The 57,671-nt window shown below is 54.9% G+C and carries 50 protein-coding genes (2 of these 50 running past the window's edge); 21 read left to right on the top strand and 29 right to left on the bottom strand.

The window, feature by feature from the left end:
• Nucleotides 1–2,166: the 5' portion of a putative bifunctional diguanylate cyclase/phosphodiesterase gene (locus tag K1718_RS22135; protein ID WP_285806038.1), read on the bottom strand. Its footprint begins 81 nt before the window's first position; only the first 2,166 of its 2,247 coding nucleotides appear in the window; the start codon lies at nucleotides 2,164–2,166; its stop codon lies beyond the left edge, outside the window.
• 326 nt (nucleotides 2,167–2,492) lie between these two features.
• Between K1718_RS22135 and aroC the strand changes: the two genes are divergently transcribed.
• A complete protein-coding gene (gene aroC, locus K1718_RS22130) occupies nucleotides 2,493–3,578 on the top strand; it encodes a chorismate synthase (RefSeq protein ID WP_152503010.1) in 1,086 nt (361 codons plus the stop codon).
• 21 nt (nucleotides 3,579–3,599) lie between these two features.
• On the opposite strand, the gene K1718_RS22125 is transcribed toward aroC, so the two are convergent.
• Entirely contained in the window at nucleotides 3,600–4,361 is a 762-nt protein-coding gene (locus tag K1718_RS22125; RefSeq protein ID WP_209006674.1) for a sulfite exporter TauE/SafE family protein, read from the bottom strand.
• A 95-nt stretch (nucleotides 4,362–4,456) separates the two neighbouring features.
• Here K1718_RS22125 and K1718_RS22120 point away from each other — a divergent pair, with 95 nt between their 5' ends.
• Together K1718_RS22120 and yghX are read left to right on the top strand one after the other, a co-directional pair.
• Nucleotides 4,457–5,320: a LysR family transcriptional regulator gene (locus K1718_RS22120; RefSeq protein ID WP_265680825.1), complete on the top strand. Its 864-nt coding sequence runs from the start codon at nucleotides 4,457–4,459 to the stop codon at nucleotides 5,318–5,320.
• A gap of 163 nt (nucleotides 5,321–5,483) precedes the next feature.
• Nucleotides 5,484–6,371 (top strand): YghX family hydrolase, encoded by an 888-nt coding sequence (gene yghX / locus K1718_RS22115; protein ID WP_152504403.1) that lies wholly within the window; start codon nucleotides 5,484–5,486, stop codon nucleotides 6,369–6,371.
• A 51-nt stretch (nucleotides 6,372–6,422) separates the two neighbouring features.
• Here yghX and K1718_RS22110 read toward each other — a convergent pair whose 3' ends face one another.
• The 18 genes from K1718_RS22110 to K1718_RS22025 all read right to left on the bottom strand — a co-directional run bounded on the left by K1718_RS22110 (nucleotide 6,423) and on the right by K1718_RS22025 (nucleotide 25,963).
• Nucleotides 6,423–7,955, bottom strand: a complete 1,533-nt coding sequence (locus K1718_RS22110; protein ID WP_265680826.1) for an MFS transporter — start codon at nucleotides 7,953–7,955, stop codon at nucleotides 6,423–6,425.
• 22 nt (nucleotides 7,956–7,977) lie between these two features.
• Nucleotides 7,978–8,865: an alpha/beta fold hydrolase gene (locus K1718_RS22105; RefSeq protein WP_265680827.1), complete on the bottom strand. Its 888-nt coding sequence runs from the start codon at nucleotides 8,863–8,865 to the stop codon at nucleotides 7,978–7,980.
• A gap of 63 nt (nucleotides 8,866–8,928) precedes the next feature.
• Nucleotides 8,929–10,032 carry a patatin-like phospholipase family protein gene (locus tag K1718_RS22100; protein ID WP_173006119.1) on the bottom strand — a complete coding sequence of 368 codons (1,104 nt, stop codon included), beginning with the start codon at nucleotides 10,030–10,032 and terminating at the stop codon, nucleotides 8,929–8,931.
• Between the two features lie 188 nt (nucleotides 10,033–10,220).
• On the bottom strand, nucleotides 10,221–10,826 hold the full coding sequence (locus tag K1718_RS22095) for a hypothetical protein (protein WP_265680828.1): 606 nt from the start codon (nucleotides 10,824–10,826) through the stop codon (nucleotides 10,221–10,223).
• Complete coding sequence (ribB, locus tag K1718_RS22090) at nucleotides 10,801–12,120, bottom strand: 3,4-dihydroxy-2-butanone-4-phosphate synthase (protein ID WP_265680829.1); 1,320 nt, start codon at nucleotides 12,118–12,120, stop codon at nucleotides 10,801–10,803. The genes K1718_RS22095 and ribB overlap by 26 nt, the downstream gene beginning before the upstream one ends.
• A 72-nt stretch (nucleotides 12,121–12,192) precedes the next feature.
• A complete protein-coding gene (locus K1718_RS22085; protein ID WP_265680830.1) occupies nucleotides 12,193–13,305 on the bottom strand; it encodes a class I SAM-dependent methyltransferase in 1,113 nt (370 codons plus the stop codon).
• 3 nt (nucleotides 13,306–13,308) lie between these two features.
• Nucleotides 13,309–14,541, bottom strand: coding sequence for a class I SAM-dependent RNA methyltransferase (locus K1718_RS22080; RefSeq protein ID WP_265680831.1), 1,233 nt, complete (start codon nucleotides 14,539–14,541; stop codon nucleotides 13,309–13,311).
• 136 nt (nucleotides 14,542–14,677) lie between these two features.
• Nucleotides 14,678–15,046 carry a VOC family protein gene (locus K1718_RS22075; RefSeq protein ID WP_152503001.1) on the bottom strand — a complete coding sequence of 123 codons (369 nt, stop codon included), beginning with the start codon at nucleotides 15,044–15,046 and terminating at the stop codon, nucleotides 14,678–14,680.
• Nucleotides 15,047–15,103: 57 nt separating this feature from the next.
• Entirely contained in the window at nucleotides 15,104–15,844 is a 741-nt protein-coding gene (locus K1718_RS22070; protein WP_265680832.1) for a TlyA family RNA methyltransferase, read from the bottom strand.
• A gap of 62 nt (nucleotides 15,845–15,906) precedes the next feature.
• Entirely contained in the window at nucleotides 15,907–16,041 is a 135-nt protein-coding gene (locus K1718_RS22065; RefSeq protein ID WP_256366668.1) for a hypothetical protein, read from the bottom strand.
• Nucleotides 16,042–16,068: 27 nt separating this feature from the next.
• Nucleotides 16,069–16,695 (bottom strand): SCO family protein, encoded by a 627-nt coding sequence (locus K1718_RS22060; protein WP_152502999.1) that lies wholly within the window; start codon nucleotides 16,693–16,695, stop codon nucleotides 16,069–16,071.
• A gap of 24 nt (nucleotides 16,696–16,719) precedes the next feature.
• Nucleotides 16,720–17,226, bottom strand: coding sequence for a copper chaperone PCu(A)C (locus K1718_RS22055; protein ID WP_152502998.1), 507 nt, complete (start codon nucleotides 17,224–17,226; stop codon nucleotides 16,720–16,722).
• 494 nt (nucleotides 17,227–17,720) lie between these two features.
• On the bottom strand, nucleotides 17,721–19,145 hold the full coding sequence (locus K1718_RS22050) for an MFS transporter (protein ID WP_265680833.1): 1,425 nt from the start codon (nucleotides 19,143–19,145) through the stop codon (nucleotides 17,721–17,723).
• Between the two features lie 166 nt (nucleotides 19,146–19,311).
• On the bottom strand, nucleotides 19,312–21,231 hold the full coding sequence (dxs, locus tag K1718_RS22045) for a 1-deoxy-D-xylulose-5-phosphate synthase (protein ID WP_265680834.1): 1,920 nt from the start codon (nucleotides 21,229–21,231) through the stop codon (nucleotides 19,312–19,314).
• 392 nt (nucleotides 21,232–21,623) lie between these two features.
• Complete coding sequence (locus K1718_RS22040; RefSeq protein WP_265680835.1) at nucleotides 21,624–22,787, bottom strand: helix-turn-helix transcriptional regulator; 1,164 nt, start codon at nucleotides 22,785–22,787, stop codon at nucleotides 21,624–21,626.
• 314 nt (nucleotides 22,788–23,101) lie between these two features.
• Complete coding sequence (locus tag K1718_RS22035) at nucleotides 23,102–23,350, bottom strand: exodeoxyribonuclease VII small subunit (RefSeq protein ID WP_152502994.1); 249 nt, start codon at nucleotides 23,348–23,350, stop codon at nucleotides 23,102–23,104.
• Between the two features lie 140 nt (nucleotides 23,351–23,490).
• Entirely contained in the window at nucleotides 23,491–24,420 is a 930-nt protein-coding gene (locus tag K1718_RS22030; protein WP_265680836.1) for a histone deacetylase family protein, read from the bottom strand.
• A gap of 541 nt (nucleotides 24,421–24,961) precedes the next feature.
• On the bottom strand, nucleotides 24,962–25,963 hold the full coding sequence (locus tag K1718_RS22025) for an L-threonylcarbamoyladenylate synthase (protein ID WP_265680837.1): 1,002 nt from the start codon (nucleotides 25,961–25,963) through the stop codon (nucleotides 24,962–24,964).
• Nucleotides 25,964–26,189: 226 nt separating this feature from the next.
• Between K1718_RS22025 and K1718_RS22020 the strand changes: the two genes are divergently transcribed.
• The 5 genes from K1718_RS22020 (at nucleotide 26,190) to K1718_RS22000 (ending at nucleotide 32,351) form a co-directional block, all read left to right on the top strand.
• Nucleotides 26,190–27,971 (top strand): acyl-CoA dehydrogenase, encoded by a 1,782-nt coding sequence (locus K1718_RS22020; RefSeq protein ID WP_265680838.1) that lies wholly within the window; start codon nucleotides 26,190–26,192, stop codon nucleotides 27,969–27,971.
• 23 nt (nucleotides 27,972–27,994) lie between these two features.
• Entirely contained in the window at nucleotides 27,995–28,738 is a 744-nt protein-coding gene (locus K1718_RS22015) for a crotonase/enoyl-CoA hydratase family protein (RefSeq protein ID WP_265680839.1), read from the top strand.
• A gap of 67 nt (nucleotides 28,739–28,805) precedes the next feature.
• Nucleotides 28,806–29,669 carry an SDR family oxidoreductase gene (locus tag K1718_RS22010; RefSeq protein WP_152502989.1) on the top strand — a complete coding sequence of 288 codons (864 nt, stop codon included), beginning with the start codon at nucleotides 28,806–28,808 and terminating at the stop codon, nucleotides 29,667–29,669.
• A 188-nt stretch (nucleotides 29,670–29,857) separates the two neighbouring features.
• Complete coding sequence (locus tag K1718_RS22005) at nucleotides 29,858–31,378, top strand: ankyrin repeat domain-containing protein (RefSeq protein WP_265680840.1); 1,521 nt, start codon at nucleotides 29,858–29,860, stop codon at nucleotides 31,376–31,378.
• Between the two features lie 178 nt (nucleotides 31,379–31,556).
• On the top strand, nucleotides 31,557–32,351 hold the full coding sequence (locus tag K1718_RS22000) for a mechanosensitive ion channel family protein (RefSeq protein ID WP_285806037.1): 795 nt from the start codon (nucleotides 31,557–31,559) through the stop codon (nucleotides 32,349–32,351).
• A gap of 34 nt (nucleotides 32,352–32,385) precedes the next feature.
• Here the strand turns inward: K1718_RS22000 and K1718_RS21995 are convergent, their stop codons facing one another.
• Both K1718_RS21995 and K1718_RS21990 read right to left on the bottom strand, forming a co-directional pair.
• A complete protein-coding gene (locus K1718_RS21995) occupies nucleotides 32,386–35,232 on the bottom strand; it encodes a cation:proton antiporter domain-containing protein (protein WP_265680841.1) in 2,847 nt (948 codons plus the stop codon).
• Nucleotides 35,233–35,298: 66 nt separating this feature from the next.
• Complete coding sequence (locus K1718_RS21990; RefSeq protein ID WP_265680842.1) at nucleotides 35,299–36,228, bottom strand: DMT family transporter; 930 nt, start codon at nucleotides 36,226–36,228, stop codon at nucleotides 35,299–35,301.
• A gap of 223 nt (nucleotides 36,229–36,451) precedes the next feature.
• Between K1718_RS21990 and K1718_RS21985 the strand changes: the two genes are divergently transcribed.
• Nucleotides 36,452–38,611 carry a malate synthase G gene (locus tag K1718_RS21985; RefSeq protein WP_265680843.1) on the top strand — a complete coding sequence of 720 codons (2,160 nt, stop codon included), beginning with the start codon at nucleotides 36,452–36,454 and terminating at the stop codon, nucleotides 38,609–38,611.
• 208 nt (nucleotides 38,612–38,819) lie between these two features.
• Here the strand turns inward: K1718_RS21985 and K1718_RS21980 are convergent, their stop codons facing one another.
• A complete protein-coding gene (locus K1718_RS21980; RefSeq protein ID WP_152502985.1) occupies nucleotides 38,820–39,452 on the bottom strand; it encodes a hypothetical protein in 633 nt (210 codons plus the stop codon).
• 214 nt (nucleotides 39,453–39,666) lie between these two features.
• On the opposite strand from K1718_RS21980, the gene K1718_RS21975 reads away from it, so the two are divergent.
• The 4 genes from K1718_RS21975 (at nucleotide 39,667) to K1718_RS21960 (ending at nucleotide 42,925) form a co-directional block, all read left to right on the top strand.
• Nucleotides 39,667–40,227, top strand: coding sequence for a TetR/AcrR family transcriptional regulator (locus K1718_RS21975; RefSeq protein WP_152502984.1), 561 nt, complete (start codon nucleotides 39,667–39,669; stop codon nucleotides 40,225–40,227).
• An 80-nt stretch (nucleotides 40,228–40,307) separates the two neighbouring features.
• Nucleotides 40,308–41,126 (top strand): CE1 family esterase, encoded by an 819-nt coding sequence (locus K1718_RS21970; protein ID WP_265680844.1) that lies wholly within the window; start codon nucleotides 40,308–40,310, stop codon nucleotides 41,124–41,126.
• Between the two features lie 35 nt (nucleotides 41,127–41,161).
• Nucleotides 41,162–42,070, top strand: a complete 909-nt coding sequence (locus K1718_RS21965) for a carbohydrate ABC transporter permease (RefSeq protein ID WP_265682503.1) — start codon at nucleotides 41,162–41,164, stop codon at nucleotides 42,068–42,070.
• A gap of 3 nt (nucleotides 42,071–42,073) precedes the next feature.
• On the top strand, nucleotides 42,074–42,925 hold the full coding sequence (locus K1718_RS21960; RefSeq protein WP_265680845.1) for a carbohydrate ABC transporter permease: 852 nt from the start codon (nucleotides 42,074–42,076) through the stop codon (nucleotides 42,923–42,925).
• Nucleotides 42,926–42,961: 36 nt separating this feature from the next.
• On the opposite strand, the gene K1718_RS21955 is transcribed toward K1718_RS21960, so the two are convergent.
• A complete protein-coding gene (locus K1718_RS21955) occupies nucleotides 42,962–43,591 on the bottom strand; it encodes a cysteine hydrolase family protein (protein ID WP_265680846.1) in 630 nt (209 codons plus the stop codon).
• A 308-nt stretch (nucleotides 43,592–43,899) separates the two neighbouring features.
• On the opposite strand from K1718_RS21955, the gene K1718_RS21950 reads away from it, so the two are divergent.
• Nucleotides 43,900–44,361 carry a GNAT family N-acetyltransferase gene (locus tag K1718_RS21950; protein WP_265680847.1) on the top strand — a complete coding sequence of 154 codons (462 nt, stop codon included), beginning with the start codon at nucleotides 43,900–43,902 and terminating at the stop codon, nucleotides 44,359–44,361.
• Between the two features lie 7 nt (nucleotides 44,362–44,368).
• Here K1718_RS21950 and K1718_RS21945 read toward each other — a convergent pair whose 3' ends face one another.
• Nucleotides 44,369–44,821 (bottom strand): Lrp/AsnC family transcriptional regulator, encoded by a 453-nt coding sequence (locus tag K1718_RS21945; RefSeq protein ID WP_265680848.1) that lies wholly within the window; start codon nucleotides 44,819–44,821, stop codon nucleotides 44,369–44,371.
• A 117-nt stretch (nucleotides 44,822–44,938) separates the two neighbouring features.
• Here K1718_RS21945 and K1718_RS21940 point away from each other — a divergent pair, with 117 nt between their 5' ends.
• From K1718_RS21940 to K1718_RS21925, 4 genes are all read left to right on the top strand, one after another.
• Nucleotides 44,939–45,910 (top strand): nucleoside recognition domain-containing protein, encoded by a 972-nt coding sequence (locus K1718_RS21940; RefSeq protein WP_265680849.1) that lies wholly within the window; start codon nucleotides 44,939–44,941, stop codon nucleotides 45,908–45,910.
• A gap of 919 nt (nucleotides 45,911–46,829) precedes the next feature.
• Complete coding sequence (locus K1718_RS21935; protein ID WP_152502977.1) at nucleotides 46,830–47,855, top strand: ABC transporter substrate-binding protein; 1,026 nt, start codon at nucleotides 46,830–46,832, stop codon at nucleotides 47,853–47,855.
• A gap of 6 nt (nucleotides 47,856–47,861) precedes the next feature.
• A complete protein-coding gene (locus K1718_RS21930) occupies nucleotides 47,862–50,072 on the top strand; it encodes an ABC transporter permease (protein WP_265680850.1) in 2,211 nt (736 codons plus the stop codon).
• Nucleotides 50,069–51,142, top strand: coding sequence for an ABC transporter ATP-binding protein (locus K1718_RS21925; RefSeq protein WP_265680851.1), 1,074 nt, complete (start codon nucleotides 50,069–50,071; stop codon nucleotides 51,140–51,142). The genes K1718_RS21930 and K1718_RS21925 overlap by 4 nt, the downstream gene beginning before the upstream one ends.
• A gap of 107 nt (nucleotides 51,143–51,249) precedes the next feature.
• On the opposite strand, the gene K1718_RS21920 is transcribed toward K1718_RS21925, so the two are convergent.
• Entirely contained in the window at nucleotides 51,250–52,191 is a 942-nt protein-coding gene (locus K1718_RS21920; protein WP_265680852.1) for a LysR family transcriptional regulator, read from the bottom strand.
• 85 nt (nucleotides 52,192–52,276) lie between these two features.
• Here K1718_RS21920 and K1718_RS27570 point away from each other — a divergent pair, with 85 nt between their 5' ends.
• The 3 genes from K1718_RS27570 to K1718_RS21905 all read left to right on the top strand — a co-directional run bounded on the left by K1718_RS27570 (nucleotide 52,277) and on the right by K1718_RS21905 (nucleotide 54,690).
• A complete protein-coding gene (locus K1718_RS27570) occupies nucleotides 52,277–52,504 on the top strand; it encodes a DUF1127 domain-containing protein (RefSeq protein WP_418068048.1) in 228 nt (75 codons plus the stop codon).
• A 404-nt stretch (nucleotides 52,505–52,908) separates the two neighbouring features.
• Nucleotides 52,909–54,150, top strand: a complete 1,242-nt coding sequence (locus K1718_RS21910; RefSeq protein ID WP_265680854.1) for an MFS transporter — start codon at nucleotides 52,909–52,911, stop codon at nucleotides 54,148–54,150.
• 189 nt (nucleotides 54,151–54,339) lie between these two features.
• Entirely contained in the window at nucleotides 54,340–54,690 is a 351-nt protein-coding gene (locus K1718_RS21905) for a putative quinol monooxygenase (protein WP_265680855.1), read from the top strand.
• A gap of 34 nt (nucleotides 54,691–54,724) precedes the next feature.
• Here the strand turns inward: K1718_RS21905 and K1718_RS21900 are convergent, their stop codons facing one another.
• The 3 genes in view from K1718_RS21900 to K1718_RS21890 are tightly spaced (at most 9 nt apart) and all read right to left on the bottom strand, a layout consistent with a single transcriptional unit that may run on beyond the window.
• A complete protein-coding gene (locus K1718_RS21900; protein WP_265680856.1) occupies nucleotides 54,725–55,936 on the bottom strand; it encodes a mandelate racemase/muconate lactonizing enzyme family protein in 1,212 nt (403 codons plus the stop codon).
• Between the two features lie 9 nt (nucleotides 55,937–55,945).
• Nucleotides 55,946–57,433, bottom strand: a complete 1,488-nt coding sequence (locus tag K1718_RS21895) for an aldehyde dehydrogenase family protein (protein ID WP_265680857.1) — start codon at nucleotides 57,431–57,433, stop codon at nucleotides 55,946–55,948.
• Nucleotides 57,433–57,671, bottom strand: partial view of a GMC family oxidoreductase gene (locus K1718_RS21890; RefSeq protein ID WP_265680858.1) — the end only. It continues 1,375 nt past the right edge of the window; only the last 239 of its 1,614 coding nucleotides appear in the window; its start codon lies beyond the right edge, outside the window — the gene reads right to left on this strand; the stop codon is at nucleotides 57,433–57,435. Before K1718_RS21890 ends, K1718_RS21895 begins: the two co-directional genes overlap by 1 nt.

Genomic DNA, 57,671 nt, shown 5'->3' with positions numbered 1-57,671 from the left:
TGCCAGCTCGTCTTCTGGGACGGCCTTGGAAATCAGGAAGCCCTGAATGACATCGCAGCCGTTTTCCAGCAACCACTGTCGTTCGGCTTCCGTTTCGACACCCTCTGCCAGGACGCTGATATCAAGGCTCTTGGCAAGGTTTATCAAGGCACTGGTAAACTTCTGCAGGGCAGGCTTGTGATCGACCCCGGAAATGAAGCTCCGGTCGATTTTTACGCGATCGACCTTAAGATCCCTCAAGCTTGAAATGCTTGAGTGCCCGGTACCGAAATCGTCCAGCTCGATGTGGAAGCCGAGGTCGGACAGGCGCGCGATGTTTTCCTTGATAGGCGCGGCGGTGATCTCGTCGATCATGACCGCCTCCAATATCTCAAGGCTGACGGTTGCCGGTTCCAGCCCCATGTCACGGACTTGTTTGTAGAGTGCGTCGACCGCCTCCGCGCTGGCCAGAAGACTGGCGGATACATTCAGGCCAAGGTGGAAATTCCGTTGTGTTCGGCCACTGAGATTGTCGGCAAGGCGAAGGGCGTTGGTGCGCACCGTCGTTTCGATGAGCTCCATGTAGCCGGCTTCGACTGCTGCAGGCAAAAATGAACCTGGATAGCGCACCTCGTCGTGGTCGATCCAGCGAACCAATGCTTCCGCACCAACGATCTCACCCGTGTGAATATCGATTTGCGGCTGATACCACGGCAGGATGACGCCTTCTTCGATGGCCTTGAGCAATTCCTTGGCAATTTCGCCGTGTTCCTCAAAGGCTGCGCGCATTTCCGGCGTGAAGAGATCGAAGGTACTGTAGCCCTTCTGTTTGGCGGACCTCAACGCAAGGGCCGCATCTGTCAGGGTGTGGCTTGTAAGGCAATCGCCTCGCCGGCTTATAAGAAGGCCGACATTCGCTTCGATCTTGACCTTCTGATCGGCAACAAACCGTTCTTTTCGGATTTCCTGAATCAGTTCTTCGGCAAACTCTTTGAACTTTCCTGCGTCCGTCAGCTCTGGCCTGAACAGCAGGAATTCCGTGCCGCCCGTGCGACTCAGGAAGTCTTCCGGATCCGCGATTTCACCGAGCTGCCCGGCAACACTTCTTAGGATCGAATCCCCGCATTGATCACTGAAACGATCATTGACCTTCTTGAATTGCCGCAAATCGAGCAACAGCAACCCGTATCGCGCATTCGGGGCCGGTTCGGGAAGTGTCTTTATTCTTTTGAGAAGCGCACGACGATTTGGCAGGCCGGTAAGCGGGTCGTGATAGCCGAGGCTTTCGATTTCCTGTTGGGTCCGTTCCGCGAGTGCCCTTGTCAAAGCAACGGAAATTGCAAAGGCCGCGACAATCACAAGCGCGCCGATCAGTCCGGCGAGAAGAACGTCGAGCTGCATTTCGGTCCGTCGCTTGACCAGATCGCCATTGAGATAGTCCAGGCTCGACTGCCAAAGTGCCAGTGTTGCAAGCATCAGTTCCGGATGCACCTCGGCGATCGGGCCTGCGGCGACATCCTTGCCGGTCTTTGCAAGGATCGTTGATCGAAGAAGTTTGCTGCCTTCCGATTGGAAGGCGAAATTAGCCTGCCGGAAAAGTTGCGTCTTGCTTTGCAGCGCCGCAGAACCCGGTCCCTCCAGCTTGTCGATGAAGTTTGCCGTGATTTGTGAGGCTGTATCAGCGGCAGCCTTGAATTTCCCACCCTGTACGGTGATCAACATCTTCTCCCAGACGTTGACCTTCTTGCGTGTGAACAGTCTGCGGGCATCGTCGGTCATCTTGGAAGACTCGATGATCACCGAAAAAAGCAGGTTGTTGACCAGGTTCGGGAGCGTCGAAGCCTCGTAGGATACCGACATGTCGAGCATTGCAACGCGGGAAATACTCACACTCAGTTCCTGTGCGTACCCGAGAGATGTCTTCACATCGGGTTCGTTGAGGAAAATATCGAGTTGGCTTGTAAGAGGGTCAGCAAGGTTTTCGCCACCGAAATCGATCAGTTCTTGCCTGAGGTTCGGGGGAACTTTGCCGAGAGAGCCAGTGACGGATTTTTCTTGCACAAGCGGGCCAAGCGCTTGAATGAGATGCAGTCCGCGCAGACTTTGATCAATGGCTTCGACGTTTTCAAATTTGTTTTTGAACCACAGCGAGGCGAACAGCAGGCAGGGCGCCAGCAGAAAAACCATCAAACCTGTTAGCCAACCCCGAATGCGCACTTCTGTGTCTCATATTAGCCCCAGTTCCCAAAGTAATACCGATAGAGCCTTAAGGATTGGCAAATCTGGTATAGATTTTTTTCCTGTGCAATCAAATGGCAGTAAACCATAGATTGAGAACCGCAATGGAACACTAGGTGACTTGCGGGCAGCTATCCGTTTTCAATCGATTTTGAAGCAGCCAGTGGCAATAGCGCGAAATCGCCTGTTGTCTCGGGCGATGGGCTTGAGCTTGATCCTCTGATGGCGTATCGCTCAGCGCCTGACGATTTTCCTGATATTTCCGGATACTTACCATGTCGCATAACAGTTTTGGCCACCTATTCCGTGTCACTACGTGGGGCGAAAGCCATGGACCGGCAATCGGCTGCGTGATTGACGGCTGTCCGCCGCTTGTCCCGCTCACTGAAATCGACATTCAAGGATATATGGATCAGCGCAAGCCTGGCCAGTCCCGTTTCACTACCCAGCGACGTGAGCCTGATGAAGTCAAAATTCTCTCTGGTGTCATGGTCGATGAGGACGGTGTGCAGAAGACCACCGGAACGCCGATCTCCTTGATGGTTCAAAACACGGATCAACGGTCAAAGGACTATTCGGAAATCAAGGACCGTTTCCGACCCGGACATGCTGACTTCACGTATGACGCAAAATACGGGATCCGTGACTATCGCGGCGGCGGCCGTTCTTCTGCTCGCGAGACCGCCATGCGGGTTGCAGCGGGAGCGGTTGCGAGGAAAGTTTTGCAGGGCGTTACCATTCGAGGTGCCTTGGTCCAGGTTGGTCCACACAAGGTTGACCGCAACAATTGGGATTGGGCGGAAATCGCAAACAATGCATTTTTCGCACCCGACAAGCAGGCGGCTGCATTTTGGGCCGACTATCTTGACGGAGTTCGAAAAGCGGGGTCCTCGGTCGGTGCCGTAATTGAAGTGGTCGCCGAGGGTGTTCCTGTTGGATGGGGAGCGCCCATCTACGGAAAACTCGACACTGATCTTACGGCTGCGATGATGTCGATCAATGCAGTCAAGGGTGTCGAGGTCGGCAATGGTTTTGATGCGGCTACTTTGACTGGGGAAGAGAATGCTGACGAAATCCGGGTCAATGACGTCGGGCAACCGGTCTTCCTGACCAACAATGCTGGCGGTGTGCTGGGAGGGATCTCCAACGGTGACCCCCTGGTTGTCCGGTTTGCCGTAAAGCCGACATCGTCCATCCTGACAGAACGCAAGTCGATCACCCGGCAGGGTGAAGAGGTTGACGTGATGACCAAGGGCCGTCACGACCCCTGTGTTGGCATTCGTGCCGTTCCGGTCGGAGAGGCCATGATGGCGTGCGTTTTGGCGGACCACTTCCTGCGGCACCGGGGCCAGGTCGGCTGACTCGTTGGCTGGTCTTGTCCACTATGTGAGAAAAAGCCTCAAGACACCCGCGCAGGACAGCATGATCAAGAGCCCGAGACAAAAGCTCTTATAGGCACTTTGCAGCCTTTGGCTGAAGAGGCGGCTTCCAACATAGACGCCGACCAGAACGGCAGGTGCCAAAGCAATACCGCGTTTGAGAGACGTCTCGTTCAGAACATCAAAATAGAGCAGTGCGACGAATGACACCGCCATGCTCGCGAACAGGTACAGCACTAAAGAGGCACGCATCTTTCGCGCCTCATGCGCAGTGCCAAGAACGTAAAGCGCGATGACCATCCCGCCAACAGACGCAAGCCCAGTGGCGATGCCGGAGACAATTCCCGTTACAGATAACGCGCCGCGTATCTCGAACAGCTTCAGATTTACTTTGAAGAACTGAAAGACCGACAGCGCCAGCACAAGCGTAAGAGCAACGGCTTTTGAAATTTCAGAGGGAATTGACGTTGTGGCCAGCAGTCCCAGCGGTGTGCCGACGGCACTTCCGGCGGCAAGTGTGAGGGACATTCGCCTGTCTGCATCCCTGAAGCCGCCGCGGAACATCACGAGGCTTGCGGTCGTCTCTAGCAAGAAGCAAATCGGTATCAGGTCTACGGGAGGCAGAAACACCACCATGCTTGCCATCACGACAGCCGAAAGTCCGAAACCGGTAAACCCGCGCACAGCGCCAGCGAGGAAGGCAACGGCCAGCGAAATCATAAAGAGAGACGGTGGTAGCCCAATCCAGTCGGCAAGTGCCTGCATAGTGTTCCAGCCCTTCAAGTGACAATGAGTTCTGAGGCATGCAAACACGCAGGTAAACGCTCGATTTTGCATAGTCAGTCTGCAAGAATGCAGACATGAACTGGGAGAACCTTAAATTTTTGCTGGCCTTTTATCGCGCTGGCACGCTTGTCGAAGCTGCTCAAAGGCTCGGCGTCGATGCAACCACGGTCTCGCGCCGCCTTGCGGCGCTTCAAGACGAAACCGGTGTTGCATTTCTGGAGCGTTCGTCAGGAGGTGCGCTCACGCTGACGCGGGCTGGTCAAAAGGCAGTGCAGCATGTGGAAATGGCCGAAACGGCCCTCGTGAAACTGGATGAAGACCTGACCGGTGCGCGGTTTGCCGAGGAAGGCATTGTTCGCATTTCCTCGGTGCCTGTGGTGGTCAACAGCTTGCTGATACCGCGTGCCAGCGAGTTTGCGTCCAAACACCCGGGTATTGAGCTGCACCTGGCCTCTGAAGGGCGCAATGTTAGCCTGCCGAAGCGCGAAACAGATATGGCAATTCGGCTCGGTCGTCCGGGCGAGGGCGGGCACAATGTCAAGGCGAAAAGGATTGCGGTGCTGAACCATGCGATCTATTCGCCCTCATTTAATAGGTCGATGGACCTGCCCTGGGTTCAGTACCACGAGGACATGAGCTTTCTGCCTCAGGCCCGCTGGGTGGCGGAGAACGGCTCTTCGACAAAAGGCGAGCTTTCGAACGTTCGGCCCTATGATCTTGAAGGGGTGATCGAAGCTGTGGCGGCGGGATTGGGCAAGTCGGCATTGCCAACACTTATCGCAGAGAAGGATGAGCGCCTTTCCAGGCTGGCGAAGACCGAACCAGAATTATTGCGCGAAGTCTGGCTGCTGCAGCACGCCGATCAGGCGTCACTTGCGCGCATGAAAACCGTCAGCCATTGGCTTGAGGAGATTTTCAGCGTGAAACCTCATGTATGAGTTTGGTTCCCAGTCGTCATTTGTTCGTCTGGTGCGCCGATTGATACAAAGCGTTACACAATTCTTGGGTGCGCAAGCTGGATCTCGAGAATGAGGCTTCTAGTTGCCTGAGGGCAGAAAGCCCGAATTTTCAGGGAGCATGGACATGAATGACATGACACCGGTGCGCCGCATGACGGCCAAGGATTTCCCCCAGGAATTGCTGGATCTTTACGATTATTACGCTCATGGCAAAATAACCAAGCGTGAGTTCTTGAGCGGAGCAGCCAAGTTTGCGGTTGGTGGAGTAACTGCAACGATGCTGCTCAGTCAGCTCTCGCCAAACTATGCGCTTGCGCAGCAGGTAGAGCCTGACGATGCCTCGATTGTGACGGAGCGCATCACATATCCGTCGCCGAACGGCCATGGCGAGGTGAACGGCTATCTGGTGAAGCCGGCCGGAGCAACCGGTAAGCTTCCGGCCGTGCTTGTGATCCATGAAAATCGGGGTCTGAACCCCTACATAGAAGACGTCGCCCGAAGACTTGGCAAGGCCGGTTTCATGGCACTGGCGCCTGACGGTTTGACGTCCGTAGGCGGTTATCCCGGCAGCGACGACAAGGGACGCGAACTTCAGCGCACGGTCGACCGGGAGAAATTGCTCAATGACTTCTTTGCCGGATTTGAATTCCTGCTGAACAACGATGACAGCACAGGCAAAGTCGGAGCGGTTGGCTTCTGCTATGGTGGTGGTGTCGTCAATGCAATCGCGGTCGCTTATCCAGAACTTGCCGCCGGAGTACCGTTTTACGGGCGCCAGCCGGACCCGGCAGACGTAGCAAAGATCGAAGCACCACTGATGTTGCAGTTTGCCGAGCTGGATGAACGTATCAATGCGGGCTGGCCCGCATATGAGGAGGCTCTCAAAGCCAATGGCAAGGAGTATGTTGCGCATATGTATCCGGGCGTAAACCACGGCTTCCATAACGATACGACGCCGCGTTTCGACGAAGCAGCAGCGAGACTGGCAGAGGACCGGACGGTGGCGTTTTTCAAGGAAAAACTGATGTAGGTTTCAGAAGGAAATCAAGCAGAAAACCCGGGCGGGAAGCCCGGGTTTTTTTTACCTCTGCTCAAGTGTATCGGGTACTGTTTCAGATTTGGCCTTTTGCGAGAAAGACCAAATCGAAAATATTGCTGCCAGAAGCACCACGCCCGCTCCCAGGTAATAGCCAGCGGCGATGGCTTCCGTTGTGATGTCTTTGAGTTCGGCAAGAGCTTGCGGCCAGTGGTCTCGAAGCTGATCAGTTGCTTTGGTCTGCGCCTGCTCTGATTGGAAAAGAAGCAGCTGCAGCTCTTGGCGTTTGTCAGCGACCGGCTCCAGCTTTTCCGCAACCATTGAAATCCGGTTTTTTTCAATGAGATTGATAACGGAGCCGATGCAGGCAATTCCGAACACGCCCCCTGTCTGCCTCAGCGTTTGCAATATCGCCGACGCGGTGGCGCGCTGTGTTTGGGATACGTGTGACAACCCTTCCGTGGTGACGGTGCTTGCCAGAAGGCCAAGCCCAAACCCAATCAGCATCATGCCTGGGACCAGCCAGATGATGTTGTTCAGCTCAAGAACGACGGCTTGCGAGAAGAAGCCTGCCGAGATGGCAAGTGTCCCGGTTACGGCAAGTAGCCTGAAAGGGACTTTGTCAAACAGATACCCCGAAACCTGTGCCATCACTATGATCGTGAGCACCACCGGCATCATGGAAAGGCCGGTTTGAAATGGGGAAAAGGCAAGCACGTTTTGAATGAAGACAGCGCCGTAGACGACCTGTCCGAGCATCGCGAACTGGATACAGAACAAGACAATGCCACAGCCGAAAAATACACGGCTCTTGAACATTGAAAAGTCGATGATCGATGCCCCTGGTGCGGGTTTGCGGAAAGGCAGAACGCCAAGAGCAAGCAATCCGGCAACCGCAAGGGCGAGCGAAATCGACACCGCCATGGTTCCGTCACCGAAGCTTTGAATAGCAATTGTCAGCGTGAGAATTCCGGCGACAAGCAAGAATGCCCCTTTAAAGTCAAATGGTATGTCACTGCCTTTGGGAGCGTGTCCGCTGAACAAGACTGCGCTTGTGAACGTCACCAGTCCAATTGGAACATTGATCAGGAAAACCATGTGCCACGACAGGTGCTGGACGAGAAAACCGCCAAGCAGCGGACCGGCGGCCAGAAACAGCAAACCGCTCCCAACGTAGATCGACATAGCTCTGCCGCGCAGTTCTGCCGGAAAAATGCCGAAGACAATCGCAGTTGCAGCTGGCTGCATGAGGGCTGCTCCAATGCCCTGGCCAATCCTTGCGAGAATGAAAACCTCCCCGATTGGCGCGATCGCGCAAAGGAGGGAGGAAGCTGTAAAAAGGCCAACACCTGCTGTAAATGAGCGGTAGTGACCAAATCTGTCACCTGCCCAACCGGCACAGATCAATGCGGCAGCAAGAGCAAGCGTGTATCCGTTGACAACCCACTGCAACTCCATCGGGCCGAACGCAAAGGCACGTTGCAGCGGTGGGAGAGCAATCCCGATCACCGTTTGATCGATCATGATCATACCGATCGCTCCGGTCATGTTGACCAGGATGAGATACCGTTTGTCCATCGCCAATGAGCCTAACCGGTGCCTAAATACCGTTCATGAAGTCAACAATGGCATGTTGGGCGGCCGGTTCGTCAAGGATGGGACAGTGGCCCCGGCCCGAGACTTCTACAGCCGTCATGCGCGGAGCGATGTCCTGCATCTGCTTGATTGTCGCAGGCGCGGTTACATCGGATAAAACACCGCGAATTGATAGAACCGGCAAGTTCAGTTCTGCCGCTTTTCTATGTGCAGCCCAAAGATCACGGGGTGTCTCTTTGTTTTCGGCAAGAGCTTTTCCAAGATTGTCGTCATAGCGGTGATGCCACTTAGCGTCCTTCAAGCCATACATCGACACTGCCATGCGCTCATAGTCCGCGTCGCTCAAGCCTTCGAATTGAGCACCGACATGTTCTTTCAAGGTCGCCACAACTTTCGACAGATCTGCTTCATCAGGAAGCTTACCCGCATAACCAAAAATGCGGGCCATGCCGGCAGTCTCGATTGTGGCCCCCAAATCATTCAGGATGGTTCCGGCCAGCATGTCAGGATGATCTTCGACCATAAGCATTGCGAGCAGCGCACCAAGTGATGATCCGAGCAGAACAACGGGCTCTTCTTCAAGGTGTTGCCAGAACTCGTAAATGTCACGGATGTAAACCACTGTGTTGTAGTTGGAATAGTTCGGGTCGTGATCCGAAGTGTCCCGTCCGCGCAGATTCAGTGTGTAGATCCTGAAATTTTTCGCCAGCAGATTGGCGGCGGGATCTAGATCGCGGATATTTCTGGTCAGGCCCGGCAGCGCGATGATGGCGGGTTTTCCAGGAACTTTCTCTCCATACACGCGATAGGTCAGAGAGAGACCGTCTGACGTTGCGAAGGTCATGGCTTTATAGTTGCCGGAATCGTATCTGCTCTCAATTGAGCCGGTCATGTCTGTACTCCTGCCGGAAAAGCAAATGTGTGGGCTGAATGCACAAATAAATGAGCCTGTGCCCTAGGCTGCCGTGTTCCGGCGTTGAGACTTGCTCTTTTTCTTCGATGCGGATGCAGCATCGATTTCGCTCTGAATTCGGTTGTGGATGATGTAGTTGATTTGAAATGCGTTTTTGTCCAGCGCGTAGTCTGCGGACTTATAGCCGCTTTCGATTCTCTTCCCGATGGTCGTAGGACTGAAGTCGATCACATTGCGCAGCGCGGCTCTTTCTGCCGGTATTGTGAATATGTGGGAAATTGCTCGGAGGCGCATGAGGCTCTTGAAAGTATCACGCTCCCGGAGAGGAGAATCTTCCGGTAGATCCTGTTCAAGGTCCCAGAGCATCTCTGCAAACTCATATGCCTTGTCGTGACCTTCGAAGGTCTTCCAGAACTTGTCTTCGTATACAAGTTCGGTCATTCGGTCGATGGATTGGCCAAGATCTTTTGGCACATCCCCAAGAGCGCCGAAAAGCTCGATCACAAAGATTGGTAGATGGGCAGTCTCATGCTCGTTTAGAATGCGCACAAGGGACTGGATGGGGGTATTGTCGTAGATACCGCCATCCCAATAGTGCTCACCGTCAATTTCAATCGGCGGGAAACTCGGGGGCAGAGCACCGCTCGCCATGATGTGCTCGGGTGTCAAAGTGTGTGTCCGGTTTGAAAACCGCTCAATTTCACCTGAAACCACATTTGTGGCTGTCACGACCACCGTTGGCGCGTCGGGCGCGTTCAACCGGTCGAAGTCGATATAGCGCTGCATCGTTTCGAGTGCGGGCGAGATATCATAGATGCTGGGCCGCCTACCCATGCCGAAAAGGGTGCCATGCAGTTTGAAGAAACGCGGGTGCCCCAGACTTGTGTAGGCGGTGTTGTAGTGCTGGAAGAGCGGAAAGGGATGTTCATGGCCAAGATAGTCCCACATTTCCAGAAGCGTTTCATGCGCTTCGCCATATAAGGGAGCTGCGAGCACAGCTGCGTTCAGTGCGCCAATCGACGTCCCGGTCAGGATCTCGGGCCGGTAACCGAGTTCGTAAATTCGTTTGATCGCGCCAGCCTCATAGGCTCCGAGTGCGCCTCCGCCCTGGAGGACGAGACCAACTTTTTTCGCTTTATCATTCATGACTGACCCATCCGGCAACAGAAGACGCATTGGCAGCGGTTGCTGCAGCGCAATAGAGTGATGGTCAGTCTGCGCGAGCATTATGGATGGCCTGTTAACAGCTAAGGTAAATTTGACTTAACCTGATAGAAAAACAGGAGAAATTTGGGTAGGTAATTGAATTCTATGAGCAAAATCAGGTTGCGCAGCTAAGCAGATTTATAGCGGCGTATTCGCTGAAATATCTCATCGGGATCGGCCGCAAGTGTATGCAGATTGACAATGACTGTGTCGCGGTCCGTTTCGTTTCGCCTGCAGCGCCAGTTCCGAAGCATGAGTTTCTTCCATGGCGGCAAGGCCTGATCTTTTTTGATTGCCTCTTTGAGCGGACAATTCAACTGGATTTCCAAGCAGACAAGAATGATATTTCGAACCGATGTGCGCTTGATGTCGATCTCATGGACGGCAGCCCAGTTTATGAAGCCGATCCGCTCGACAAAAAGCCCGTCTTCATTTGCGCCGAGCTGGGGGTGTCCCTTTTCGACCATGGGATAGTGCCAATAGGCAATACCGAGCGGTACCAGCGCTGCTAGCGAAAGCAGCGGCAGGCCGGCTGCGACGCCGACCACCACCATGATCAGGCCCAGCAGCATGCAGCCATAGACAAGACCCTCGCCCTGGCTGCGATTGTAGCCGATAGCAAAGGGAACCGGACCTTTGGTTTCGTGCAATTGCCTTTCAGCCTTTTCCTGCGCACTGGATCGAGAACCTGAGAGAAGCTCGTCGTGCTTAACCGTCGAGAATTTCCGTTTCATCGATCTTAATATCAAAGCCCTCCAAGCCGACATAGTGCCGTTCCCTGGAAGACAAGAGACGAATTGAACTGACACCGAGATCCTTGAGGATCTGCGCGCCTAGGCCAATCTCTCGCCATTGCTCCTGCCTTGACTGTGCTGAAGTATGCTCTTCATTATCGGCGGCCTCAAAGTCCGACCGTGTTCGTTTCGATTGGCGTGCCACGCCCGCAGAGCCTTCCCGCAAATAGACGATAACCCCACGCCCGCGTTCGGCGAAGTGTTCCATAATCTGATCGAGAGGCTGTGTTTCGCCAAAAACGTCATCAAGCACGGATTCAAGTTGCAGGCGCACAGGGACGCTTCGCCCGTCGAGGATATCGCCATAGACAATCGCCAAGTGATGCATCGGATCATAAGGCGTTGAAAATGTCATTGCATAGGCGGGGCCGGCGATGGTGTCTATGGGTTGTTCGTTGACCCTCTCGACCATGCGCTCGGTCCGCTGGCGCCAGGCGATGAGGTCTGAAACAGACACCATTTTCAGATCATATTCTGCCGCGAATTCGGCGACCTGCTGGCCGCGCTTGACGGTACCGTCGTCGTTGACGAGCTCACTGAGGACACCGACCTCCTCCAGCCCGGACAAACGGCAAAGGTCGACGGCGGCTTCCGTGTGACCGGACCTTATCATGACACCACCTTCCTTGGCGACGAGTGGAAAAATATGGCCTGGCCGAACAAAATCCTCGGCAGCGGCATTCGGGTTGGCAAGGGCATGTACGGTAGAGCTGCGCTCTTCGGCCGAGATGCCCGTTGTCAGTCCGTGCCGGTAGTCGACGGAAATCGTGAAAGCAGTCGCGAGCGGTGCATCGTTTTCTGCAACCATCGGGTCCAAACGCAGGCGGCGAGCCTGGGCAACAGTCATGGGTGCACAAATGATTCCAGACGTATGCCTGACCATGAAGGCCATCTGTTCCTGCGTTATCTTGGACGCTGCAACAATCAGATCGCCTTCGTTTTCGCGATCATCATCATCAGTCACGACCACCATTTCACCACGTTCGAACGCGCGGATTGCTTCTGCGACACGGGCCTGGGACACGGGATGCTCCTTGGTTGTAGACAGTCCGAGAAAGTCGTTGGGTGTAACCTCGCCATTGGTGGCAATGGCGATCTTGCGGGCCATGTCCCGCGAGACCCAGACATTCGGGTCATTGCAAAGGGCGGTTACAGAAGCGGGAGACAAGTTAGCCCGTCGCGCGAATGCGCTGCGGTTTTCCCCGGTCTGCAAGAGCCATTGATCGAGTCTCATGCTCGGGGATATAGGCCATATTACTTTCAGTCACAAGGTAATGACAGGCAAATTTTCAGTAAGCCTGAAAATCTAATTGCCTTTGACGTACTCTGCCACACGCGACACGAATGCCGGAACCATCCATCTCTCCTGCAAACCCTGAGCTGAGCAAAGACCAGTCAGGTCTTCTGTCAGATATGAGGAGTAATAGGGTTCATGGAAAAGTTGCGGAAACAGCGACAGCAGGCCGTCATAATCTGGCACATCACCGGTTTGAAGACTGTCTACAAAAAGGAAGGACCCGCCCGGTTTGAGCACTCTGGCAACTTCCGCAATAACTTGCCGTCGTACCTTTGGAGGTAATTCGTGAAAGAGAAACACGCAAGAGACGATGTCCAGGGAATTGTCCGCGAAAGGCAGCTCTTCAGCCATTGCCGTGACGTAGCTGGCTCGCCGGGACGTTGCTCGGTCGCGGGCAACGTTGAGATAGGGCTCGGAGAGGTCGAGCCCGGTGCCCTTCAGGCGCGGAAATGATTTGAGCGCTGGACGCAGGAGTCCCCCGGTGCCGCAGGCCAAATCCACGTAAGCCACATGGCGCTGATCCTTGCGCTTCAGGATGTGTGCAAAGGGAACAAGCGCGCGGCGGCGCATGGCAGCTGTTGCGCCGGAAAAAAGCACATCTACCTGGAAATCATAGAGTTTGGCGCTGTCCTCAGAAAGCCAGCCATCGGTCTGGAAGTGAAAATTCTGGCGGTAGTAGCGGGGCAGGGCAGCAGCGAAACCTTCCGGGCTTTCATTCACTTCCTGATGTGCACCTGTCGCGCGTCGGCGCGCAACTTCCGGCACGTCCTTGAAAAAGGCTCGGCTTGTGGCGAGTAACTCGCCGGGTGTCATGGTGCCGTCCGACGGCATCGGATACAGCCCGTCTTCGACGGCTCTCAGGTCATCTGTGAAGAGCCGCAGGATATCGGCAAGCATTCGCCGTTGGCTCGGTACTGGCCCGTCGGGCGTGACTTTAGGTGTATCGGGTAGGTCTTTCTGCAGGCGTCGATTCATGCGCCGCATGGCCTCTGAGTGGAGCGTGTAGAGCGCGACACGGCTCCCTTGGGCAAGGGCGTAACGTGATCTGCGGGCGAGCTTCAGGATGGGTGGACGTGACAGATCACGTTCTCTCGGTCTCAGGTTCTCGTCCGTTGCGCTCATTGCTCACTCCCGTGTCAGCACCGCCACCACTTCAATATGGGGCGAATAGGCGAACTGGTCCACCGGTGTGACGGTTTGCAGCACAAAACCACTATCGATCAGGATCCGGAGATCGCGGGCCAGGGTTGCTGGATTGCAAGACACGGCAACCACCTTTTTGACCTTCGAGTTTGCCAATTGTTCAGCCTGCGCCTGCGCACCGGCGCGTGGTGGATCGAACACGACTGCGTCGAAGGGTTCGAGTTCGTGGGCAACCAGCGGTCGTCGATAAAGATCGCGTTTCTCGAAGGTAACCTTCTTTAGCCCTTGCGGTTTTCGAAGTGCCTTGTCGAATGCGGAGATTGCAGCAGCGTCACCCTCGACAGCATGGACGTTGGCAACCCGCGCAAGACGAAGCGCGAAGGTTCCAACGCCAGAAAAGAGGTCCGCAACCGATTTTGTCTTTCCAATGCCCTCCAGCACCAGCTTCGAAAGGGCAACTTCGGCAGACCGTGTGGCCTGAGTGAATCCGCCGGGCGAGGCCACAATTCCAACTCCTCCCATGTCGAGAAGTGGTGGCCGCGTTTCAAGAAGAATTTCGCCATTGACGGTCAGTCGCGCCAGGTCAAGCTCCACGGTTTTTTGAGACAGTGAGGGGATCTTGCGTTCATACGTTTTGTCCGCCTTTTCAATTGCGACATCGAGCCCTGCCGTCGTGGAAAGAACGGTAAGACGCAGCTCGCCCTTCTTGGGCAGCAGTTGCGCTGCCAGAGACCTGAGGCCGGGCAGGGCACGCACAATGTCCGGGTCGAGAACAGGGCACTCGTGAACATCTACCAGACGGTGACTGGACTTCTCGTGGTATCCCAAAAGAGTGTGCCGACCGGCTCTTGTCGCGGTGAATACAGCTCTGCGTCGTCCATCCACAGTCGCTGCGACAACGTCTTGTACCGCAAAATCAATGCCGCGATCGCTGAGCGATTTTTCGACAAGGCTCCGTTTCCAGGCGAGATAAGGCGCTTCGGACAGGTGTTGCAAGGCGCAGCCACCGCACTTTTCATAGTGACGGCAGACGGGTTCTATCCTGTCCGGAGATGTCGTTTGCCAATGTGGATTTTTGGCGCGTCCGTTGACGACGTCCGCCAGGACTGTTTCGCCGGGCAAAGCGCCGGCTACATAAATCTGTCCGTCTTCGGTAACCGCAATGCCATCGCCGCGATGCCCCAGGCTCGAAACTTCAAGTTCTCTCTCTCTCATGGCTGAGCGATAGCGCCAACCTACCCCGGGAGCAAGCCCTGAAAGGTCTGCAGCAACACCGCACGAAGATGAGGATCACCCAGTGTTCACTTGTGAAACAGGACAAGGGACGGCTCGTATCCAATAGGTGCAAAGTTCAGGTTGGCTCTCCAACCTCCACAATGTGGCGATCCGGGTCATAGAAACGAAAAACCCTTTGTCCCCAGGTCTGTCTCTCTATCCCGTGGATCAGCTCCACATGCGGTGCAATGCGATCAAAAGCTGACCAAATGTCCGGGTCCTCGAAATAGAGTACGAGATTGTTCTTCCCGTAGGGCTCATTTACCTCAAGGGTCTCAGAAAACACTGTCTGCAGCAGAGAATGTCCTTCATGAAGGGCAAAGCCATTTGAAAAGCGCACAAAATTGCCGTGATCTTCGATGACTTTCAGAGACAGAACATTGCGATAGAAAGCTCTGGATCTCTCCATATCCGTCACGAATGGGAGCGGGTTGATGAACTTCATGATGCTTTTGAAATCCGTTCTGGGCGCGTCCGAACCAAGCTTGGGACGCTTAAATCGTCATGACTGCTTTTGGCCGTAAAGCAGGTATTCTGTGTTGCCGTCTCCACCCTTGATGGGGGAAGGCACCATGTCCAGCGCGCTCCAGCCCTGTTGGCCCGCGAGCCAAAGACGAAGGTCTTTCGCAGACCGTGCCGCGATGCCCGGATCTACCAATCCGCCCTTTCCGATCTTGTCCTTGCCGGCCTCGAACTGGGGTTTGACAAGGAAGACGCCTTCAGCACCGGGGGCAGCAAGGTCGAGAGCACGCGGAAGCGCGAGTTTCAGGGAAATGAAACTGACATCAGACACAAGAAGGGATGGTTGCTCGGCCTGAAGATGGTCGACTGTGAGATCGCGCGCGTTAAGACCATCAGTCGCTGCAACCCTTGGATTTTGCCGCAGACTTTCGTGCATCTGATCGTGCCCGACGTCAATTGCGTGGACCTTGGCCGCACCGTGCTCCAGGAGAACCTGAGTGAAGCCGCCTGTTGATGCGCCAATGTCGAGACAGATCTTGCCGTTTGGGTCGATGCTGAAGGCATTGAGACCTTCGATGAGCTTCAAAGCCGCACGAGAGACGTAAGAAGCTGCTGGATCATCTACCGAGACTTTCGCTTCCGGACTTATCTTTTGGGCGGGTTTGTTGCAGACGACATCCTCAATCGACACGGTGCCGCGCAACACCGCGTCGCGCGCGCGGGCTCGACTGGGAAAAATACCGAGATCCACAAGGCGTTGGTCCAAGCGCTGTTTTGACATGAGCAGCTATTTAGCGATGTGTCGGCGGAAAGGGAAGTCACCGCTCTTGAAGGGCGGCGACGTCAGAAACAATTGGCGATCATGGAGATCAGCCTGTCTGCATAGACCCGTTCACCGGAATAGAACCACAATCCGATAGCGAGCGCGACGAGCACCGTCGCGCCTGTTGCCAATCCGAAATAAAGTGGCATTCGCATGTGGGTCCGTGATCTCCGGTATCAACCTTAAGAAGTTGCTGGAGCGTTCTTGATCAGACGCTGCAGCTTCTGAAGGGCGTTCTCTTCTGCCTCACCATAGGCAATCGTTCCGACAAATTTATTGTCGGCATCCATCAGGTAGACAGCTGCTGAATGGTCCATGGTGTAGTCGCCGTCGTCAAGCGGTACTTTTTTGGCATAGACACGATAGGCCTTGATCATGGCATCGATCTGTTCGCGTGAGCCGGTCAACGGCATGATGCGCTCGTCGAAAGCCCACACATAGTCTCGCATAACTTCAGGCGTATCTCTTTCCGGATCGACTGTAACGAAGGCATAATTCAGTTTGCCGGCATCTTCACCAAGTGCCTCAAGCCAGCCCTGGAGCTCGGCCAAGGTCGTCGGGCACACATCCGGGCAATAGGTGAAACCGAAGAACAGCACGAGCGGTTTGCCGGCGAAGGTTTCATCGGTAACTGTCTCACCGGAGCCACTGACGAGCTCAAAGGGCCCCCCTATTGCGGCCAACGGCTCAATCAGGCCGCCTGAGTTGTTGTTGCCCGCAGTCTGCTGATAGACGAGCGCTCCGGATACAACGGCCAGGACGGCAACCGCCGCCCAAGCCAGATACCGGAAGAGTTTCAAGCCAGACATGGAATGTCCTCTTCTTCAAGACGCTTAGTTCTTGCTGTGATCCATTTTACCATGGTCCATGTGACCGGCCTCCATGGATTTCGCACCCATTTTGGCAATCGCCAGCTCAACGGCAACGTCACCAGCTTTCTCAAAGGTCAGAACAACAGGAACGGTTGCGCCCTCTTCGAAAGACTGGTTCAGACCCATGAACATGATGTGCAAGCCACCTGGCTTCAAGGTTACGGTCTCGCCTGCGGGGATATCGATGCCGCCTTCAAGTTCACGCATCTTCATCACACCGTCCGTGACGGCCATTTCATGCAGTTCAACCTTGCCTGCAACATCGGACGAAGCTTTGACCAATCTGTCGGCTTCAGCACCGGAATTGACGATTTCGACGAAGCCGCCGCCGGCTTTCGCTTTGGGTGGGGTTGCCCGTGTCCAGGCATGGCTGATGCTCAGATCGCCAGCTGTGTAGTCGCCTGCTGTCGCAGCAAGCGAAACAAATGTAAGCGCCGTCGCTGCGGCGATGGATTTCCAGAATTTCATAGCATTTCCTTGAGGTCTGAATTCGTGTTGATTTTCAGATCAGGGAAACTGGGGGTGCGCGGATTGAATTGAACCGGCCGGCATCGGATTTCCAACTGTCCTCGTAAGCCCGAACCCAACTTGGGGTGCCAGATGCTTGATTGGGCTCGGTAAGGCAGGCATTGCCGGCGAGACAAGGGCCAAGAGCACAGCCATGAGCACAAATCGGACCACACTGACAGGAGAGCGCGTCGTGTTGTCCAACTAAGTTTTCAAGCTGTCCTGATGGCTGACACAAGCTCGTAAAGCCTGCCGCCGCCGCTGCATTTGGCGAGAGGGCGGTCGCAAGGACGGTGATGCAGAGCCGCATGGCAAAGGCAAGAGCAGCAAACGCGACCAATGGGTGGCGTTCCTGGCGCAGCACTTGCAGTTGTGAAACACGCGAACTCATGCCTCGGCTATACGCCTAATCCTTGATCAAGTCGAGGGACGAAACAGCGCAGGTCACGCCGCCATCAGGTCGGTGATTGTGGCTCTGTTGCCTTGTCCTTTGCAGACGTTGTTGCGTTTTCAGCCGATGCGTTCGTTGCATCAGGATCACTTGCGGCCTGCTTTGTTTCTTCAGCGCCGTCCGCGTCCTCAGTGGCTTCGAAATTGTAGATGTCATCCTCATATGCGGGGAATTCTTCCGGCGGAATGACATATTCCTCGGCTTCAGCGTCCAGTGGCTCTGACGAAATGACGGTACCAACCTGAGCAGTCGATGCATATTCGAAGTCTGTCTTCTCGGCTGCCGGAAGCGCTCTGCGGCGGACAACGCGTGTCAGGATGAAGGTGACCATAATCAGATTGGACCCAATCACCATGTAGAACAAACCGGACGGACCGGTGTTGCTCATGACTGTGGAAGCGATCAACGGGCCCGCGATTGAGCCGATGCCGAAGGAGAGCAGCATGCCGGAGGATGTCTCGACAAAGTCCTCCGCCGCCGCATGGTCAAAGGCGTGTGCAACCGCAATTGCGTAAAGCGGTTGTGCGGACATGCCAATCAGTACGCCCATCAAGGCGGCTACGACAAAGGTGCTTGGAGATACCAACACGATCGCAAGGGATGTGGCCGCCGTTGCAACACCAAGGCCGATCAGAACCCGGCGCCGGTCGAAGAGGTCCGAAAGACGACCGACAGGCCATTGGGAAATGAGCCCGCCGCCAAAGAGCGCTGCTGCGAACAAAGCCGCCTCGTTTGTCGACAAGCCGATCTGAGATCCATAAAGAGGTGAGAGCGTGAGGATCGCACCCTGTGTCGCCCCGATAAAGACAACGCCGACAAAAGCTGCTGGTGAGTTCTTGTAGAGCTGGATCGGCCGGAAGCGGACCAGCGTGATCGGCGCAGGCTGCGTGGAAGTTGTCAGCGATACGGGCATAACCGCAAGACTGACGGCAACCGAGGCAATCGCAAAGGGAACGAACGTCGCAATGTTCATGGTCGCGATGGAGATCTGACCTGCCATGAGAGCGCCGAACAGCACGACAATATAAAACGACATCACTGTGCCGCGGTTTTCGTTGGTGGCGCTCTCGTTCAGCCAGCTTTCTGCAATCATGTAAAACCCGGCAAGGCTGAAACCGGAAATCATCCGAATGACGATCCAGGCGTATGGGTCAATAAACACCGGATGCATGATCGCAGCCGCTGACATCAGCGAAACCAGAGCGGCAAAGGCACGGATATGCCCGGCGCGCATAATGATCAGGGGCGCTCCCAGACAGCCAAGCACCATACCGAAGAAATAAGCCGAAGACATTGCCCCGATTTCGAAATCGGAGAAATAGTATCGATCGGCAGCCAGTGGCAGCAATGTCGTTTGAAGCCCGTGCCCGAAGATGAACAGGGCAACGGAAAACATGAGTGCGGACACTGAAAGAAGCGTCTGAACCATGGCTGCCTCCCGCGTGCTGAAAACAATGCAAAAAGCGCCGGGTGAAACCGACGCAAATGCTACTGGCAATCAGCCTTTTCAGTTCTGAAGACGCGTGTCAATCAAGATTCATTTCCGGCCCACAAGCGCGTTGCCCGGATGCCGCAATACCGCTTCGCTGTGACGCTTATGCACGCTGTGGTGCAGTCAGAGCTTCTGTCCCGAGAGCCGCGAAAACCGTACGCATGATGCCGTCGCAATTCAGGCCCGCTGCCGCATACATGGCATCGGGCTTGTCTTGATCCAGATAGGTGTCCGGCAAAGCAAGCGTGCGAATTTTTAGCCCGTTGTCCAGCAGGCTCTCCTCGGCGAGACGGGTTAGAACATGACTGCCGAAACCACCGTTTGAGCCTTCTTCAACGGTAACGAGAACCTCATGCTCCCGCGCCAGGCGGCGGATGAGGTCCATATCGAGCGGCTTGGCAAAACGCGCGTCGGCCACGGTTGTCGACAGGCCTGCAGCATCCAGTTCATCTGCTGCTTTCAGGCACTCGCTCATGCGTCCACCGAAGCTAAGCAGGGCAACCTTGGTGCCCTCGCGGCGGATGACCCCTTTGCCGATCTCAAGCACACTGCCGCGTTCCGGCATATCAAGCCCGACACCTTCACCGCGCGGATAGCGGAAGGATATAGGTCCCTGGTCGTAGGCGACTGCTGTCGCCACCATGTGCCTCAATTCCACTTCGTCCGCAGCTGCCATGACCACGAAGCCCGGAAGGCAGGACAGAAAGGCTGTGTCGAATGCACCGGCATGTGTCGGGCCGTCAGCACCCACCAGACCCGCCCGATCAATCGGGAAACGAACCGGAAGTCCCTGGATCGCGACGTCATGAATGACTTGGTCATAAGCCCTTTGCAGAAACGTGGAATAGATCGTCGCGAAGGGTTTGAAACCTTCCGTTGCCATTCCGGCAGCGAAGGTCACAGCGTGCTGTTCGGCAATGCCGACATCGTAAGTGCGTTCAGGAAACGCTTCGCCGAAAAGGTTCAGGCCCGTGCCGTCGGGCATTGCAGCCGTGATCGCAACAACTTTTTCGTCTGCTTCAGCTTCCTTGATCAGGGACGTGGCAAATACATTTGTGTAACTCGGCGCGTTTGCCTTCGGCTTGGCCTGCTTGCCCGTCACCACATCGAACTTGGCAACACCGTGATACTTGTCCTTGGCGCCCTCGGCCGGCCCATATCCTTTGCCCTTTTGTGTAACGGCATGGATCAGAATGGGACCGTGATGCGTGTCTCGAACGTTTTTCAGAATCGGCAGAAGATGATCCAGATTGTGGCCGTCGACCGGGCCAACATAGTAGAAACCAAGTTCTTCAAACATGGTGCCACCGGTCCAGAAGCCGCGCGCATATTCTTCAGCGCGAGCAGCCTTTTCAAAGACCGGCTTTGGCAGGTTCTTGGCGAGATTTTTGGCAGCGTCCCGAAGGGTCTGGTATGTCGGGCCTGAAACAAGCTTTGCAAGATATGCGGACATGGCACCGACTGGCGGCGCAATCGACATGTCGTTGTCATTCAGGATCACGATAAGGCGGGATCCGAGGTGTCCGGCATTGTTCATCGCCTCGTAAGCCATTCCGGCAGACATGGCACCGTCACCGATTACCGCGATGACATTGTTGTCTCCACCGTTCAGGTCGCGTGCGGCCGCCATACCGAGTCCGGCTGAAATCGACGTTGAAGAGTGAGCGGCCCCGAATGGATCGTAGACGCTTTCCGCCCGTTTGGTGAAACCGGAAAGGCCTTTTCCCTGGCGCAGCGTGCGAATGCGGTCGCGTCTTTCCGTCAGGATCTTGTGCGGATAGCACTGATGTCCAACATCCCAGATGATCTTGTCTTCCGGTGTGTTGAACACGTAATGCAAGGCAACTGTCAGCTCGACTACACCAAGGCCTGCTCCCAGATGTCCGCCGGTAATCGAAACGGCGTCAATGGTTTCTGAACGCAGTTCGTCCGCGAGCTGAAGCAAGTCCGCTTCATTCAACTCGCGAAGTTCAGCCGGCGAAGAAACTTTGTCGAGCAGTGGGGTTTCGGGTCTGGAAGTCACTCTTAAGACGGCTCCAAGATTTCAGGCATGGCGGGCAGGCATACACCAACGGGATATAGCGCGCAAATGGTGGTGTTGGAATGCGCCATTTTAGCCTTGTGGTTCCTTCGGATGAGAAGCTGTGTCGATCGAATTTTCAAAATAGGGTCGCACTGGTGCAAATGCTGCGCAACTTTTGACGAAATTATACGTAATCACCCGTTTGGGTGATGCATCTTTGCTGGATCTGGCCTAATGAATTTAGCGTGGTCGATGGGGCCACGTGCACAGTGATCAACTTGGGGTCGCATCTCGCGGCCCCATTTTTTTGTTCAATTCAATGTCTTGAAGTCACTATATAATATTATTTTCAATAACTTATAATAATATTTGAGCCAGGTCGCTGACCTTTCCTAAAACAGTCCGGCGAGCCTGTAGATCAGGCTTGCGAGTTGCAGTTGTGTGTGCGCGCCTGTCTTTTCATAGATGCGCCTTAGATGGGTTTTGGCAGTGTTCCGCGTAATGCCCAGGTGCTCCACGGTCTCGTTCATTGATCCGGTCATTGTCAGGTTTCGAGCCAAATGAGCTTCTGACTGGGACAGATCGTATCTGTCCTGCAGAACCTGCTCGAGTTCTTCCGGCAAATCCGCCGGTTCGCTGACGCTGACAAGAAACCAGGGTGTCGATGTGGAGCCGCTGTCCGCCAGTGCCGGAGGAACCATTTCGATCGCAACTCTGCGAGGCACGTTGTCTGCCGTGGTTACGTAGACGGATCGGGTTTGATCCGCGTTACCGGGAGACTTGGAGTTTTGTTGCGGTGATTTGCACTCTGCCGACAAGTCCTGAAGGGCGGCTTCGATCAACTTGTTTTTAACGACAAGTTTGCCGCGCCTTGGCTCAGCAGCATCGATATCTGCAAACGCGGTTGAACCGGTAGGTGTTGCTGCAAGGATGTTTCGATCAGCACTGATGAGAATGACGGAACGGTCCAGAGACGAAAGCAGCACCTGCTGCATCAGATTGCCGACGCGTTCCTTTTCAAGCTGAAAATGCAGGCTAAGAGCCGGTGAGATTGCTTTGGTCAACCGCCGGAATGTCTCACTGGCAACTGCAACATCAACTGTTTCGGGCGTGTGTTCCACGAAGAAGCATCCAAAGAGAATGGTTGTTCTGTCGCCTCGCCAGACAGGAGAGATCAATCCAGGCGCTTGTTGAAAGGGGGGTACAGCGTCCGCCACGGACAATTGATCCTCTGCACCTGGCTGATCCTGACTGGAAACTGCATTTGATCCAGGCGTGTGCCGGTTCAGGGCAGTTTTGCAATAAGGATAATAAAGGGACGCTTCGCTGATCAGGAACTGGAGCGCAGTTCGCCCGCCCTCTGTTTCAATGCGCTCAAGCACAGCTCCGAAATCTCTCGCAGGTGCTTCGCCGCCAAACCCGGAAAGCGGGTCACCATCATCGTCAAATTCGGAGAGAAAACACTTGCAGCCGAGGCTGGAGTCGATTGCTTCAAGAATCCTGGGCCATGCTTCCGATTGTGTTGAGCACTCAAGGACGCGTAAAAGTAGTTCCACTTCATCTGTTTTGCTAAGTGCAGGCATACAGTGTTTGATCTACTAATTATTACATAGAGTCCTCTTGAGGTCGCAAATATTGATATCAATTCGATATAAACATTGCAATATAAAACGCTTGTTTTGACTGTGAGCTCTGTTGGAAGCTCGCGTAACGTCGCGTAGATCTGTCGTTGACCAAGCAAAGGGATCAACTTTGCAAGTGTCCTTTGAAGAGGCAGTGTCTTCGAAAGTGCAGGTGTGACGGGCGGCGGGGGCGGGTAAGGTTGAAACCCGCAGTGTCGCAAAGACGTCTTTACGGCAAGGGGTGAATTCTATTGCGGGTCGAGCGTCTCGCTACCGCTCGGCTCTCCGTTTTGTCCGAGCTGAATTTTCTCAACCTTGGCTTCGGCAGATTTCAGCAGTGTATCGCAGTGTTTGCGCAAAACGTCTCCGCGTTCATACATCTCTATGCTGCGCTCAAGCGGTACATTGCCCTGTTCCAGTTCTCTGACGATCGTCTCCAACTGCTTGAGTGCCTCTTCAAAAGAAAGGCTGGCGATGTCGTTTGCAGCGTCGGTCATCAGAGCGGTTCCTGGTTTGCGTCCAGCGCCAAGCAGCGCCTTGGTGCAAACTTGCGGGCTTGGCCGCCAAGGTCAAGACCTTGCGGACCTATGACTTGAAAGATCCCCGTGCTTTTGAGGCCGCAGACCTGAAACGCCTGTCACCCGGTCATTAGAGTCATGACATGGGCTGCGGTTGAGCGGGCCAATCCTTCAAGATCATACCCTCCTTCGAGTGCGGAAATCACGTGGCCGTCGCAGTGCTTGTCCGCAACATCCATGAGCGCTCGCGTGGCCCAGGCGAAGTCTGCCTCAACCAGATTGAGCCCTCCCAGAGGATCTCGTGCATGTGCGTCGAAGCCGGCTGAAATGATCACCAGTTCGGGCGCATAGTGATCAAGTCGGGGCAGTAGGATTGCCTCGAAGGCTTCCTTGAATCCCGCGCCGTCTTCACCGGGAGCCAAAGGCACATTTACAATTGTGTTTGCTTCACCGGTTTCGGATGCGGCGCCAGAGCCCGGATAGAGAGGCATCTGGTGTGTGGAGCAGTACATGACACTCGGGTCATCCCAGAAAATATCCTGGGTTCCGTTTCCGTGATGCACGTCAAAATCGATGATCGCTACTCGGTCGATGCCATATTTGTCCTGCGCATATCGAGCAGCAACTGCAACATTGTTGAAGAAACAAAAGCCCATCGAACGGTCTTTCTCCGCATGATGTCCCGGTGGGCGCGAAGCCGAGAAGGCGTTGTTGACCTTTTTGGTCAGCACTTCGTCCACCGCTCGGCACGCGCCGCCGACGCCGCGCATTGCTGCTTCCCAGGTGCCTGGCGACATGGTCGTGTCAGCATCCACACGCGCGGTGCCTTCCTTGGGAGCGAGCCGGTGCAGATGATCCACATAACTCATCGGGTGGGCACGTGCGATATCTTCAACGGCCCCCATTGGAGCGAGATCACGCTCAACGGACTGGAACTTTTCGTGCTCCAGAATGCGATCGATCGCGCGTATCCGGTCGGGTCGTTCCGGGTGCCCAACCGGCGTAAGGTGATCCAAGTAAGATGTGTGGTGCAGGATGAGCGTGGACAAAGGGGCGTTTCCGGACGTTATTTGATTAAATGTTGTCCGGGCATCAGAACTGTTGCGTCTGAAGCTGTCAATTAACGATAGGTATCAGAACGTGCAGAGGCCTACAGGTGCGTTCCGCCAAAAAAAGAGGCCGGCAAAATTGCCGGCCTTGGTAAAGGTGCGAGCACCGCAATGCCCGAGGGGAGGTCCGCTGCATCTCAATTCTGATTGTTAAACTACGTGATTCCAGTAAGGGAATGCGAGCTTTTTACCGTAATCCCTCTGCATGTCGGTGTTGATAAGTATGTTGGATGCCCAATTTTGACCGTTCTTATTAGGCGGTTTGCTTAAGAGAAGTTACGTCATGATGAGAGCGTATCTTTAAAACTGGCTGACGTTTCTTGCCGTGTCATGAACTTAACTTAAGTTGATTAGACACATTTTCACGCCTCGGCAGACGTGCGGGAGCTGCTGATTTTTAAGGCTTTTTTAACGAGTGGTAAAGAAAGCGGCAAAATTTTCATCGCCAGGTTGCTGAGCTTTCGATGTGAAAGTCAGACCTTCAGCCGGTTCCTCGCGGGGCGGCCGCGCGACGCAACCGGTCGTTGATCGCCTCACCCAGCCCAAAGTTGGGGATAATTTGTGCGCGAATGACGTCCGCACCGCTTAAATCGAGCGTCCGCATAGCGTGAAATAGGTTTGCAGCCGCTTCGGCGAGGTCGCCTGACGGACTCAAATTGAATTCGGAAAAGGCTCCATCAGCACCCGGCAGTGGGTCCGGACCGAATGACAATAATGCGTCTGTTGGACTGGCCTCGGTCGCGTTCATAATCAGCTTGGCATCTGGTGCGTAGTGCGACGACAGCATTCCCGGAGCAGTCGGTGCATTTTCTTCCGCATTGGCTTCAGTGCATTCAAGGTGCTCGTCGAGAATCGCCTCGATGTCCTCGCGCGCAAGGCCGCCCGGACGAAGCAGGAGCGGTTGGTCGTCCACGAGGCCGACAATCGTGGATTCGATCCCCACAGGACAGGGGCCAGTGTCGACAATGGCTCCAAGTGCAGGGCCAAGATCCGCGATGACGTCCTCTGCCCGTGTCGGACTGATCCTGCCTGATCGGTTTGCGCTTGGTGCTGCGAGAGGTCGCCCTGTCTTTTCAGCGAGGAAGCGCATGACCGGGCCTTCCGGGACACGAAGTGCTACGGACGCAAGTCCGGCAGTTGCCAGATCGGAGATTGTCGAGGATGGTCTCCGGGGGACAACCAGTGTCAAAGGGCCTGGCCAAAAAGCTCTTGCTAGGCGGATTGCCTTGTCGTTGAACTCTCCGTGCTCAAGTGCCGTTTCAGTTGATTGCAAATGAGAGATCAGCGGGTTGAATTGTGGTCGTCCCTTGGCTTCAAAGATCTTTGCGCAGGCGACCCCATTTGTTGCATCTGCTGCAAGCCCATAGACGGTTTCCGTAGGAATTGCAGCAAGGTCCCCGTTCAGCAACACTTCCGCGACCGCGTCTGCCTGCGGTGCGGATTGCCAGTCCGGCAAATTGGTATCGAGGGTCCAGCGCTGCATCCAACACCTAATGATCCATAGATTTCAGAAGCCGGCGAACGGTTAACACAAAAAAGACGGTGACCTGCCGCAGGGGCATGGGTTGACGTTAACGTCAACTGGTCTATTGTCCTGTCCAACTGCTGTACACACGCGCCTTTTGCGGAGAAGCCCGCTTCGCGTCAAGCTCAAAACAGCGAAAAACAACAACGAACGTCGCAAACCGGCCGTTCGTGGGAGGACCTGAATGTATCGCGCACCAGTCGAGGAAATTGCTTTCACCTTGAAGCGTGTCTGCGGCCTGGAGGATCTGCAGGACAATCCGCATCACGCTGAGTTGGGGGACGACCTGGTTGATGCGATCCTGAATGAGGCCGGGCGGTTTGCATCCGAGGAAATTGCGCCGCTCAACTCCGTTGCAGATAAGCATGGCACACCTTTGGTGGACGGAAACGTATCGACACCTCCTGGCTGGCGCGAGGCGTATCATGCATGGATCGAAGGTGGTTGGAACGGCTTGACGGCAGCACCGGAGCATGGCGGGCAGGGACTGCCCCAGATGCTTTCGGCAGCGGCGATGGAGATGTGGAACTCCGGCTCAATGGCATTCGCCATAGGTCCGACGCTCACTATTGGCGCTGTTGAAGCGATGGAAAAGCATGCGTCCGATGAGTTGAAAGCCAAGTATCTTGAGAAGCTGGTTTCAGGCGAGTGGATGGGCACGATGAACCTGACGGAGCCTCAGGCAGGATCGGATCTGAACGCACTCAAGGCCAAGGCAGAACGTGCCGACGACGGCAGCTATCGCGTCTTTGGGCAAAAAATCTTCATTACCTACGGCGACCATGACCTGACCGAAAACATCATTCATATGGTGCTGGCACGTTTGCCGGACGCTCCCGCGGGTACCAGGGGTATCTCGCTGTTTCTGGTTCCAAAGTTCCTGGTCAATGATGATGGTTCGCTGGGTGAGCGAAACGACGTCAAGGTCGCCGGTGTTGAGCACAAGATGGGCATTCACGGTTCACCCACCTGCACCATGGTCTATGGCGATGAAGGTGGTGCCAGGGCATGGCTGATCGGCGAAGAAAACCGGGGTCTGGCTTGTATGTTCACCATGATGAACAATGCACGCCTGGCTGTTGGGATACAGGGACTGGGTGTTGCAGAACGTGCCTATCAGCACGCCCTAGGTTACGCCGTCGATCGGCGGCAGGGTAAGGCACCTGGAGACAATAGCGAAGGCATGAGCCCGATCGCGCGTCATCCGGACATCAAGCGCATGTTGCTTGGCATGAAATCGCGGACGCAGGTTGCGCGCGCCGTCTGTTACGCCTGTGCACATGCGATCGATATGTCCAACGTCGTGGACAACGAGGTTGAACAGGCATTCTGGAACGATCGTGCCAGTCTGCTGACGCCAATTGCAAAAGCACTGTCGACGGATTTCGGTGTTGAGGTCGCATCCCTCGGGGTGCAGATCCATGGTGGTATGGGCTTCATTGAAGAGACCGGTGCAGCACAGCATCTTCGTGATGCTCGCATCGCACCGATTTACGAAGGGACGAACGGGATCCAATCCATCGATCTTGTTCTGCGAAAGCTGCCTCTCGCCGGTGGAGAGCACATCAAGGGATTTATCGACGAGCTCAACGGGATCGCCAGCGAAGTTGCTGCATCCAATCGTCCTGAATTCGGAGCCGCGTCGGAACGTCTTGTCGCCGGCATCAAGGATCTGGAAGAGGCAACAGACTACATGCTTGCCGCATTGTCGGAAGGCAGGGTTGCCGATGCGCTCTCCGGTGCAACGCCTTACCTGCGCATCGCAGGGCTGGCACTTGGTGGCGCATTGCTTTGCAAAGGCGCTCTGCGCTCTTCAGAAGAGCCTGCTGCCAGAATGGCGGAACGCACGCTTCTGGCACGAAGCTACTGCGAAACGCTGTTGGGCGAAACCGCGGGTCTGAGATCCGACATTCTGCTGTCAGCCGAGGCGATCACGGCCTTCGACGCAGAAGCCTTGGCCTCCTGAACGCGCCGATTGGAGAATTTGGGGTGATCCTGAAAACACTTGAGAACGGCGTTCAGACTATGCGTCTGAACAGGCCGGAGAAAAAGAACGCCCTGACAGGGCAGATGTACAACGATCTTGCCGAAGCTTTGGAGCAGGGCAACAGCAATACGGATGTGCGCTGTCACCTGATCTGCGGCCAGCCCGAGGTGTTCACCGCCGGAAACGATATCGGCGATTTCCTGCAATATGCGGGCAAGGTCGCCATTTCAGACACACCGGTCGTCCGATTTCTGCGAGCTTTGGTTCGAAATCAGAAGCCTATTGTTGCATCGGTTGACGGCATTGCCATTGGCGTCGGCACGACACTGCTGATGCATTGCGATATGGTGTTTGCAAGTCCGCGTGCGCTGATCCGTTCCCCCTTCGTCGATCTGGGCCTGGTGCCCGAGGCCGGTTCCAGTCTCCTGGGGCCGCAATTGATGGGGCATGCGCGGGCATTTGAATTGCTCTGTCTGGGCAACGCATTTTCAGCTGAAAAGGCGGCACAAACCGGGCTGGTCAATCAGGTTGTCCCTGAAGATGTCGACGCGGTTGCTCTCTCCTGTGCTTTGGACATTGCCTCAAAACCACCGGAAGCCATGGCTTTGTCCCGCAAGCTGCTGCGCGGGAATGTTGATCAACTGTCCGACCGGGTGGAAGAAGAGATTCAGATTTTTGCAGCCCGATTGACCGCACCGGAAACGATTGCTGCCTTTCAGGCATTCATGATGAAAAAGAAGGCCTGATCGAACGTCCTGGCACCAATTGGATGTCGTGGCGAATTTTGGCTGACACACTGTGGAGGAGGTCTTCATGTCCCTGAAGGGAAAGACACTTTTTATCACCGGCGCTTCTCGTGGCATTGGAAAGGCCATCGCATTGAGGGCTGCCCGTGATGGCGCGAACATTGCGGTCGCCGCTAAAACTGCGGAACCTCACCCGAAGCTGGAAGGCACGATATTCTCAGCTGCAGAAGAAATTGAGGCTGCCGGTGGCAAAGCGCTGCCAATCGTCCTTGATGTGCGCGACGATGAGGCGGTCAAGGCCGCAATCGACAAAACGGCTGATCATTTCGGCGGGCTCGACATACTGGTCAACAATGCCAGTGCCATACAGCTGACACCTCTTCAGCAAACGGACATGAAGCGGTTCGATCTGATGCATCAGATCAACACGCGTGGCACGATGGCTTGCTGCAAGCATGCGATTGAACACCTCAGACAGGCCGACAATCCGCATATTCTCATGTTGTCTCCACCCCTCGACATGAAGGAAAAGTGGTTTGCTCCCTTCACGCCTTATGCGATTGCCAAATATGGCATGAGCCTTGTTGTGCTCGGCTTGTCGGGAGAACTCCGGTCCAAAGGCATCGCCGTCAATGCGTTGTGGCCGCGCACAACAATTGCGACTGCTGCAATCAAGAACATAATCGGCGGCGACAAGATGATGCAGCAAAGCCGAACACCAGACATTCTCGCCGACGCTGCTTATGAGGTTTTCACCTCTCCATCGCGAGACTTTACGGGCGAGTTCCTGATCGACGATACCTTCCTTGCAAGTCGTGGCGTATCCGACTTCGACCGCTACCGCGTTGACCCGAGCCTCGCGCTGGCTCCGGATTTCTTTGTTCCAGATGATAGCGAAGCGCCATGCGAACTGGGGCCGATTGCTGAGTAAGCCAGGCTTGAACACTAGTTCGAACGGGCTTGCTTTTTTGGGTCCGTTCGGGCAATTTTCCGGAGCCGACGAGGGCGGCGACCGGATCCGCGGAAAGCGCAAGCACCCTGACCATTGACGACATATGCCGGTTTTTCACCTGCGCCCGAAAACAGCGGATCGCCCGGGCCCGAACCAGGAGAAAAGCCATGTCCAATGGACCTTTGTCTTCCCTCGATAGCTACAAGAAGGCTGCACGGCAGCTTAAAAAGGCACATGCCAAAGGTGATGCCGATGCACGTGCGCGTGTTGCCGCGCACGTTGATCCGAAAAAAGCACTTCGGCACGCAGATTTTCTGCACGTAATCGCCTGCGAAGCGGGTCAAGACAGCTGGCCGAAGTTGAAATTTGTGCTGGAAAGCGCCGCGATGAGCAGGGCTGAAAAAGCTGAGCGGCTCAAGATGGCGCTCTATTTCGGTCAGCATTGGATTACCGAAAAACTGCTCCAGGATACCCCTGATCTCAAAGACGAAAACTTTGGACTGCAAATTGCGCTCTACGATCTGGCGTCTGTGCGCAGAACGATAGAGGTCGACCCGGATGCCGCAGCCCGCATTGTTGGCATTCGCTCACCTTTGTTGCATCTCGCTTTTTCAAAGGAAATCCATCGCAGTCCGGAGAAATTGAGGGACATGATGTCCATCGCCGAACTGCTGGTCGCACATGGTGCGGATGTCGATGATCGGTATCCGGCGCAACCCGGCCAGGAGCACAAGCTGTCGGCACTGTATGGTGCGATGTGTCATGCCGATAATTTCGAGCTTGGAAGATGGCTCCTGGACCGTGGAGCTGACCCGAATGATGACGAGAGCCTCTACCATAGCACCGAGCTTGGTCAGACACGGGCACTGTCGTTGCTGTTGAAACACGGTGCCAAACCAAACGGAACAAATGCTTTGCCGCGCGCCCTGGACACAGAGAATGTGGATATGGTGCGTCTTTTGCTGGAGGCGGGCGCCGACCCGAATTTGTCCGTGCCGGATCATCCGAGCGGTGAACCGATGGACACCATTCCATCCCTTCATCAGGCGGTTCGGCGTGGACGGTCGGTTGCGGTGATTGAATTGCTTCTTGAGTTCGGAGCCGATCCGTCGGCGATTTGGAAGGGGCATACGCCCTATGGTCTTGCGCGGATCTACGGGAACCGGGCAGCTGCCAGATATCTGGAATCTCGGGATCATGCACCCGAACTGTCGGCAAACGAGCAAGTTTTGGCCAAGTGCGCAGACGGGGTGCCTGAACCTGGCAAGCTGCGTGTTCAGGACCTCAATGACGAGGACAGATGCCTTTTGACCAATCTCGTTGGTGAGCCTGGAAGGCTTGACCACGCGAAGGCGCTGGTGAAAGCAGGGCTTGACCCGGACATGATCGACGGCATGGGAATGTCGCCGCTTCATATTGCCGGTTGGAACGGTCTGGTTCCTGAAACCACGTTTTTCCTGTCCTTCAAACCGGATCTGGACAGGACAAACGGATATGGAGGTGATGCACTTGATACGGTGCTACATGGATCGGAATTCGCGCCACAAAGGCCGGAAGCCGACCACATCATGTGCGCAAGGTTGCTGCTTGAAGCGGGCAGTATCCTGCACCCCAAGTTTCTGACCAATTGCGGCAACGAGGAGATGGCGCAGTTCCTTGAGGACTGGAGCGCAGAGGCTCAAAGCTGACCTTAGGGCAGATGGTGCTCACTTGGCGGTCAGCCAAGAGATGGAACAGGTATCTGAAGCCAACAAAACCTGTTGCAATTGCCAAGCACATGTTCTGGAAACTTGGCAATTGCACTGCTACGAGTCACAGTTATTCAAACCGATTGAATGAAGTGGAGTAATACCGATGGAAGGTGCAATGGACCAGATGGGCGTCTACATGCCGCTCATCATAAATGCGGCAAAAGCCCTAATTGTCCTGATTATCGGCTGGTTCCTGGCTGGTTTCCTGGCAGGCATTGTCAGAAAACGGATCGTCAGTCACCCGCAGATCGACGATACGATTGGCGGATTTGCAGCTTCCATCGTTCGCTGGTTGGTGCTTCTGGTCACTGTCATCGCGATCCTTCAGCTGTTCGGCATTGAGGCAACGAGCCTTGTTGCGGTTCTCGGTGCAGGTACCCTGGCTGTCGGTCTGGCCTTGCAGGGAACCCTCAGCGACATCGCAGCCGGTGTCATGCTGATCATTTTCCGGCCTTACAAGATCGGTCAGTTCGTCGACGTTGGTGGCACATCCGGAACGGTGAAGGACCTCAATATTTTTGTCACCGAACTGGTAACGCCAGACAATGTGCAGATCATCATGCCCAATGGTAAGGCCTGGGGCGCGGTGATAACCAACTTTTCTGCACACGACACACGCCGTCTCGATCTGACTTTCGGCATCGACTACGGCGATGATGCAGACAAGGCCACGCAAATCATTCTGGATGTCGCGAACGCGGACGATCGTGTGTTGAAGGACCCGGAGGCCTGGGTGCGGGTCACCAATCTCGGCGACAGTTCAGTGGATCTGGGCGTGCGTCTGTGGTGCAACGCGGGCGACTATTGGGAGCTCAAGTTCCACATGCTTAAAACGGTGAAGGAAGCCTTCGACGCTGGCGGTATCTCCATTCCGTATCCGCATGCGGTTGAAATCCAGAAGGCCGGTTGATCCGGAAAACCGGTCCGACTTGAGGGAGGTCGCGTCACCCGGATGCGGTCTCCTTTTTTATTGCCTGATCGGATGTCTCAGGCTCTGAAGTTTCTGAGCGCCCTTCAGCGTCGGTGATTTTTTCTTCCGAGGGCTCGATAGCTGGTTCTTCAGCGGCCGTAGCGTCATTTGCTGGCTCCGGTGCAGCCGTCTTGCTGCTCTCGGTCAATTCAGGGTCGGTATCACTGGATGCTGCATTGACTTTGTCGGCGTGCTCCGGTTCCGAACCGGCCGGTTCGGGCTGTTCTGTTGCCGGGGTTTCCTCGTCATTTGCCGGCTCAGTGTCCGGGTCGTCTTTGGTGAAGACTGGAAACACCGGATCTTCCACGTCATGCTCGGGCTCATCGATGTTCATGAGCTGCCGCTCCTGCGCAAGGCTGACCACGTGATCGCGCAGATCCGGGTGCTGTTCCATCAATGCCTTGAAATCGTGAGCCTTGAGATAGAGAAGCTGGCAATAGCCAAGTGCAAAAACATCTGCGCTGCGGCGGCCACCTGTCATGAGCGCAATTTCACCGAAAACATCACCACGTCCCAGACGCACATTGTGTGTCGGTGCTTGCACTTCCACGGCACCGGAGGCAATGAAATAGGCGGCGTCACCCCGGTCGCCTTTCCTGATCAGTTTTTCTCCAGGCGTTACAAACTGAGGCCGCATCATGCGCCGGATCGCCTTTTGCCGCTTGCGCGGAAGGTCTGCGAACAGCGGATGCGCACTGACAAGTTCCCGGGTCTTCAGCCCGAGGTCGAGCTTCGGTCGAGTGTGGCTGGATCGGCGGGACCGTTCCACATCACGGAGCAGGTTTCGATGAAGTTCCGTACCGATCAGCATCTGGTCGCGAGCGTTGTCGAATGCGGTCTCTTCCAGACGGACACCGGCCTTGCGCAGGAACTGATCTTCCAGGGCGTCGGCATAGTCCGGGTATTGAAGACGCAAGGCATCGATTGCCTGCATGGTCTCGTCCTGACGAATAGCCAGCGTGTCCTGCAAGATGTCTGCAACACGTTCGCCAAGCAGTGGCCGGATATGCAGATTGTTGAAGTCGATCAACTCGTCCGCAAGGATGCGGTAAACCAGCAGGAACTCGAACCGGTCTGCCAGCCGGTTTGCCAGTGGTCTCGCAATGCGCAGCCGTCGTTGAAGCATCTGCGCAATTCGAAACCCGAAGCCAAATTTCAAAGGCTTGCGAACCGCCTTGTTGTATCCCGAGCGACCGTCGCTTCGGGTCAGGTCACCAACGCGCCCGGTCAATGTCAGAAAGCGCGAAACCGACCGGCCTGAAATTGTCTTTTCATGAAAATGTTGAAGTACAAGCTGCTGTTCCCGGTCTGCCAAAGCAATCAGCCCGATGCGTACACGATCCCAGTCGCTGAGTTCTTCCAGCTTGTTGGTCTCGGCTGCAGCTGCCGCAGCACGTTCCTCATAGTCCTGGAGGACCTTTTTGGTAACACGCGGCTCAATATGATAGCTCTCCGCTGCATCTTCGATTTCCTGACGCACATCGGAGAGTGACAGCGCCAGGAACTGTGTTCTGACCGCTTCATCAAGTGCATTCAATCTGTTGAGACCGAGCAGACGGATCAGCGGCTTCAAGCTCGTTCCATAGACCAGCAGAGTGAAAAGAACAAAGCCGGTCGCCAGCTTCGTAATGAATGTGGAAACGTCCTCACCAAGCCCCGTATGTTCTGAGACGCTGAGTGCGAGCGTCAGGGTGACTGCGCCGCGCATGCCGCCCCAAAGCATCACAGTCTTGTAGCGGTTGTTCACAGATTGCCCGGCTCGCAGTTTGCTCAAGACCGGTAAGAGGCCGAAGATCACCACCGCACGCGCTGCAAATGCTGCAAGCACAACAACCACCAGAAGCAGGATGTCGATGGGCGTGAAGCCCTCGACAAATCGCGGAATCAGAATTGCGGACAACAGGAAGATGAGAGATGCAGCCCAGAACGCGATTTGTTCCCAGACTGAATGCAGGAACCGCCAGTTCGCAGGTTGAATGCGTGCAGGACCATAGAGATTGAACACCGTTCCTGCACAGACGACGGCAACGACCGCCGATACATCGGCGAACTGGTCGCTGAGCACATAGGTTCCATATGGCAAGGCAAGGCTGAGCGTAACCTGGGCCAGAGGCAGATCACGCATAAGCGGCAGCAAGGCGACCGCTATTCGTGCGAGCACGGTTCCGACGACAATGCCGCCAATGAAGGACCTGACAAAGGCGATGAACGCCTCGCTTGCCGACATGGACTGACTGCCGGTTAGAATGTCCAGAATGATGACGAAGATTACGATGGCCGCAGCATCGTTCAGCAGGCTTTCGCCCTCAACAATCCTGCCAAGTCTGGGTGGCGCGCCAATGTCCCTGAAAATGGCGACAACCGCGACCGGGTCTGTCGTTGCAACGATAGCTCCCAGCAACAGGCAGGCGAGCAGGGAAACACCTGCAATATTGGCCAGGCTGGTCAGGGGATACAACGCGAAACCTATAAAGGCCGTTGCCACAAAAACCGCGACAATGGCCATGACCAGAATGGGTCCGATATCTTCAAACATGCGCCGCACGTCCAGCGTCAGCGCCGTCTGAAAAAGCAAAATAGGCAGGAATATATAGAGGATCATCTCCGAGTTCAGCGGCGGATCGACAAACACTGCCGCGATTTCGTTGAGTGCATCCGTGTGCGACGTATAAAGCAGATAGGTTGCCAGGATACCGATCAGCGTTCCGACCATGGCAAGAAGCACACTGGGCGCAAGTCCAAGGCGCCGGGCTATCGGTTGAAGCACGGAAATCGTAATCAATAGCAGCGCAAAAACGCCTGTAATCAGTGGTGTATCCATTACGGCAATGTGCCCCGCGAATGCGGCAATTTCAAATAACCGGTCGAATTAATTTATGAATTTCAGTTAAGGTGACGACGCGCGCGCAGCTTTTCGCTCCGACAGCCCAATGCCACCGAGGACGAGCACCAGCGCCAGGCCGTGGTGCCATTCAAAGGGCTCGTTCAGGATCGAAACCGCCAACACGGCGGCAAAAATCGGGACCAGGTTGATAAAGACACCGGCACGGGCCGGTCCGATCAGCTCAACACCACGCATGAAGAAGATCTGCGACAGGCATGAGGGAAAGACGGCGATATAAAGCACGACCAGCCATCCCTTGGTGGTGGGCCACTGCACGGTGCCTGCACTGATTTCGTAAAGCAGGCCCGGCACTGAGGTGACAACGGCAATGCCGGACAGAATTGCGAAGAACACAAGTCCGGAAACCTGCGGCCTGTTTCTGAGGGCCAGGGTGTATCCGGAGTAAAGAACACAAGCGATGAACATGACGCCGTCACCAGGATTGACGGCAAGTGCCAGCAATGTCTCCAGTTTACCTTGTGCGGCAATCAAGGTAACGCCTGCCAGGGTCAGCAGGATCCCGCACACTTGCAACACCCGAACCTTTGCTCCAAAGGCGATCACGGAACCGATCAACACCAATATGGGCATGGAGCCCTGGATGATGCCGAGATTGACTGCTGTCGTCTGACCCGCAGCGATATAGAACAACGAATTGAAGGCAACAAAGCCAAGAGCTGCCATAAGCACCATGCGCGGAAAGAAAAAAGGTTTGATGACCGGCCAGTCTGCCCGGATGCGTGGCCAGAGCAGAGGCAGCATGATGGACGCGACAATCACCCAACGCAGAAACACAACCACCATCGGAGACACTTCGCCGACTGCCAGACGGCCAGCGACCGTGTTTCCACCCCAGAACAGTGTGGTAAGGCCGAGCATGACAATGGCATTGCCGAATGTCAGGTCGCCAAATCGTTTTGCCAGAGCGCGCATGAGATCCTGTCGGGAGTGAGCTGGAAAGCGAGAGGTAGCGGATCGAAGGACGTTGCGAAAGCATAATATCCTCGAATGCAGTTCTATATTTTTGGAGATAATGAATTGGATTGTTTCCAAAAAAGAAAAAGTGATGCTTGAAGGACGACAATTGACGATTGCGGGCTTTGACCCCAAAACACTGGGTAAAGCAAAACAAGCACGTTCTGAGTGGAGAATACCAATGACAGGCCGGATCGATGTCCACGGGTTGAAAGTTGCCCAGGTTCTATATGACTTTGTCAATGAAAAAGCCTTGCCGGACAGCGGTGTCGAACAGGAGCATTTCTGGAAAAGCCTGTCCGCACTGATCCATGATCTGGCGCCAAAGAACAAAGCATTGCTGGCAAGGCGTGATGAGCTGCAGGCAAAAATCGATACCTGGCACAAAGCCAATTCCGGAACCCCGGATATGCCTGCATATAAGGCGTTTTTGAGTGAAACCGGCTATTTGGTGCCCGAAGGACCGGATTTTGAAGTCGGTACACAGAATGTCGATCCGGAAATTGGCGAGGTTGCCGGGCCCCAGCTCGTGGTTCCGGTCATGAATGCACGTTACGCACTGAATGCCGCCAACGCGCGCTGGGGGTCGCTCTATGATGCTCTTTATGGCACCGATGCCATGGGGTCGCGCCCGCAGCCGGGTGGATTTGATGCCGCGCGTGGTGCAGACGTCATTGCTTATGCCCGCCGCGTTCTGGACGAGACTGCACCACTTCTGTCCGGCAGCTGGTCAGACATCACCGGGCTAGCTGTGAAAGACGAAAATCTGGTGATCTCGGTCGATGGCGGTTCCACGGGACTTGCAGATAGGTCCCAGTTCGCAGGTTTCGCCGGCGATCCAGCAGACCCCTACAAGGTTCTGCTGGTTAAGAACGGTCTTCACCTTGAAATCAATGTCGACAGTCAGCATCCGATCGGCAAAACCGACAAGGCGCGCATTTCGGACGTTGTCCTGGAATCCGCCATGTCGACGATCATGGACTGTGAAGACTCTGTCGCTGCTGTTGACGCTGAGGACAAGGTTGTCGTCTACACCAACTGGCTTGGCCTGATGAAGGGAGATCTTCAGGAGACCTTTGAAAAAGGTGGTGAAACGGTGACACGGCGCCTGCATGGCGACCGGAACTATACAGCGCCGGATGGCAGCGCCCTGAAGCTACATGGCCGTTCGCTGTTGTTGATCCGCAATGTCGGTCACTTGATGACGATTGACGCTGTTCTTGACGAGCACGGAAATGAGGTTCCAGAGGGTCTGCTGGACGGCATGATCACGTCTTTGATCGCACTGCATGACATTGGCCCCAATGGCGGCGGAACCAACAGCCGTGCAGGTTCTGTCTATATCGTAAAGCCCAAGATGCACGGACCTGAAGAAGTGGCTTTCGCGTCGGAGATATTCAACCGCGTGGAGGATGCACTCGGTCTTGAGCGAAACACGCTCAAGATGGGCATCATGGACGAAGAACGGCGCACGACGGTTAATCTAAAGGAGTGCATCCGGCAGGCAAAAGACCGTGTCTTTTTCATCAACACAGGTTTTCTGGATCGAACCGGTGATGAAATGCACACATCCATGGAAGCCGGTCCAATGATCCGCAAGGGCGACATGAAAGCAGCCACTTGGATTGCAGCCTACGAGAACAATAATGTTGATGTCGGACTTGCCTGTGGTTTGCCGGGGCACGCTCAAATCGGCAAGGGCATGTGGGCCATGCCTGATCTGATGAACGCGATGCTGGAGCAAAAGATCGGACACCCGATGTCAGGCGCGAATACGGCCTGGGTTCCTTCACCGACAGCGGCAACGCTGCATGCCATGCACTACTACAAGATTGCTGTTCAGGACCGGCAACAGGAATTGAAGACCCGGGATGCGGCCAAGCTGGAAGACATCCTGTCCATTCCCGTCGCCGAGCGGCCCAACTGGGCACCGGACGATATCCAGGCCGAGCTCGACAACAACGCGCAAGGCATTCTTGGATATGTCGTCCGCTGGGTAGAGCAGGGGGTTGGCTGTTCCAAGGTGCCGGACATCAACAATGTCGGCCTCATGGAAGACCGGGCCACATTGCGCATTTCCTCCCAGCACATCGCCAACTGGCTGCATCATGGTGTTGCCAGCAAGGAACAGGTTCTGGAGACCATGCAGCGTATGGCTGCGGTCGTTGATGGTCAAAATGCCGGCGACCCGCTCTATCGGCCGATGGCTGCCGACTATGAAGGCTCAGTTGCCTTCCAGGCGGCGTGCGAGCTGGTCTTTGAAGGCACCAAACAGCCCAACGGTTATACAGAGCCGGTCCTTCATCGCCGTCGGCTTGAGTTCAAGGCCAAGGCGGCCTGACACGCGAGCTTTGTTCAAGACGAGAAGATCGTGTGCGCGGTCCTACCGATGAGGAAAGGACTGCGCGCAAGACGATTTGCGTATGCCTGGGGGAGACAGCACTCCTAAAATCCCGCTTAGGGTTTTTCAACCTCTTGCTCTTTGCGTCCGGTCCCTTTGCAAGATATGCCGTCCTCAGCAGATTGGAGCTGTAAAAACCGATATCGCTCTAGCCATCAGGTATTGAGCAGGTCTCAGGCTCATAGCCTGCAGCCAGAACGGCCAATGTCGGGTGCGGCGTAAGGACCGTAGCCTGCCGAGCGTCAAACGGCAGCGCGACGGCTGAGCCATACGCACCGGATTCAAATGGATAAAGCGAACGATTGAACACCAGGTGCGGTTGATCCCGATAGAGAACAAAAACGTAGTCGGGAAGGTCACGCAGCACGGCCTCGTGACGGATCTGAGTGCGTGCGCGTGTAACCCTGGCGGAATGCAAAGCCATATCGATTTCTTTGTGTCCGGATGAGCCGCCATGTGCTCTGGACCAGGCCTTGACCCAAGCGCGGTAGGCTTTTGGTCGGCAATAAGCGCAAGGCCGGTGACCAGCGGCAAGCGCGATCGCTTCATCAATGAAAAACAATGGCGTCCATCCACGCGCCGGCCTGGGTCCGTGATAACGACCGCGCGGATGAACGAGATCGCAAATGATCCAGTGCTTGTGTTTCCAGCGGCTTGTACCCAAGCGGCCCTGTGCATCAAGGTCAAGAATGCCGCGATTGCCGGTGAACGTTCCGCGGAAGGAAGCTGAAACGATTTCTCCTGTTGGCAGGACTCGATTTTGTAGTGGAGCGTGTGTCACTAGTGTTGGCCCATGATTGAAAGGCGAAGACAGTGCCCGTCCCATCCGATCCGGTATGTTTTCCGCTGGCCAGGCACGTATCCCGACTTTGTCCTGACAGGGCTAAAATTACCAGTGAAGACGTACTTGTTCCCCTTTATCAATCCATCGAATCCAATCTGGACTTGGTTGGACTTGACAAGCGGACAAGTGTCCACTTAAGTAAGAGAAACAGATGACCCGAAGCGACGCGCAGGAAAATCGAGGCACAATACTTCAGGCATTTGCCAGTCTCTTGCGGCCGGGAAATGCCAAGCTTCCAACGATGTCGGACGTGGTCAGGCAAAGTGGTTTGGGAAGAGGGACAGTCTATCGCCACTTTCCGGAAATCGGAGATTTGATCTTTGCCCATTTGGACACGGGATATCGCGCCGTTTGTTCAAGTTATGAACCGGAATGGATCAAGGGAGATGCAGACGTTATCAGAGCGAAATGCGAAGCGTTCCTTCTGAGTTACTATAATTTCAATCGCGACAATCACAGCATTCTGGCAACGCCTGAATGTCTGATTTCCGAGGGCCGCCAGCTTGCGAAAACTGAACTTCGCAGAAAGATCTATGTCACGCTGACACGCATGTCGGAAACACCGTTGAAACCGATTGAGCTGAACAAATGGACGGACGTGATCGCCTGCTGCGTGGAAACGGAACACATCGGTTCGAGTTCAATTCTGGAAGCGCGACCGGATATTTCCGTCGGAATTGCAATGACACTTCTGGATGCCTGCCTGAAGTGAGCTGACGGCAATCTCATGATTGATTTTTTTGAAGCCTGGCCGGTTGCCGGGGAAGAATTCTTTTGCCTTGCGGAGGTAGCATGAGACGCTGGATTTTCCTATTTTTCGCAGCTTTTGCACCGGTTTTGGGGGACACTGCCCAGGCTTGTGGGGCCACAAGTGATTGCAGTTTGGAAACAGGTACCTATCGCTACGAAGCACCTGAAAACATCAGTTCCCAATTGCCTGTTGTGGTCTATTTCCATGGCTACGGCAGCTCGGCAAAAAACACGATTGAGGTGGATCGCAATCTCGTCAACGCTGCGCTTGCACGCGGGTATGTGTTTCTGGCGCTGAACGGAATGACCCGCAGTTTTGAGGGGGCCAAGAACGGTTGGTCAGTGCACGACGGGCAAACCCCGCTGCGCAACGAAGCCGACTTTGCCCGCGCGGCGGTTCAGGACCTTGCCGGCAAACTGCCGTTGGATTTGAGCCGCGTTCTTCTGACAGGCTACTCAATGGGCGGTTCCGCCGTCCTGGACACGGCCTGCCATTCACCGCAGGGCTTTGCCGGATTTGTCGTTCTGAACGGTGCCATGTGGACTCCACTTCCCAAAGCCTGCTCCGCACCCGTTCAACTTTTCCAGATCCATGCATTCTCAGACACCGTGATGCCACTTGAGGGCCTGAGCTACGGACCTGTCAGCACAGGTGATGTTTTCGCCGGGCTTAAGCTGGTGAGAGAGATTTCGGTTGAAAGCCATACGCCGGACGGATTTGCCGTCTCAAATGAGATGCGTTGCCGTTTCTGGCAGGACAGCGCGGTTCGCTTTTGCCTCTATGACGGTGACCACACCTGGCCGGTCGACTGGATGCAGACGGCTCTCGATTGGTTCGAGCAGCGGTTCGTCAAGCCGTGACTCATATCTCAATGGCTGCCCGCGCTGATCGTCAGATGTCTTTCAGGTCACTACCCACCGTGCCACGAAATGTGAAAGCCTATTTTTTTCTGGCACCTGCGATCCTGGTATTTTCCGTTCTTGTTCTTTATCCCATCGCGCATTCGATCTGGATTTCGTTCTTCGACATGACGGGAGCGGATCTGTTCAGCGCGTCGAACAAAGCCGAGTGGGTAGGTCTGGCAAACTACCTTGAGCTTCTTGAAGATCCCCGGTTCCATGTGTCTGTTCAAAATACGCTGCTCTGGTTTCTCCTCTTTATGCTGGCGCTGCCGGCTGGGCTTGGGATCGCTCTACTTGTCAATCAGACTGCTCCGGGCATTTGGTTCTACAGGTCGCTCTTCTTCTTTCCATTTGTCATCTCTCAAGTCGTTGTCGGCCTGATTTTCACCTGGTTTTACGACCCCCGTTTTGGATTGGTCGGCAAACTCTGGGAGTGGTTGGGAGCAACACCTCCTGCAATTCTGGGAGACCCGGATCTCGTCAATTTCGGCCTGATCGTAGCGGGTCTTTGGCCCCAGACGGCCTTTTGCGCCCTGATTTACCTGACGGGTCTTTGCAATCTGTCACAGGACCAGATCGAAGCGGCAAGACTGGACAACGCAAAGGGATGGAAACTGCTGCGTTACATTATTCTTCCGCAATTGCGTTCAGCAACGTTCATTGCGTTTCTTGTGACGGCCATAGGAGCCCTGCGATCTTACGATCTCATCGTCATCATGACAGATGGCGGACCCTACGGCTCATCACGGGTGCTTTCCTATTTCATGTATGAGCAGGCCCTGTCTGAATACGGAACGCGCCAGGGATATGGAGCCGCCATTGCCGTTGTGCTCTTTCTGCTGACCATGACCGTGCTCAGCATCTTCGTCTGGCGAACGCTCAAGTCAGAGGCGGAAGACTAGGCAATGTTTCCAAAACCCATCAAACAGGCGTCGCCTGTCTCACGGCTCGTCTACAATCTGCTTCTGCCTGTCTGCGTTATCGTCTGGTTGCTGCCGATACTCGCGGTGTTTGTGACCTCAATTCGCTCACAGGCCGATATCACACGCGGCAACATTATGGGCTGGCCATCGGAGATCCAGCTTATTCAGAACTATGGTGCTGTCCTGACTGAGTCTGATTTTGTCTCCCATTTCCTGAACACGATCAAAATCACTGTTCCTAGCGCGCTCCTGGCCGTCTGCATTGCCACTCTGGCGGGATATGCGCTTGCAATCCATCGAATCCGGATTGGTGCGACGGTGTTTTTGCTTTTTCTGGCTGGAAATTTTGTTCCGTTCCAAATCTTGCTTGTCCCGGTCCGCAACCTTGCTCTCGAGACGGGGCTCTATGACACGGCGACCGGGCTTGTCTTGTTTCACGCCGCATTTCAAACCGGCTTCTGCACGCTGCTGGCTCGAAACTTCATCAGGGAGCTTCCGTTCGAGTTGATCGAAACCGCAAGGCTGGACGGTGTTGGTGAAAGGCAGATTTTTTTGCGCATTGTATTGCCATTGATCAAGCCGGTTCTGGCCGCAATGATGATCCTTGTCTTCACGTTTGTCTGGAATGATTTTTTCTGGGCAACGTCACTCACCCAGAGCAACGACACACGCCCGATCACGGCTGCAATTCAGTCCTTGAATGGACAGTTTGTCAGTCGTCATCATCTGGTTTCCGCAGCGTCGCTCCTGGCTGCTTTACCTCCGGTCATTTTGTTTTTTCTGATGCAAAAGCACTTCACGGCCGGGCTTACGCTCGGCGCGAGCAAGGGATAATGAGTTCCGACCATTGAAAGCGCGTTTCGAAGGTTGCTATCGAACTCCAAGGTGGTTAAGCGCTTCAAGTACGTTCGTTGTTGACTGTCTCGCACCCGACTGAAGATACTCCATTGCCTTCAGTGCAGCTTCATGTGCCTCCAGTGAGGACCCGGCAACGCAATCTTCTATGACGCGACAGAAGTAGTCCGACTGGTGCCCATCTACGAATGTGTAGTGAACGCAAACGTCGGTCAGCCCTCCGCAAAGCAGCAAAGTATCTACTTTCAAACCCCGGAGAAGGATTTCAAAGTCTGTTCCGAAAAAGGCCGAATATCGGCGCTTTGGAACAATATAATCGCCTTTTTGAAACCCCAATTCTTCTTTTGCGATATCCGTCCTTGGGTCACCTTCGAGACAGTGAATGTCCTCGTCTCCATCTAGTTCCCGCCCGAAATCAACCAGATCAGGCCGATGGACTTCCTGGACAAAGATCACTGGTACGTTCGCCATGTGCGCTGCATCGATGACCTCTCTTGCAGCCAGCATGCGCTCCTTGTAGCCGGGCATATTGTCGATCGACCGAACCTCACTTGCATCGATAAATGTGCTTTTCTGAATATCGATGACGATCAGAGCCGGTTGGCCTTCAATTAGCTTGCGAGTTTGCTTTGCTGTGTTGACCATGGTTACCCCTCCAGAACGCTTGCCGCGTTACATCTCCTTGGATGCGCATTCGGCGAGAGTCGATGAAAACAATCACACATCGCCTTCCGTTGGAAAGACCATTCCAGAAAACGAAAACCACTTAGGGTAAGAAAGAACCAAGCCATGACAACTTTCCTTTTGGCAGGTCGTCCTGGCGCGCTCTGGAGATGCCGGGTCGTCCCGACGAGCAATGGTTTTGGGTAACATTGGTGGAAGGACGTTGGCAAATGGATTGGGGTTGATGAAGAAGAATTGCAACGACTTTTCAGGAAGTGAGAGATAGTCCAATGGTCGCGGACAGTTTTGATTATCGCCACGGCAAGCCCGCCGACGCGGCCTCCTGCGCGCGGATCATTCGGGAATGGAGCGCCGACACTCCTTGGATGACAAAGGTGGATGACCTTGAGCCCATGACGGCCTATTGGCGTGAAAGGTTCGGGAGGGATTGTGTCTGGGTCGCGGAAAAAGACGCGCACATTGTCGGATTTTGTGTTCGGGAGGAGGACAACATCGGTGCGCTCTACGTTGCAAGGGATGCGAGGCGGCTTGGTGTCGGCAAGAAGTTGCTGGATCTGGCAAAGGAAAATCGCGAATGGATCACCGTTTGGGCTTATGAATTGAATACGAGGGCGCGAAAGTTCTATCGCCGTGAGGGGCTTGTTGAAGTGTCACGAGAGACTGAGCACTTCGAGGATGGAGTGAGCCTCGTCGATATAGAACATCGCTGGATAAGACCATTTTCCCGATGAAGGCCTTTCAGAGGCTTAAGGCGGTTTCCTCTTTGGCAGTCTTGATGACCACCAATGTAAAGAAGCGGGCGACGTTGCTTTGGTCGCGAAACAGACGCTCGCACAGTCGGTCATATTCTTCCATGTCCTGCAATCGCAGCATCAGGACGACATCGCTTGCGCCTGTAACTGCGTAAGCGTTGGAGACAGCTTCTTCTTTTGTCACGATGTCCAGAAAACGGCGCATGTGCTGTTCGCCATGCAGTTTCAGTTCAACGGTAACAATTGCCTTGATGACCCGTCCGGCTTTGGCGGGGTTTAAGATGGCAACCACGCGGTCGATAAAGCCATTTTTTCTAAGTCGCTGCACACGGCGTAGACACGAAGAAGGTGAGAGGCCGACCTTGTCGGCCAATTCCACATTCGTGCGCGAAGCATCGAGCTGCATGAAGTTCAAAATTTTGCGGTCTATTCGGTCCATCGGAAAAGCCTATTCATCTGATTTGTCTTTGCAATAAAATTGCAAAGAAATGCAATTTTAGACCACAAATTCGAAATGAGCCAAGCTAGGACTGAGGCAACTGTTTAGGAGCTTTGGATGTCCGTCATCGTCAAAATTTTTCGAAAAACGCTTGAACCTATTGAGATCTATTGGGTCCTGGCGCGCATAATGATACCTATAACGATCGCTGCCGAGCTGCTCTCCAGACTGGGAGTGATTGAAATGGTCGCGCCGATCTTTGCTCCGGTTATGAACCTTGTCGGGCTCCCATCAGAGCTTGGTCTGGCTTGGCTGACCGCGATGCTGGTCGGGATTTGGGGGGCGGTGCCGCTTCTCTTCACGCTGGTGCCCATCTCATCCTTGAGTGTTGCTGACGTCACCATCTTTTCCTCACTTGTTCTGTTTGCACATGGGCTGCCGGTTGAACAGAAAATCATTCAGATGGCCGGCCCCGGCATGGCCGTCACGACAACTTTGCGCATCCTGGGAGGGCTCCTCTACGCCGTTCTGTTGCATACGGTTCTGGAAATGACAGGATGGCTGTCCGCACCCGTCGCACCGGCCTGGATACCCTTAAGCACCACACCGGACTGGCTCGAATTTTTCTTCGGATTCGCCCAGACCATGATCTGGATGCTGGTCGTGCTTGTCGCTCTTTTCTGGCTCCTGGAAGTCTTGAAAATGACCGGGGTTCTGGCTTGGATCATGTCGGCCTTGTCGCCTGTTTTGCGCCTTGCGGGCATTCGCGGCGAGGCAGGCTACCTGACTGCCGTCGGTTTGTTTTTGGGCATCTCTTATGGTGCGGGCCTGTTGATCCGGGAAGCGCGATCAGGCGCCGTGTTACCTCGGCAGGTTTTTGTGTCCTGCGTGTTTATGGGGTTTGCGCACAGCGTCATTGAAGACACGCTTTTGATGATTGCTCTGGGCGCGGACGTCTACGGTGTCTTGGTCGGTCGGCTTTGTTTCGCCATTGTCGCAACCGCCATCATTGCCGCATTGCTGCGTAGACTGTCTGACAACGCCTTCTTTCAGCACATGTACAGGCTTGAGGGAGCGAAAACCGGCTGAGCAAACCCTTGTCAGGAATTGCCAGGGAACCAAAAAAGGGCGATAGGGCGTGCCTGGCCTTGGAGATGGAGACCCTTTCCAAGGTTAGGTAGAGGTTTACTGAACCACTCTCGAGATGGGCGCGCTTCTTTGAAGTCATGCACCCTGCAATCAATCAGTCGGCTCACTCGCCTGATTGCCATTCAGGGCGTGTAGACGTAGCGCTCAATCAACTGAACCTGCGTGCAATACGGTCGACGGCCTTACCAACTGCCGGGTGTCAGTCCGTGACGAACTCATCTTCTGGTACTGAGATCTGGCGCAGGTATTTTGCTTACTAATCTTTTTTTTCTAAGAAACTCAGTGTTTTGGATAAATTTAGTTGCAAAGGCTTCAAGCTGGTGCTGATAATCGATGACGGTAGGATGTGCCTGTCGCCGATGGTGTCGGGATTCTGAGATCAGCGATGCATCCAAAGCGATTGAACAACAACGTCACCTCTGAAGCGTCGGTTTCCGGGACGGATGACAAGGGAGAAGCCAAAGGGGTGTAGCGTAAAAAACAGGGAGAGACCTGACGGCCGGTGGAGGTTGAATTGCTCGTTCGGGCAACGATAGCCGGGAGGAAGCCAACAAGGGCCGATGCAGGGAATTCCGCAAGAATTCCATGTTGCCTGGATGTTCGAACATGATGGTTTTGGAATCCCAGGCACTGCCCGATGCCAAGGGGACTGCCTGACAAACAAGGAGAATGATCACACAGTTGGGCACTGCCCAATTGCCTGCAAGCGGACCGCAGTATCGGTTTTACCGCAGCAAACTGCGGGAATATTGAGCCAGAGTGGCGCTTGCCTTGCCCCAAGAGACGTCGTGAAACGAAAATGGGGTGCAAAAGAAAGCCGGAAAACCGGTTGGAACATAATGTTCAGGGAGGAACAGGAATGAACAGAAAAGCCGCAGTCTTCGCAGGGTCGCTTGTAGCGTTCGCAGCCAGCGCATCAATGGCTCACGCCGACAAGCTCACTCTTTATTGCAGTGCGCAGGAGGATTGGTGCCAGTTGATGGCGCGCAGTTTTGAAGATGCAACCGGCATCGACGTCAATATGACACGCAAGTCATCGGGCGAAACCTTCGCACAGATCCGCGCCGAGTCTTCCAATCCAAAAGGAGACGTTTGGTGGGGTGGAACCGGTGATCCGCATTTGCAGGCCGCTGAAGAGGGCCTGACCGCAGAATATGTTTCTCCCATGCGCGACCAGCTGCATGATTGGGCGATTAGCCAGGCTGAAAGCGCAGGAAACCGGACAATCGGAATTTATTCCGGTGCACTCGGATACGGCTACAACAGTGATCTGCTGGCGGCGAACAATCTGCCGGAGCCGGCATGTTGGAAGGATCTCCTGAAGCCCGAGTACAAAGGCCATGTCCAGATGGCGAACCCGAACTCCTCGGGCACCGCCTATACGACGCTTGCGTCCATGGTTCAGATATTCGGTGAGGACGAGGGCTTTGAATTCATGAAGGGTCTCCACGCCAACATCAACCAGTACACAAAGTCGGGTTCCGCTCCGATCAAGGCTGCGGGTCGCGGAGAAAACACCATCGGTATCGTCTTCATGCATGACGCCGTCAAGCAGGCTGTCTCCGGTTTCCCTGTGAAAGTCGTGGCACCATGCGAGGGAACTGGCTACGAGATTGGCTCCATGTCGATCATCGATGGCGCCCGGAACATGGATGAGGCGAAGAAGTTTTACGATTGGGCTTTGAGCCCAGAGGCACAGAACCTTGCGCTCGAGGTCAATGCGTTCCAGGTTCCGTCCAACAAAGGCGCGGAAACTTCGGAAAGTGCTCCTGACATGAGCCAGATCAAGCTGATCGACTACGACTTCAAGAAATATGGGTCGTCCGATGAGCGCAAACGCCTTTTGCAGAAATGGGACGAGGACGTCTCCACGCTGCCGCAGTAAGTGACTTTGACCAAACCAAATAAAGCTCCCCCGGTTCTGATCTTTTGGATCATCGCCGGGTGGGTGGGCTTCTGTCTGCTGCCCTGGTACGGCATCGAGGACGGCTTTTGGTCGTTCGAGTGGCTGATCGACGGCTACCCGTTCGACGAGGACTACGCGCCTGCCGCGTTTTTGATCGCGCAAGGCGAAAAGCTGTGGCTGGCCCCCCTCTTGATCCCGCTGGTGCTTCCGCTGTTTGCATTGCGGTGCTCAAAGTCGGATCCGGCCTACGCCCGTTTGCTTGTGCTTGCCGGCGCAATAGGCTTTGCGTGGATGATTGCCCAAGGCTTTTCCATTGGCATCCGCGGATACAATTTCGAATGGATGAATGCGGCTTTCGGTCCGTTGGACGATCGGCAGTTTGGCATGGGATATGGCGCAATGCTGTGCGCGTCTGCCTACCTGTTTCTGCTGACGCAAGGCATCGCCGCACGCGGCGCTGTCAACGGAGATGTCTTTGTCGTCAGTGCAATTGGCGGCGTCATCGCGATTGTCACGGCATTTGTCTTCTTTCCGATTGCGAAAATGTTGTTTGCTGCCTTCGTCACAGACGACGGCGCTTACTCGATTTTGGTTTTTTTCGACAAGTTCTTCGACGACCGGATTTGGGGCCTCGGCTGCCTGGCCGGTGCGCGTTGCGGAGCTGCATGGAACTCCCTTTTCCTTGCCGTTCTGGTTGGATTGATCACAACGCTTTTGGGCCTGGCATTTGCGCTCGTCGTGACACGTTCAGGCTTCCGTTACAAACGAGTGATGCGGGCGCTTACGGTGCTGCCGATCATCACGCCACCTTTCGTCATTGGCCTTGCGCTCATATTGCTGTTTGGACTTTCCGGTACGGTTACGGTCTATATATCTGAATTGTTTGGTGTGCAGCCGACGCGTTGGCTCTACGGCCTGCCCGGCGTGCTTATTGCCCAGACGCTGGCCTTCACGCCGATTGCCTTTCTGGTCCTCATCGGTGTCGTTGAAGGGGTTTCCCCCTCAATGGAAGAAGCAGCGCAGACCCTTCGGGCAAACCGATGGCAGACCTTCAGAACAGTTTCCTTGCCGCTGATGCGTCCCGGGCTCGCAAACGCGTTTCTGCTTGGTTTCATCGAAAGCATGGCCGATTTCGGCAATCCGCTGGTCCTGGGCGGAAACTTCGATGTTTTGTCGACCGAGATTTTCTTTGCCATTGTCGGTGCACAATACGATCAGGGGCGTGCTGCGGTTCTCGCAATGGTTCTGCTCTTTTTCACGCTCTCGGCTTTCTACGCTCAACGAGCCTGGCTGGGAAAAAAGAGCTATACGACCGTCTCAGGCAAGGGAGATGCAGGAGTGCATCCGCTTATGCCTAAAGGCCTTGCAGTTCCTGTTCTGAGCATTGCGCTTGCCTGGGCCGCGTTCACCGCCGTGGTCTATGCGATGATCATTTATGGCAGCGTTGTTGAGCTGTGGGGTGTCAACAATTCTCTGACGTTCAAACACTATGTGACGGCGTTTTCGGTTCGGTTTGCTGAAGAAGGGATACGCTGGACCGGGGCTGCCTGGGACAGTTTCTGGACGACGATAACGATAGCAGCCATTGCGGCACCGCTGACGGCGGCTGTTGGATTGGTGACGGCCTATCTGCTGACACGACAGAATTTCGCCGGCAAGAACTCCTTCGAGTTCGGCACCATGCTGTCCTTCGCCATTCCCGGCACCGTTATCGGCGTGAGTTACATTCTGGCATTCAACGTTCCTCCGATAGAAATCACCGGAACGGGTATTATTCTCGTCGTGAGTTTCATCTTCAGGAACATGCCTGTCGGCGTGCGTGCAGGGATTGCAAGCATGTCGCAGATCGACAAATCGCTTGACGAGAGCTCACTCACGCTTGGAGCCAACTCATGGCAAACCTTCCGACGAGTGATACTGCCCTTGTTGCGGCCCGCAATCCTGGCCGCTTTGGTCTACAGTTTCGTGCGGGCGATGACCGCCATTTCCGCGGTCATATTCCTGGTGTCCGCCGAGTATGACATGGCGACCAGCTACATTATCGGGCGCGTTGAAAACAACGACTACGGTCTTGCCATTGCCTATTCCACGACACTGATCTTCGTCATGCTGGCAGCCGTCGGTCTGCTGCAGTTGCTGGTTGGCCGTGTACAGATCGGGCGTCGCAAACACATCGAAATGAAGGGAGCGACATGAGCGAAACACACATTCGCAGCAAGGCCGCGCCGGTCAGGTTCGAAAAGGTCTCCAAGGTATTTGGAAAGGATGTGGTCGCTGTCGACAACATCGATCTGGATATCGAAGCGGGTAAACTTGTGACGCTTCTGGGCCCATCCGGTTGTGGCAAGACCACGACACTGCGCATGATCGCAGGCTTGGAGATGGCCAGTTCCGGGCGCATACTCATCGGGGACACAGAGGTTACGAAATTGCCGGCAACGGATCGTGACGTGTCGATGGTGTTCCAGTCCTACGCTCTGTTTCCGCACATGAGCGTTCTGGAAAACGTGATGTACGGACTGACTTTTTCTGGTTTCGACAAGGCCGAAGCGCGCTCCCGGGCGCTTGAAGGGCTGGAACTGGTCGGCTTGAAGGGCTTCGGAGAGCGCTTGCCAAGCGAATTGTCCGGTGGTCAACAGCAACGCGTCGCGGTCGCCCGTGCACTCGTGCTGGAACCTCAGGTGCTGCTGTTCGACGAACCCCTGTCGAACCTTGATGCGAAATTGCGTCGACAGGTCCGCGAGGACATTCGGGCAATCCAGCAGGATCTTGGCCTGACGGTCGTTTATGTCACCCACGATCAGGAAGAAGCGCTCGCGGTTTCAGATGAGATTGTCGTCATGCGCAATGCATCGATTGCTCAAATCGGCACGCCGCGGGAGCTCTATGATCAACCGGTCGATGCCTTCGTTGCCGATTTTATCGGCGAGGCAAATTTGATCTCCTGCCAGATAACCGACGTCCAGAACGAAACCGCGACTGTAGATGTCTGCGGGTATCGTTATATGCTGGCTTCGCGCAGTTTATCAAAAGGTGCGGCAACCATTGCCGTTCGACCCTCTCGGCTTGTTTTGGGGGAAGCGGAAGGCATGCCGGCGCGTGTTGCCAAGGCAACCTATGTCGGCGTTCGAATGGAATACACTCTCGAGGGTGAGTTTGGTCAGGTCTTTGCGGTGCAGGACAACGTGGATCAGACGCTTGAGGTCGGCTCGGATTTGAGACTGTCTTTCGCCAAATCGGGTCCAGTGCTCCTGGCCGCCGACTGATTTTTTGCCAGGCAAATGAGCAAGCCGTTACCTTGTTGAAAGTTGCAGTGAATTCTATTCGATGCTCCATTTCGTTTGGACCAGTTTGCTATCGTTTTTCGCTCAAACTAAGAGCGTGATGTGTCGCTGCCGATCTGGTTCTTTGGAAGTCTTGCAACCTCAAGAAGCGTTTCTCTGAGCCAGAGATGTCTTGCATCCCGGTTCATGCGCGGGTGCCAGTTGGCGACGATATCCAGGTAGGGCAGTTCGAGCGGTGTTCGAATGCGTGCAAAACTGTGCTTGAAGGATCTAGCGATCCGTTCGGGAATGAACGCGGTTAAGCTCCTTGATTTCATGAGATGGATCAGCATCGCAAATGTGGGTACCGCCAAGACAACATGTCGGCTCATTCCCTTCGCGGCGAGAACCTCGTCGATTGGCCCGCGAAAGCTGCCCCCGGTCGGGTCCACAAATGCGTGACGATGTTCACATAGCTGTTCCAATGACAACTCGTCATTGTTTTTGACGTTCGAATAACTGGATAAACAGACAAAGTCGTCCGTGTAGAGCGCGCGTGCCGGCAAGTCGGGCAGAGCCAGGTCGCGGTCACTCAAAATCAGGTCTATCTCACCTTTTTCCAGCTGATCCAGAATTCCCGTCGCAGGCCTTGGAAGAACCGAGACCCGGGCCCGGGGAGCGACATCCAGTACTTTTTCAGTGAAAGCATTGAAGATTGTGTGCTGCAGATAGTCGCTGCCGCAAACTCTTACAGTGAACTCTGAGTTGGCCGGATCGAACGCGTCAGGGGCCAGAAGCACACGAATCTCCTCCAGCACCTCGTTGACTTTCAAAGCAATTGCATCGGCCTTTGGTGTCGGAATGATGCCGTGTGAGGTTCGAACAAAGAGATCATCTTCGAACACTTCGCGAAGCCGCTTGAGCATCCCGGAAACCGTCGGTTGGGTCAAAGAGAGCCGAGTGGCTGCTCTCGTCACACTTCGTTCGCTGTAAAGCGCATCGAACGTAACGAGCAAATTTAGATCGACACTTCTGATATTGATATTTCGCATATCACTTATTGAACAATACGTTTTGACCAATAACAAGTCAGAGGCAAAAATCTGACCCGTCTGAAACGATGGGTATCAAGGTGAATTGGCTAGGGAAACGACCACAATAGCAACACTGCAAACTGCGCAGAACGCGTCATGTCTGGGCGTTTTATTGAAACGATTCCTCGCCTGGAAGCAGAAGAGGCGAGACCGTGGTGAGCTGCGCAGTCTTAGCAACGCGATGCTCCGGGATCTGGCGATTGATCGCAGCGAGATCGATTCACTTGTTGTCTCCGGGCAACACGGTCGTCGACGCAATCGAGGCGATTGAAGCCCATCGGTGGGTGCTCACAACGCGTGCTTTTCACGCTGCAGAATTGAGGGTCGTGAATTGATGGCAGAAAACCTTCGCGTTCTCTGGCTTGCAGCTTCTCTGCTTATGGGCAGCCCGGGGCCAGCAACACTGGGTTTGGCAGCTATGGGATCAGCATTCGGCTTCCTTGGTCGCTTTCCATATCTGGTTGGTGTCATTGCTGGGTCAACTCTGCCATCACCACTCACGTGAGTTGTTAATGAGTGAAGAATGCAGAAAAATATAAATTAAATCAGATGCTTGAGAGGCTCTCCAGAGTTTGCACTTTGGAGTGCTTAGCCCGGAATTCCCAGCTATTTCGAAATATCGGTATCCCGGTTTCTGGCAGAAACTGAAACCGCCATCATCAATGGAGATATGGAATGCAATCGACAAATGGCACTGTCTTGCGGCATCTCAGAGACCCGAAGCTTGTACTGGTCGCAGGCTCGGTCGTCGCTCTTATCGCCATTGGTATGCGGCACTCTTTCGGGCTGTTTTTGGATCCGGTCACGAGGGAAGTCCCAAACATCGATCGTGAGACATTCGGTTTTGCAATCGCATTGCAGAACCTTATGTGGGGTTTGGCACAACCCTTCGCAGGCATGCTGGCTGACCGTTTTGGAAGTGCGAGGGTTATTTTCACAGGCGGTGCGCTTTATGTGCTGGGTCTGATATGTGCATCTGCCGTTTCAAGCACACTTGGATTGGTGCTGGGGTTAGGTGTGCTTGTCGGTATCGGACTTAGCGCAACAACCTATGCTGTGGTCCTTGGAGCAGTCGGACGGAAATTTCCTCCTGAACGACGTACGTCGGCGCTCGGCATTGCCTCGCTTGGCGGATCCTTGGGGATTTTTCTATCTGTTCCCGTCACACTGAGCCTGATCGATAACCTGAATTGGTCACTTGCCTTTGTCAGCTTGGGGCTCATCGCTGTGACGATTTGCTTGTTGGCTCCGATGCTTTCAGGGCGCGCTGAGGGGCAAGGGACGGAGCAGTCGCTGACGGAGGCACTCTCCGAGGCGCTTGGGCACAAAGGCTTTGTTTTGCTGGTGCTCGGTTTCTTTGTGTGCGGGTTCCAGCTTGCGTTCATAGGAACGCATTTGCCGGCTTATCTTTTGGACAGAAATCTGGGAGCCTGGCTTGGCGGCGCTGCTCTTGCGACCATTGGTGCAACAAACATCGCCGGAACGTTCATATGCGGTGTCGTCGGCGATCATGTCAGCAAGAAAAAGGTCCTTGTAGGTCTCTACCTGGCCCGGGCAGCTGCTGTCGCCGTCTTTGTGCTGCGGCCACCTTCCGATGTTTCAACTCTTTTGTTCGCGGCAGTGATGGGTTTTACCTGGCTTGGTACAGTTCCGCTTACCACCGGCATCGTTGCCCAGGTCTTTGGCCCCAGATATCTCGCGACACTGATTGGCATCGTATTCTTCATGCATCAGATTGGGAGTTTCCTGGGTGCCTGGCTCGGTGGGCTCGTATTCGAGCAGACAGGCAACTACGACATCATGTGGTGGTGCGTGGTTCTGGCCGGCATCATGGCTGCCTTTCTGCACCTTCCGATCGATGAGCAACCACTGACTTCCAAATTCAGCAGATTTCAGGGAGCCGTGAGCAATGCCTAGCTGGTCGCTTGTTCTATGGGGTTTGGCGTGCCTACTCGCCCTATCTGCGCTCATCGCCCTTTGGGCCGCATTGATCAATGTTTACCAGAGGCACTTTCTTGACCTTTCAATCATGCAGTTCATTTGCATGGCCGGTTTGAACTGAGGTCAGAATTTTCTTCGACGTCCAACAAAGTGAAAGGTAACTGGATGACCTCGAACAAGACACAGCAGGGACCGATCTTGCGGCTGTTCCAAGCCAGGGTCAAAGATGGAAAGGAAAAAAGCCTTCTTGCACAATTTGCCACGACGTCAGCTGAGGTCGTGCGCAGTGAGCCCGGAAACAAAGGGTTCTTCTTCGGCCGCGAAGTAAGCGTGGAAGAAAACAGGCTTATATTTGCGTCTCTGTGGTCCGACATGACGTCTGTCAAACAGAGGTTTGGTGATCAATGGGATCAATCCTTCCTGCCGGAGGGCTATGACGATCTGATCGAAGAGCACTCCATTCAGCACATTGACTTGTCATCCGGCTGGTTTGTGCCACCGGGCGAGCCGGATTGAATCGTAACTAAAACCGGCGGCCAAACGGACCAGGTCAAAGCGGCAGCGCAGGGCTCTCCTGCAGGCCGAGATGGAGCTCATTGCCCTCGTAAGGGTGTGATCTTGCAACCTCTTCGTTCAGTTCGTGGCCAAGGCCCGGTTCGCTGGATGGGATCACATAGCCGTCTTCCCAACAGATCGGTTTTGTCAAAAGGTCAGCATAAAAACCATCGAACGTGCGGATTGACTCAAGGACCAGAAAATTGGGGCTGCAGGTCGCCAGTTGAATGTTGGCAAGCGCAACAAGAGGCCCGCAGTAGAGATGCGGTGCGACCTGGGCAGAATGGCACTCAGCCATGGCCGCGATTTTCTTGGCTTCCAGAAGCCCGCCGACCCGGCCAAGGTTCATCTGCAAAATGCTGGCTGCACCTGTTTCCAGAACGCGTGAAAACTCATATTTCGTACAAAGGCGCTCACCGGTTGCTACCGGGATGGACGTATACCGGGCAACTTCAGCCATGTCTTCCGGCTTTTCCGGCGGGATAGGCTCTTCGAACCAGAGTGGGTCATAAGCTTCTATGCGCCTGGCGAGCCGTTTGGCTCCTGAGACGGTAAACTGACCATGCGTGCCAAAAAGCAGGTCGGCCTTTGACCCGACAGCCTCGCGAATGGACTTGCAAAAGGCTTCGGACCGGTCCAGGTCGTCGAGACTTGGCTGATGGCCGTCATAAATCGTGTAAGCGCCAGCAGGATCGAACTTGACTGCTGTGAACCCCTGGTCAACCGCCTTGCTTGCCGCGTTCGCTGCCAGAGACGGATCGTTATAGACATTCGGCTGGTCGGGATCTGGATAGACGTCACCGTCGGCTGGATAAAGATAGGTATAGGACCGCAGCCGCTCGTGAACTTTGCCGCCGAGCAATTCATATGCGGGTTTTCCGGCAGCCTTGCCGATAATATCCCAGCACGCCATCTCAAGTCCGGAGAGCACGCCCATAACAGTGACATCCGGTCGCTGCGTATAGCCAGCGCCATAGGTCTTGTGCCAAAGCTTCTCAATATGGTGCGGATCGGAGCCCAGGAACTGGCGCTCGAAAACGTCCTTCGCCATTTCGGCCACAAGGTGAGGCCCGAAAGTGGCATTGTAGATCTCGCCATAACCCGTGATCCCGCAAGCGGTAACCAGTTTGACGAAAATGAAATAGCGTCCTCCATGACGGGGAGGAGGGTTCGCGACGACAAATGTCTCGATTTGGTCGAGTTTCATGGATCTCGCCTAGCTGGCATTGCTGATAGTGATGGATTTCACTTTGGTATAGGCATCGAGCCCTTCCCAGCCCTTTTCACGGCCATAGCCGGATTTTTTATTTCCACCGAATGGCAGTTCCAACCCGCCGGCCCAGTAATCATTGATTGAAACCTGACCACAATCCATTGCGCCGGCAACCCGCATCGCGCGACCGACATCTCTTGTGTAGACGCTTGAAATCAGACCGAAGTCGGTGCCGTTGGCAAGCCCTATTGCTTCCTCTTCCGTGTCGAACGTTTGAACCGAGAGCACCGGGCCGAAGATTTCTTCCTGCACGGCAGGATCGTTGGGGGAGAGGTCGGCAATCACGGTCGGCTCAAAGAACCAGCCTTTGCCGGTTCTTGTATCTGTCGTGACATGGCCGCCGGTCAGGATATTGGCACCCCGTGCCCGGGCCGCCTCAACATGCCCTTGGATCCGCGACAGGTGCAGGTCGGAATTGATTGCGCCCATATCGGGATGCGACAAGCCGTGTCCGAGTTTGATCCGGGCCGCTCTTTTCGTCAGCAAGGCAAGCACCTCATCGCGCAAGGATGAGTGCAAAACCAGTCTTGATCCAGCGGAACAAATCTGACCCGAATTGGAGAAGATTGCCCAATACGCGCCATCTGCCACCTTCCCGGGATCTGCATCTTCGAAGGCGATCAACGGAGACTTGCCGCCAAGTTCCAGCGTCAGGCGCGTGACATTCGGCGCCGCGATCTGAGCGACATTGACACCGGTTGAAACCGAACCCGTGAAGGTAAGCTGTTTGATACGCGGGTCCCGAGCCATCATTGCGCCGACATCGGTGCCGAGGCCGGTCACGACATTTACAAGCCCATCGGGCACGCCAGCTTCTGAAAGCAGTTCTGCCATGACCAATGCGGTGAAGGGTGTTGTTTCGGCAGGTTTGGCAACAACTGAACATCCGGCGGCAAGAGCAGGGGCAACGCCGCGCGCAAATGTGGATGTCGGGTAATTCCAGGGAATGATATGCCCTGTCACGCCGACCGGTTCACGCACTGTAAAGGCGGTCTGCTCAGGACCCAAATTGACAGATCTGCCATCAAGCTTGTCGGCCGCACCTGCGTAATATTCAAAAAGGCGCGCGGACGCCTGGACGTCGCCGGATGCCTCCGAAAGCGTCTTGCCGCTGTCGACAACTTCAATCACCGACAGCCGGTCGGCATTTTCGCGAAATAGACGAGCAACGTTGTTGAGCACACGGCAACGCTCCGCAGGTGTCACCTGCCGCCAGTGTCTGGCGGCCCTTTCAGCGGCATCAATGGCGTGATCAAGGTCCTGGGCACTGCCTAGTGAAAACTCGGCAAACGGTTCGGCAAGCCCCGGGTCAAAGCTCTGCATCTTCCGGTTTGATGCGGGGGTCGGCTTTCCGTCTATGAAATGCCCTTCGGGAAGCGATCTCAGCTGTCCGCCGGACAGGTAGTCGTCTGCAAGTGATTGGGCCGTCATCAAATAGCTCTCTTCTGATCTTCAAGAATGAGATCGGCCCCCTTAAGGGCCAGCATCATGGTCGGGGCGTTTGTGTTGCCCGAGGTGATATTCGGAAAGGCCGAAGCATCAACGACACGCAGCCGCTGCACTCCATGAACCCTTAGGCGGCTGTCGACGACGCTCGATCCAACGTTTTCTCCCATCCGGCACGTGGAAACCGGGTGGTAGACGGTGCTCGCACGAGACTTGAAATCAG

It is taken from the genome of Roseibium porphyridii, assembly GCF_026191725.2.
Classification (GTDB): Bacteria; Pseudomonadota; Alphaproteobacteria; order Rhizobiales; family Stappiaceae; genus Roseibium; species Roseibium porphyridii.
Note: the sequence above shows the minus strand (reverse complement) of the source record. Positions and strands in the feature narration are given on the sequence as shown.

Bases quoted from the DNA above. Each gene is read 5' to 3' on its own strand.
- aroC (WP_152503010.1), top strand. From the start codon at position 2,493: ATGTCGCATAACAGTTTTGGCCACCTATTCCGTGTCACTACGTGGGGC.
- K1718_RS22125 (WP_209006674.1), bottom strand. From the start codon at position 4,361: ATGCAGGCACTTGCCGACTGGATTGGGCTACCACCGTCTCTCTTTATG.
- K1718_RS22120 (WP_265680825.1), top strand. From the start codon at position 4,457: ATGAACTGGGAGAACCTTAAATTTTTGCTGGCCTTTTATCGCGCTGGC.
- K1718_RS22110 (WP_265680826.1), bottom strand. From the start codon at position 7,955: ATGGACAAACGGTATCTCATCCTGGTCAACATGACCGGAGCGATCGGT.
- K1718_RS22105 (WP_265680827.1), bottom strand. From the start codon at position 8,865: ATGACCGGCTCAATTGAGAGCAGATACGATTCCGGCAACTATAAAGCC.
- K1718_RS22100 (WP_173006119.1), bottom strand. From the start codon at position 10,032: ATGAATGATAAAGCGAAAAAAGTTGGTCTCGTCCTCCAGGGCGGAGGC.
- K1718_RS22095 (WP_265680828.1), bottom strand. From the start codon at position 10,826: ATGAAACGGAAATTCTCGACGGTTAAGCACGACGAGCTTCTCTCAGGT.
- ribB (WP_265680829.1), bottom strand. From the start codon at position 12,120: ATGAGACTCGATCAATGGCTCTTGCAGACCGGGGAAAACCGCAGCGCA.
- K1718_RS22085 (WP_265680830.1), bottom strand. From the start codon at position 13,305: ATGAGCGCAACGGACGAGAACCTGAGACCGAGAGAACGTGATCTGTCA.
- K1718_RS22080 (WP_265680831.1), bottom strand. From the start codon at position 14,541: ATGAGAGAGAGAGAACTTGAAGTTTCGAGCCTGGGGCATCGCGGCGAT.
- K1718_RS22075 (WP_152503001.1), bottom strand. From the start codon at position 15,046: ATGAAGTTCATCAACCCGCTCCCATTCGTGACGGATATGGAGAGATCC.
- K1718_RS22070 (WP_265680832.1), bottom strand. From the start codon at position 15,844: ATGTCAAAACAGCGCTTGGACCAACGCCTTGTGGATCTCGGTATTTTT.
- K1718_RS22065 (WP_256366668.1), bottom strand. From the start codon at position 16,041: ATGCGAATGCCACTTTATTTCGGATTGGCAACAGGCGCGACGGTGCTC.
- K1718_RS22060 (WP_152502999.1), bottom strand. From the start codon at position 16,695: ATGTCTGGCTTGAAACTCTTCCGGTATCTGGCTTGGGCGGCGGTTGCC.
- K1718_RS22055 (WP_152502998.1), bottom strand. From the start codon at position 17,226: ATGAAATTCTGGAAATCCATCGCCGCAGCGACGGCGCTTACATTTGTT.
- K1718_RS22050 (WP_265680833.1), bottom strand. From the start codon at position 19,145: ATGGTTCAGACGCTTCTTTCAGTGTCCGCACTCATGTTTTCCGTTGCC.
- K1718_RS22035 (WP_152502994.1), bottom strand. From the start codon at position 23,350: ATGACCGACGCTGCAAACGACATCGCCAGCCTTTCTTTTGAAGAGGCA.
- K1718_RS22025 (WP_265680837.1), bottom strand. From the start codon at position 25,963: ATGCAGCGCTGGACCCTCGATACCAATTTGCCGGACTGGCAATCCGCA.
- K1718_RS22020 (WP_265680838.1), top strand. From the start codon at position 26,190: ATGTATCGCGCACCAGTCGAGGAAATTGCTTTCACCTTGAAGCGTGTC.
- K1718_RS22010 (WP_152502989.1), top strand. From the start codon at position 28,806: ATGTCCCTGAAGGGAAAGACACTTTTTATCACCGGCGCTTCTCGTGGC.
- K1718_RS22005 (WP_265680840.1), top strand. From the start codon at position 29,858: ATGTCCAATGGACCTTTGTCTTCCCTCGATAGCTACAAGAAGGCTGCA.
- K1718_RS22000 (WP_285806037.1), top strand. From the start codon at position 31,557: ATGGACCAGATGGGCGTCTACATGCCGCTCATCATAAATGCGGCAAAA.
- K1718_RS21995 (WP_265680841.1), bottom strand. From the start codon at position 35,232: ATGGATACACCACTGATTACAGGCGTTTTTGCGCTGCTATTGATTACG.
- K1718_RS21990 (WP_265680842.1), bottom strand. From the start codon at position 36,228: ATGCGCGCTCTGGCAAAACGATTTGGCGACCTGACATTCGGCAATGCC.
- K1718_RS21985 (WP_265680843.1), top strand. From the start codon at position 36,452: ATGACAGGCCGGATCGATGTCCACGGGTTGAAAGTTGCCCAGGTTCTA.
- K1718_RS21975 (WP_152502984.1), top strand. From the start codon at position 39,667: ATGACCCGAAGCGACGCGCAGGAAAATCGAGGCACAATACTTCAGGCA.
- K1718_RS21970 (WP_265680844.1), top strand. From the start codon at position 40,308: ATGAGACGCTGGATTTTCCTATTTTTCGCAGCTTTTGCACCGGTTTTG.
- K1718_RS21965 (WP_265682503.1), top strand. From the start codon at position 41,162: ATGTCTTTCAGGTCACTACCCACCGTGCCACGAAATGTGAAAGCCTAT.
- K1718_RS21960 (WP_265680845.1), top strand. From the start codon at position 42,074: ATGTTTCCAAAACCCATCAAACAGGCGTCGCCTGTCTCACGGCTCGTC.
- K1718_RS21955 (WP_265680846.1), bottom strand. From the start codon at position 43,591: ATGGTCAACACAGCAAAGCAAACTCGCAAGCTAATTGAAGGCCAACCG.
- K1718_RS21950 (WP_265680847.1), top strand. From the start codon at position 43,900: ATGGTCGCGGACAGTTTTGATTATCGCCACGGCAAGCCCGCCGACGCG.
- K1718_RS21945 (WP_265680848.1), bottom strand. From the start codon at position 44,821: ATGGACCGAATAGACCGCAAAATTTTGAACTTCATGCAGCTCGATGCT.
- K1718_RS21940 (WP_265680849.1), top strand. From the start codon at position 44,939: ATGTCCGTCATCGTCAAAATTTTTCGAAAAACGCTTGAACCTATTGAG.
- K1718_RS21935 (WP_152502977.1), top strand. From the start codon at position 46,830: ATGAACAGAAAAGCCGCAGTCTTCGCAGGGTCGCTTGTAGCGTTCGCA.
- K1718_RS21925 (WP_265680851.1), top strand. From the start codon at position 50,069: ATGAGCGAAACACACATTCGCAGCAAGGCCGCGCCGGTCAGGTTCGAA.
- K1718_RS21920 (WP_265680852.1), bottom strand. From the start codon at position 52,191: ATGCGAAATATCAATATCAGAAGTGTCGATCTAAATTTGCTCGTTACG.
- K1718_RS21910 (WP_265680854.1), top strand. From the start codon at position 52,909: ATGCAATCGACAAATGGCACTGTCTTGCGGCATCTCAGAGACCCGAAG.
- K1718_RS21905 (WP_265680855.1), top strand. From the start codon at position 54,340: ATGACCTCGAACAAGACACAGCAGGGACCGATCTTGCGGCTGTTCCAA.
- K1718_RS21900 (WP_265680856.1), bottom strand. From the start codon at position 55,936: ATGAAACTCGACCAAATCGAGACATTTGTCGTCGCGAACCCTCCTCCC.
- K1718_RS21895 (WP_265680857.1), bottom strand. From the start codon at position 57,433: ATGACGGCCCAATCACTTGCAGACGACTACCTGTCCGGCGGACAGCTG.